The organism is Sphingomonas soli NBRC 100801 (assembly GCF_001591025.1).
Taxonomy (GTDB): domain Bacteria; phylum Pseudomonadota; class Alphaproteobacteria; order Sphingomonadales; family Sphingomonadaceae; genus Sphingomonas; species Sphingomonas soli.
In genome coordinates, this window is sequence record NZ_BCTZ01000013.1 from 225,219 (window position 1) to 278,470 (window position 53,252).

Genomic DNA, 53,252 nt, shown 5'->3' on the forward strand with positions numbered 1-53,252 from the left:
ACTCTGCACACGGATTCGCTTTGCGATCGGCGAACAAAACGACGCAGAAGTTGCTATTCTCGATGCGGAGCTCCGCCGGCTCGAAGCAAAGCTGAACCCGCAATGGCAGTCGGGGCGGTCCCAATAGGGTCAGGATCGCGGCATATCAATGCGCAAGACGCAGATTCTCGCCGTGCCGCCAGGCGGTGACACGCTTCCCGAAGAGCTGCGGAAAATCCTCATAGATGACGGATCGCACGTTGGACTCACACCGGCGTGATTTGCGTAACGCGGCCTTATGGAACGCCATGCGCCGGATTCAGAAGATTCGAGACCCCGGTCCGGACGCGACGTCGCTTCGAGACCCTACGAAACCAAGCAGCATCCGGGCCTTGGGCAGTTCGCATTCGAAGAAAAAGCGGCAAGCCTGCAGTTTTCCCTCGACCAAGCGTCCCGCCTCGACACCCCTTTGCGTCGACCCGGCGGCCGCTATGGCCTGATCCAGCCACAGCCAGGCCACCACGACATGGCCGAACGCCCGCAGGAACGCCGTCGCATTGTCGAGCGCGGAATTGCCGGGGCAGCCGCGCAGGTCCGCGATTGTCGAATTCACCCTAGACCAGGACTCGCCCAAGGTCCGGGAATGACCCTCCAGACCGGCGTCGGCCCGCGCAGCACTTATGGTCCTCAGGATCGCCTGATCCAGCACTGCCATTCCGGAACTGTCCTGCAAGATCTTGCGCCCGATCAGGTCAATCGCCTGGATAGAGGTGGTGCCTTCATGGATCGGATTCAGGCGGTTGTCCCGCCAGAGCTGTTCGACCTCGAAATCGCGCGTATAGCCATAACCGCCATGGATCTGGATCGCGATGTCGTTGGCGACCAGGCCATATTCGGACGGCCAGGTCTTGGCGACCGGGGTGAGCAGGGCCAGTAGCGCCGCTGCCTCCGCATCATGCTCCGCGAGATCCACCAAGCGCGCGCAATAGAGGCACAGCGCCAGCGCGCCTTCGGCATAGACTTTTTGCTCGAGCAGCATCCGGCGGACATCGGCATGCTCGACGATCGCGACCGGTGGACCACCGCGCTGGCCGGGCGGGCGTCCCTGAAGCCGCTCCTTCGCATAGTCGACCGAAAGCAGGTGGCTGCGATAGGCCATCGCGGCCGCGCCGATCCCGACCCCGATCCGCGCTTCGTTCATCATCTGGAACATCTGGCGCAGCCCCTGCCCCGGCGCGCCGACGATCCAGCCGGTCGCCCCGCCCTGCTCGCCGAAATTGAGCAGGCAATTGGCCGTGCCGCGATAACCCATCTTGTGGTTCAGTCCGGCCACGCTCACATCGTTGCGCGTCCCGTCGGGCAGGACCTTGGGCACGATGAACAGCGAGATGCCGGCGGTGCCTTCGGGCAGCTTCCCATCCGCGCCGGGTACCTTGGCGAGCACCAGATGGACGATGTTCGCGCTGGCGTCCTGGTCGCCGCCCGAGATCCACATCTTGTTACCGGCGATGCGATAGCGGTCGCCTAACCCGTCGCAGCCATCGGGTTCGGCGCGGGTAGTGACATCGGCGAGGCTCGATCCCGCCTGCGGTTCGGACAGGCACATGGTACCAAACCACTCGCCCGCAATCTGCGGCCGGGCAAATGCCTCGAACTGCGCGGACGTACCAAAGGTCGCGATCAGCCGCGCATTGGCGACGGTCAGCATCGGATAGGCCGCGGTGGCGGCATTGGCAGCCGCGAAGAAGGCGAACGATGCCGCGCACACGAGATAGGGCAAGCCCAGCCCGCCTTGCTCGGCTAGGAAGCCCGCCGAGAACAGGCCCACCTCGGCATATTGCGCCAGCGCCTCGCCGATCGCCGGGCAGATGCGCACCTGTCCATCGTCCAGATACGGTTCCTCGACGTCGCTGCGCTTGTAGTGCGTCAGGAAGGAGTGGGCAGCGAGCTTCTCCGACAGGTCGAGAACCATGTCGATCGTCTCGCGATCGGTCAGCGCCGCCGCACCGAGCCAGTCGTGGAGCAGGAAATCAACGTCGCGACGGCTGAGCAGGCGAGTCATATGATCGTCGTTCCTCCATCCACCACCAGCACCTGCCCGGTGATATGCCCGCCCGCGTCCGATGCGAGCAACAGCGCCGGCCCCATCAGGTCGGTATCGCCGCCAAGCTTGCCCAGCGGCGTCTGGTGCAGCAACGCCCCGCCATGCGTATCCAGCGTCGAGCCGGTCATCTTCGACGGGAAGAAGCCTGGCGCCAGTGCATTGACGCGAATGCCGCGCGGCCCCCACTCGGCGGCGAGCGCACGGGTCAGGTTGATCACCGCGCCCTTGGCGGTGTTGTAGGCGATCGTGCCGATCCGGTCGGGATGATGGCCCAGCAGCCCCTCAATCGATGCGACATTGATCACCGCACCCTTGCCCTGCGGCAGGAAGGCGGCGCGCGCCACCGCCTGGGTCAGCAGGAACAGGCCGGTGACGTTGAGGTCGATCACCTTGCTCCATCCCTCCAGCGGATACGCCTCCGCCGGTGCTCCCCAGCTTGTGCCGGCATTGTTCACCAGGACGTCGATCCGCCCGAAATGCGCCATCACGCGACTGGTGAGATCGGCGACCGCTTCAGGCGTGCCTAGATCGGCAGCGAAAGCCACCGCGTCGCCGCCCAGCTCCGCGACTGCCGCGTCGAGTTCGTTCTGCTTGCGTGCAACCAGCGCGAGCGACGCCCCATATTCGCCAAGCGCCCGGGCGATCTGCAACCCCAGCCCCCGCGATCCTCCGGTGACGATCGACACGCGGCCGGTCAGGTCAAACAATCCCGCGAGGCTCATCGCCGTTCTCCGATCAATCTGGCATAGTGTCGCGCGCTGGGTTTCATGCTGCGGACGAAGCTGGCCCGGTCGACATCGACCAGCCCGAAGCGCTGGCCATAGCCCTGCGTCCATTCGAAATTGTCGAGCAGCGACCAGTAGATATAGCTGTGGACCGCGATGCCCTCAGCTTGGCAGCGTTCCACTTCGGCGATGCTCGCGTCCAGCCACGCGATCCGGCGCGCGTCATTGTCGGTACCGATGCCTGTCTCGGTGACGTAGATCGGCCTGACGGTCTTGCGCGCTGCAAGCCGGATCGTGTGGCCCAGCGCCTGGGGGTAATATTCGTAACCGGCGCCGGTCAGTTCCGCGCCTTCGGGCGGCGGCATCAACCCGTTCGCGTCCGCGCGCATCCGGGTGTAGGTCTGAACGCCGACAAAGTCGCTGGCGTTCACTGCATCCCACCAACTGCCATAGAGTTCAGATTCGAGGCGCGCTGCGACGCTGTTCTCACCGAACGGCTCGACGGCTTGGGTCGAGAGCGTCACGCCGACCAGGAAATCGCCCGGCCCTGCCTTGATCGCCTGATAGGCCTTGGCCTGCGCGTCGAGCAAATTGCCGTCGATCCGGTCGGGATCGGCGAACAGGATCGAGGAGAAGGCGGGCGCGTTCGTCGCTTTCGCGGCCGCCGCGATCATCGCGACGCGCTTCGCCCGATATTCCGGCGTAGCCGCCCCGCGCCACAGCTTTGCCAGCAAATGGATATTCGCTTCGTTGAACGGCGACGCCATGCCGATCTGGTCGCCCAGCGCGCGCGTGGCGGTGTCGCAGAAGCGCGCGAACAGATCGGCGCTGTCGGCCACTTCCCACCCGCCACGCATCGCGAACCAGCGCGGCACGGTGAAGTGGCTGTAGGTGACGATGGGCAGCAGGCCATGCGCGCGGCAGTCGGTCAGGACGCGCCGGTAATGGTCCAGTGCCGCAATGGAGAATTTCCCCGGCTCCGGCTCGATTCGCGCCCATTCGATCCCGAAGCGATAGCAGTTGAGACCGATCGCGCGCGCGATCGCGAAATCCTGCTGGTACCGGTTCAGGCTGTCGCACGCGTCGCCCGACGGTTCCTTGTAGACCGTTTCGGGCAGATGCTCGAGCAACCAGCTATCCGACGCGACATTGCCGCCCTCGCTCTGATGCGCGGAGATCGCGGCGCCCCACAGAAAGCCCTTGGGCATTCGCCGCCGAGCGCCCTGCGCAGGCAGCGCGACGGCCATCGACGCCGCGGTCATTCCGGCGATCACGCTGCGCCGCGTGGCCGTGATGTGGTCAGCCATAATCCGCCCCCAGCCGTTTCTTGTCGATCTTGCCGGTCGGCGCGAGCGGCATCTCCGCCACCCGAATGATGGCATCCGGCAGCCACCAGCTCGCGACCTTCGCGCGCAACGCCGCCATCAGGGTCTCGTCGCTGATCTCAGCGCCCTTGCGGGGTTCAACCACCAGCACCGGCCGCTCTCCCCATTTCGGATGTTCCCGCGCAATCACCGCGGCCTGCGCCACTTCGGGCAGCGAACCGACGATGGCTTCGATCTCGCCCGGATTGATCCACTCGCCGCCCGACTTGATCAGGTCCTTCGCCCGCCCGGTAATGCTGACATTGCCGCTGGCGTCGATCATTGCGAGATCGCCCGTGTCGAACCAGCCATCGCCGTCGGTCGCCGGTGCGTCATGCCCGAAATAGCGTTCGACCACGCTTGCCCCGCGCACCCGCAGCCGCCCTTCCCGCCCCCGCTGTTCGGGTAGCGCCACGCCCTCGGCATCGGTGAGCAACAAATCGACTCCCAGTGGCGGGCGGCCCGACTGGGCAGCGCGCCGGACGGGTGCGGTCGCTGGTGTGGTGGTACCCAGCGGGGACATTTCGGTCATGCCCCAACTGGTCTGGACGGTAGCGCCGAGACGGTGCTCGAGCCGGTCCATCAGCGCCTGTGGCACGGGCGATCCCCCGAGCAGCACGCGCTGGAGCGACGGAACCGCGCCGCCGGTCCGATCGAGATGATCGACCAGCCCCAGCCAGACCGTCGCGACCCCCACCGCCACGGTGACGCCTTCGGCCTCGATCAGTCCGGCCAGGCTGGCGCCATCCTGATGCCGCCCCGGCAGCACCAGCTTCGCACCCGCCGCCGGCCCGGAGAACGGCACCCCCCAGCCATTGGCGTGGAACATCGGCACCGCGACCAGCACCGTATCGCGCACGGTGAGGCCGATCACATCGGCCTGGAGCTGGTGGATGGTGTGCAGATAGTTGGAGCGATGCGTGTAGGTGACTCCCTTCGGCGCGCCGGTGGTGCCCGAGGTGAAGCAGAGGCCTGCGGGCAGGTTCTCGTCGAACCCGCCCCATTCCACCGGCTCACCATATTCGGCCAGCCATTGCGCGTACCGCCATACCGGCACGCCCGGAATATCCGGCAGTGACAAGTCCGCACCGGGCTCCTCCAGCACAACGACATGCCGGATGCCGGGGCACAGCGGCATCAGCGCCTCGGCCAGCGGCGCAAGATCAGGGCTGATCGCCAGCAGCGGATTGCCTGCCTGCCGGATCACGTCGGCGAGATGCGCGGGGGCGAGGCGCGGGTTCAGCGTGTGGCAGACCACCCCGATCCCCATCGCGCCGTACCAGCATTCCATATGCGCCTGGCTGTTCCAGGCCAGCAGGCCGAGATGGTCGCCTTCGCGCAGCCCCAGCTTGCGCAGCGCCCCGGACAGCCGGTTGCTGCGTTCGCGAAGCCCGGCATAGCCGATCCGGCTGGTCGCCCCGCCCTCGCCTGCACTCACCACCTCGGCCGCGCCATGCCATTTCGCGGCATGATCGATCAGCCGGTCGAGCGTGAGCGCATAGGATTGCATCGCTCCGGGGATCCTCGCCCCGATCATTGCCGGGCCTCGCGCCCGAGCCGGTGCGCCAGCGCAAGATGCAGCGCGATCGCGATCAGGTAGAACGGCACCAGGCTGTAGAAGGCGAGTTGCAGCGAGTTGTCCGGATGCGTCGGGCGGAACCAGTCGCTGACCGCGCCGACCCATGTGGGCCCCAGCCCAAGCCCGATCAGGTTCATGATCAGCAGCAGCACCGCGCCCGCCAGGGTCCGCTGCCGCGCCGTCACCGAATTCTGCACCAGCGTCACCGCCGGGGTGAGATAGAAATAGTTCAGGAAGGTCGGCACGGCAAGCAGAGCCAGCGCCACCGGCCAGGCCGGGGCGTGGACGAAGCCGATGAAGAACGGCACCGCAATCGCCAGAGCGATGCCGGGTAGCAAGCCATAGACTTGCGGCTTGCTCCGCCCGAAGCGATCCACCAGCCGCCCCGACAGGAAGATGCCCGCGCTGACGCAGATCGCGAGCAACAGCGCATACCAGATCGCGATCTGGTCGAGCGTCATGCCCTTTTCGCGCATCAGAAACAGCGTGGTGAAGCCCATCGTCGCATAGGTGACGAACTGCGTCGCGCCCGCGGCCAGCGCGACAAGGACCAGCGTCGGTCGCGTCGCGAACATCCGCATCGTGCCCCAGAAGCTCGGCGCGTCGTCGGGATCCGCGGTGCCGGCGACCGGCATCCGGATGTCCGTCGCGCCGCGCTTCGGCTCGCGCACCATGCCCCACACCGCCAGCGCGGCGATCAGCCCCGCTCCGCCGAGCAGGATGAACGCCAGCCGCCAGTCATAGGCAGACGCGATCTTCGCGCCGAACGCGACCCCCACTGCCTGACCGATCGGCGGCCCGAGATTGAACAGCGCCAGCGCGGTGCCGCGCCGCTCGGCCGGGAAATAGTCCGAGATGATCGAATAGGAAGGCGGCACCCCGCCCGCCTCGCCGATCGCCACGCTGATCCGCGCCAGCGCGAGTTGCGGGTAGCTCTGCGCGAGGCCACAGGCGATCGTCGCCGCGCTCCACAGCGCGCAGGCGATAGAGAGGATGCGAACCCGGTTGCCGCGATCGGCCATCCACGCGACGGGTATACCCAGGATGCAATAGAACAGTGCGAAATAGAGCCCGCCCAACAGGCCCAGTTGGCCGTCGCTGATCGCCAGATCGTCCTGGATCGGCTTGGCGAGGATCGACAGCAACTGCCGGTCGAGGAAATTCAGGACATAGACGAGGCACAGCAGCGCCAGCACGAACGACGCATAGCGTGCCTCTCGCGCGCCGATTGTCTTCGGATCGGTCGTCATTGGACGTGTCTCCTCGATAGGACGCCAGACGGCACTGCCGCGCCTCCCCGGCGCGACACATCCGAACGGCAGTCAGTTGCGGCTGGCTATTTCTGTTCGGGCGTGCCCTGGCAGATCGCTTTGAAACCGGCGGCCATGAAGGTCGCCATATGCTTGCGGATGGATGTGAAATCGTCGGACGAGCAGAGGCCGTGAGACAATTCGTCCAGCCGGCCGGTGCTCGCCATGTTGTGAGTCATCGCGCCCGACAGGAAGTGATAGCCCCAGAAGATCGTCTCTTCGTCGCAATCCGGCATCGCCTTCTTGAGCAGTTCGATCAGCGCGAGGACGACCGGGTTGTAATATTTGGTCATCTTCTCCGCACCCCAGCCGGCGGCGCTGTTCGCCTGTGCGCTGATCTTGCCGATCGCGCGCCAATAATCGCGATCCTCGATATGGACGTTCAGGTCGGGATCGATCCAGGCATGCAAGGCGCCTTCGACGGTGACATTGTCGCCCGCTTCCTCGGCATAGCGGCGCATGGCCTCGAGCCGGTTCTCCGACGAGATCGTCGCCTTACGCGCCCAGATCGCTTCGTAGATGCTTTCCTTCCCGCTGAAATGATAATGAATCAGCGTGGAGCTGACCCCGACGCGGTTGGCGACATCCTTCAGCGTGACGCCGTGATAGCCGAACTCGGCGAACAATTGCTCGGCCGCATCGAGGATGCGCTCGATCGATTCCTCGCGGACGCGAGCCTTGTGGTTCTGCGCGCGCGGGCGTGCCGGCGCCTTCTTGTCGTTGCCCATCGGTGGAAGGGTGGCGACCTGCGAAACTTGCGTCAACGTTGTGTTCCTGACTGAGGGGATGGCGCGGGAAAAGCAGAGAAGCCGATATCGAAGCGCCAGCCGCGTCCCTGCCGCCAACGGCTCGCGACGAGCGCATCGGCCCAGGCGAACGCAGCGGGATGCAGATCGCGCGCCGCCAGCGGGCGCTCGCCGATATCGAGATAGCCGCGATCGGCCGCGGTGAAGCGCGGCCACTCGGTGCGGCCCGCGATCATCGGCTCGCCACGAACGAAGGCGACCCAATAGCCCATCATCGCATTCGAAAGCCGATCCTCCTCGGCCGTCGCCGGCGGCACCGGCCAGTTCGGCCCGATCGCCGCACCGGGACCGACCTGCCCGAAGATATAGGGGATCTCACTGGCGTGGAATGCGGCCAGGTTACGCTCGCGCTGGGCCGGCGTCGAATGGCGGAAGTAATAGAGATAGGCCGCCTGTCCCGCGACCGCCTGCTGCCGCACCACATATTGCGCGGCCCAGCCGTACAGCCCGTCGCGGATCGAATCCATCGCGTCGGCCTTGGGATCGGTGCCGGGATACAGCGCAAGAAAAGCATCGGCCTGGTCGCCGAAGCGCTGGCGGATATCGGCCTGATAGCCGGCCTGGGTCGCGGGCGTTTTCGGTGCAAGGAACAGGAGCGAGCGGATTTCCCCCTCGTTGAAGCCGGCAAGCGCCGGCACGCGGTTCTGTTCGCCACGGCCGAAGGTCACGGCGAGTTGCTGCTTCAGCACCACGCCGTCGATCACCGGCTCGGGTGCCCAACCGCTCGCAAGGCCCGCCTGGAACAGCAGGACCGGATCGGCAAACCGCAATCCTTTGGCAGTCGAGACTCCCGCCGCTTTGCCCAGCGCGGCGCCCGCATCCTCGGCAGAACCCAGTCCCAGCGAAACCGTGTTGAGCGCCCGGTAGGACGGCATATATCCGCTCTGCGAGATCGCCCGGTGGAACAGCCCCTTGGCCTTGGGGCTGGCCAGCAAGGCGATGACGCTGAGCGCGCCGGCGGATTCACCTGCGATCGTCACCTGACCGGCATCTCCGCCGAACACCGCGATATTGTCGCGCACCCATGTCAGCGCCGCGATCTGATCGAGCAGGCCGTAATTCCCCGAGATGCGATCGGGCGATTCCGCGCTGAGCGCCGGATGCGCCAGATAGCCCATCAGGCCCAAACGATAGTTGATCGAGACGACGACGATGCCCTGTTTCGCCAGTTTCGCGCCATCATAGAGTGGCTCGGCGCTGCTGCCGCCCAGCAGCGCGCCGCCATGGATCCACACCATCACCGGCGTCTTGCCGGTGGCATTGCCGGGCGCCCACACGTTGAGCGTCAGGCAATCCTCGCTCATCGCCAGCACGCCGCCATAATAGATGGTGGCGGAATTGGGCGGCGGCTGAAGGCAGGACTTGCCGAATTTCGCGGCATCGCGAACGCCCTTCCAGCTCGCGGCCGGCAGGGGCGCCTTCCAGCGAAGGTTGCCGACCGGGGGCAGCGCATAGGGAAGACCCTTGTACGCAACAACGCCCGTCCCGGCATCGACGACGCCTTCCGCCAGTCCCTGCGCGACGCGGACCTGCGGCCGCGCACCATCCGGCGCGGCCGGGGCAGCTGCGGCGGCCAGGAACAGCCAAGCTGCTCCTGGCCATCCGCACGCCCGCCCGGCGATCGTCGGTTTGGCCCCGCTCACCACAGATTATAGCCCAGCCGGATGCCGAAGGTGCGCGGCCGCAGGATGCCGTAGCGGCTGTACACGAACGCTTCGGGATGGATGTAGGTCGTCTTGCGGCTGTTGCCGAGATTCTCGACATACAGCGTTGCGTTGAAGTCGCCGATCGTCACACCGGTCTGCACGTTGATGAACGTGTAATTGTCGGTGAAGCCGTACAGCGGGCTGCGTGTACCCAGCGTCCCCGGCGTGTTGGGGAACATGTTCGGATAGGACCCGACATACTGGATCTGGAAGCTGGTGAAGCCCTTGGCTTCGCCGCCCAGGTCATAGCTGTAGGTGCCGTAGAATGACCCCTGCGCCTTGGGCGACGACAGCCGCCCGCCGTCCACCGCGCCCGAAATCTGCGACTGCTGCGGCGTGATGTCGGTGATCTTCGCGCCGTTGAGCGATCCGTTGAGCCCGAAGGTCAGCCCGGTCACCGGCTTGAAGCGTAGTTCCGCTTCGAGGCCGCGGCTATAGGCGCCACCGATATTGGTGGCGAACTGGGCCGAGTCCGACACGCGGTTCGCCTGAACCTGGATGTTGGTCCAATCGATATAATAGGCCGCGAGCGAAACGGTGAGCCGCCCGTCGAGCCAGCGCCCCTTCAGGCCGATCTCGTAATTGACGAGATTGTCCGACGTTGCGCCCTGCGGGATGATCAGGTCGTTTGGATCGAGCAGGCTCGCCGTGCCCGCGCGTGCGTTATAGACCGGCGTGCGATAGCCGGTCGAAACCGTGCCGTAGAGGGTGAGGCTGCGCGAAGGGCGATAGGTCAGGCTCGCCTTCCACGATGCGCGCGCAGCCGTCGGGTAGCGGAAGCTCGACGGCGCCGTGGTCACGAGCGGGACTGCGCCGGGAATGAAGAACAGCGCCCGGGTGAAATAGGCGCTGGTGAAGCCGCCGACCGTCGTCGCCGTCCCGCCATATTTGCCGTAGCGCAGGCCGCCCGAAACCGCGAACTGCTCGCTAAAATTATAGGTCAGCTCGCCAAAGCCCGCGAGTTCATAGTTGCGCGCATTGTTGTTGTACTGGGCGAACACCGAGTCCGGCAGGCCGGTGATGTTGCGCGCGGTCAGGAAGGCCGGGGTCGAGCGATCCTCGCGGAACGTGTCGAGGTCGCGGTTGAGGTAGAAGGCGCCGATCACCCAGTCGAGGCCACCGTCCGAAGCGGAAACCAGCCGCGTCTCCTGAACGAAGGTCTTGGTCTTGTAGTCGATGTCCATCAGGAACGGCACGGCGAGCGTCGCGCCGAACGTGCCGCCAAGATCGACGTCGAAATCTCCCGAATTGTACGACAGCGTCGACGAGCTGGTCAGGTGCGCCCAGTCGAAATCATATTCGAGCGTGGCGTTGTAGATCTGCGTCTTCGACGTGTAGCGATCCGGCCGGATGCTGCTGCGCTTGCGGTCGCCGAGCGACGGCGTGATCAGCGACGCGTCCTCGGGGCCGCTATTCTCGTACGCGCCGGTCACCCGAATGCTCAGCCGGTCGGTCGGCCGGAACAACAGCGTGGCACGGCCGCCAAAGCCCTCCAGCGTGTTCGAATTCTTCACGCCGGTCCCGATATTGTCGAGGAACCCTTCTTCGTTCCGGTAGAAGCCCACCGCGCGCAGGCCGAGCTTCCCATCGACCAGCGGCACGTTGACCATCGCGTTGTAGCGCTGGCGAATGCCGCCGCCGTCGGGCGTCACGCCCAGATCGACCAGTCCCGACGCATCGAACCGCGACAATTCGGGCTTGCGCGTCAGGATGCGCATCGCACCCGAGAGCGAGCCCGATCCGAACAGCGTGCCCTGCGGTCCGCGCAGGAACTCCACGCGCTCCACATCGTACAGGTTCGAATCCAGCGTGATCGAGTTGCCGATCGTCGTGATCGGCAGTTCGTCGATATAGACCGCGGTCGTGACCTGGAGCCCCGCGCCCCAGCCATTGGTGGAAATGCCGCGCGTGGTGAAGCGCGCATTGTTGTCGGTCGCCTTGCTCAGCGAGACGCCGGGCGTTTCCCGCGCAATGCCTTCGAAGCCGACGACTCCCTTCTGGGTCAGTTCTTCCTGCGAGAATGCGGTGACGCTGAGCGGAACGTCCTGAAGGCGCTGACTGCGCAGCGTGGCGGTGACGACGATCTCGTCCGCCGGCTGGACGTCCTGCGCCGAGGCCTCCGCCGCCGAAGCGTTGCTCGTCTGCGCAAAGGCGGGCGTCGCGACCGAAACCATGGCCAGCGCAATCAGCGACGAAGTGCACGCTAAGTGGTTCATAATCCCCTCCATGTCGCTGCCACGCCTGAATGACGTTGTTCCGCGATCCGGATGGAACATGACATTACCAGCCGAGTGGAGTCAATACTGACTTACTCATCAGTCAGTTTTAGAATGCGACACGCTCCATCAGGGTCTGAAAGGCGCGAGCCGTACGGGCGACATTGGCGGCGGATACGCAGCGTGCATTGTCGCTGGCGACATGATGAAAGCGATGCGTGCCGAAGACCGCCGCGACCGTCGCATAGCCCGCCGCGAGAATTTCCACCTGCTCGCCCGCGGAAACCGTTTCGCTCGAATAGGGCGCTTCAAGCCCCGGTTGTCCGGCGAATATCTCGCGCGCCAGTGGCAGCAGTCCCGGCGTGACCGAGAGATAGCGCTGCGTATCGACGCCCGGCAGCGGCGCTCCGGTAAAGTCGTGCCAGTCCTGCGAGGCCAGATTTGCGCCCAGATGCAGCCAGAAATGCGTGTCCGCTGGCCTGGGCGCCGTCGCTTTCAATGCTTCGGCCGCACCCAGATTTTCATATTCATGTCCGCTGTTGCAGACGAAAGCGAGGTTGTAGCCGGTTACGACCCTGCTCGCCCAGCGCGCCAGCCAGAGCCATGTGGCGACGCCCCCGCCCCGCTCGCCCGCACAGTCATACCAGCCCGATCGCGGAGTCGATACGACCACCCACTTCTTCCTGCCGCGATCGATCCGGCCGATGAAGTTGGTAGCGGGGCGCCGGCCGCCTTCGCCAGTCATCACCAGCGTCGCGACCTCCGCGCGCATTGCCGCAGCGAGGAAGGGGCCGGCATCTTCCGGCGCCAGCAGCGCGACCGGTCCCGCGAAAATCGGCTGGCGCCCATCGGCATTGAGCGCGATCACTTTCCCGCTGGGTCCATGCGTAACCACGATCACCGCTTTGGCCCCCATCGCGAAGGCCGCGTGTACAGGTTCGCGTATCGCCTTGCTCATCGCGCTGGAATGGCGCGCGAAGGCCAGTTCGAGCAGTGCGATCGCGCCGGAAAGCGGCACCTCCGCCATGCCCGCGCCATCGACTCGCACGAGCGGGCCCGATACGCCGCCCTCGCCCGTCGGCATCACGATCGGCTGCGGGCACACCTCTGTCCGGGGTCCCCCACAGCGGAGTTCGCTTGCTCGCGGTTCAAACCAAGGCACTGAGATCGATTGCCGCTCGACCTCGAAACCAAGCGCTGCAATCTCCGCAGCAAGCCAGGCGCCACAGCGATTGTCTCCGGTGCCGCCAGCCTGCTTGCTGCCAAAACGGATATAGCGATCCAGATCCATTGCGACCCGCGCCACGGGATCGTCCTGCCCCCCGGCGAGCACCGCCGTCGCAGGCAGCACCGCGCCGGTCGCCAGGAATTCGCGCCTGTTGGGCATCACGTTTCTCTCCAATGACATGTGCAAAAATGCGCGTCCGAACACTTCCCCGCAACGCGAACTTCTTCGTTTGACGCCCATCGAAGCCGCCGGGATCATGTACGCGTACGTGTGCGTGCGTGTGTCCTGGCATCTTGCGATGCCGCTCACACGACTCGGGAGCAGGAGAGATCATGACTGGCCGATCGGTTGTCCGTTACCTGTCGCTTGCAGCGATGCTCTATGGGTCGACCATCGCCCCCGCCGCATCGGCACCGCCCCGGCCCGCGGCGGCCGACGCCTCGATGACGACCCTGCTCGCCTATCTCCGCGATCAGAACAGCACCGGTTTCCTCGTTGTCCAGGACGGCCGGATTCTGGTCGAGAAGAATTGGGATCCTCCCGCGGGCGACCGGCAATTTCCGCTGTTCGTCCATGGCCGTGCGGCGAACGGCGCTCTGCTCGAGGATGTCGCTTCGCAGCAGAAGAGCTTCGTCGCCGTGCTGGCCGCGATCGCTGTCGACAAGGGGCTGATCCGGATCGAGCAGCCCGTTTCCGCTTATCTCGGAAGGGGCTGGAGCAAGGCGACGCCGGACCAGGAAGCGAAGATCCGCGTACTCGACCTGCTCCAGATGAGTTCGGGGTTGGACGAGCGGTTCGGCTATGCCGCGCCCGTCGGCGCCAGCTTCTTCTACAACACGCCGGTCTATGCAGTCTGCAAGCGCATCCTTGCCGCAGCCGCCGGGCAACCGCTCGAAGTCATTACCCGCGACTGGCTGACCGGACCGGCCGGCATGAACGACACCGCGTGGCGCACGCGACCGGCGGCGATGGCGGGTATCGGCAACGATACCGGGCTGGTGACCACCCCGCGCGATACTGCGGTGTTCGGGCAGCTTATCCTGGCGAACGGCGTCGCGAAGAACGGACAGCGGATCGTGTCCGAATCCGGTCTGAGAGCGATGTTCGAGCGTGCGCCAACCAATCCCGCCTATGGCCGGCTATGGTGGCTCAACGGCGGCGACTACCGGATCGGTGCCCTTGGCGGCCGCCAGCCCGGCCCGCTCGTCGCGGCAGCCCCCGCAGACATGGTCGCCGCGTTCGGAGCGCTCACCCGCCGCCTCTACATCGTCCGCAGCCGCAAAATGGTGGTCGTGCGGACCGGGGCAGCCGCTCCCGACCCGGGCTTTGACCAACAGCTCTGGCTCAGGCTGAACGCAGCGATCCGCTAAGGTCGAGCGGCTCACCGGCGGGCCAAGCGATGCCCGTTGCGATCGACGCCAGGTGCCTCGCCGATACCGGCGCGCTGGAAGGATATTGCCGATCTCGGACGGCAAACCGAAATTCCCTTCAATCGGTCTCGACCCGGCCTTCGCAGAATGTGCACGCGGGCCCGTGAACTCGTGACCGGCGCGAACCACCAAACCACGCCGGGCCACCTGGCTTCGCGAACTCAACCGATCGCAGGTCGGATTTGCAGACTCTGATCGCCTCCGGCGCAACTCCGATCATTCAGATCAAGAAAGCTTTGAGTTCCGCTAAAGGGCCGGAAGAGGAATGGCAGCTTGTCGACTCCAGTCGTAAGAAGCCGCCATTCATTCAGCCCCACGACAAGATAAACCGAAGCGCAAGTGTTTGTGGCGCCAGTTGACGCGGAGAGGCCAGCTTGCGATCGTGCGTTCAATAAGTCTTCGAAGCCAGGACCGAGCCGTCTGCCGCGTCAGTGATGGTAACTTGGCGGAATTTTGCGCGGATCGCCGACTGGTCGACGCCCTTCACGAAGCTGGAACCGACCGGCGCGAAGGTCACCGCCACCACCACTTTCCGCTCCGGATTGCGCTGGGCGAAGTTCGCCGCATCGTCGCGCGTCATCGCGATCGCGGGCAGCATTTCGCGCGACTTGTAATTGGCTAGGCCGCCCATGCCGCGATCGACATCGCCAAACACCACCCACCATTGCGACTGACGCTGGAATTTATAGACCTTGGTCTTGTCCGCCGACACGCATTGCGGCGCGATCAGCGATGCCTGGAAATGGTTGATCGCCTGTCCGGTGCGGTCGCTCCACAGCTCGACATTGGCGCCATCAGGATAGGGATCGATCGCTTCGATGTCCTCTGGCTTCAGCGTCGTCGCGGTGCTGAGCGACTGGAGCTGGAACGTGCCGGTCGCGTCGTTCCACTGGCCGAGCTTTGCAGTGAAATAAAGCGTCAGTTCGCGCGGTTGGGTTGCTGCCCAGGCCTTGAGATCGTTGCGCGATTTGGTCAGGCCCGCCTTGCCGCGTTCGCGATTGCCAAACTCGCCGGCCAGATCGTCGTTCAGCTCGATACCGCGCGCGCACGACCGGATCGCGGTGTACCACACCCAGATCGGCTCGAACGCTTCAGTCACGCGAGTATCATTGGCCACGGCCCATAACGTGAAGGGCACCGTGTTCAGCATATTCTGCCGCGACTTCAGGATCGTCTCGGCATCGGTCAACTCGCCCGAGCCGGAATAGGCCTCGCGGTCCCAGTCGGCGGGCATCCAGCTTGCCGGAACCACCAGTCCGGTCGGGTCCGGAGCCGAAGTCTGCTCTAACGGCGCGGCGGGCGCGGCAGTCCCCATGGTCTGATTGCCCTGGACGGCATTGGCCACTGGCGAACCGCCTTCATTACCGCAGCCTGCCAGCAGCAGCGCCACCGATACTGCACCTGCACCTATCCGAACCATCGCATTCTTCCCTTCTCTCAGCGCGCGCGGAACCGGGCCGGGACCTGATCCCGTCGGCAGATCCGCATCGCGGGGCCGTCATCCTGAATAGTGAGCGCGATGCGCCTGCCCGGCAGCTTGCGCAGTTCGATCTCGAGCGATTCGATGAACAGCGATCCATCGCGGGCGCGCATCACCCGGCCGACCGGCAGGACTTCGAGGCCCGTCGCATCGCCGTTGCGGTCATAACCCGGTACGCCGACGCGCTTTCCGTCGTAGAAGAAGATGTCATACGCTGCGGCGCACGGCGTCGCGGCATCGACATAATAGCCCGGCGCGATGCCCAGCGGTCCGACCGGGGCGGGAAGCGGGGCGGCCTGTTGCGCGGCCGCCCCTCCCCCCATGGCCAGCAGAACGAACGCAAGCGCGATGCGCATGCTCAGCCCTTCGCCAGCGGATTGCGGATGATGCCGAAGCCCGCAGCGATCAGCGCGGCGCCCGCCAGCAGCAGCAGCCACACGCCGATCCCGATCCCGACCGAGTCCGACATCTGGCGCGCCATGAAGTCGGGCACCGCGTCGATCGCCGCCGAACGCAACATGATCGGCAGCAGCCCCGCGACGATCGCCGCGACGCCCGCGACGAGCGTGGCAGTGCGCAGCGCCTTGCCGCTCCACGCCGCCCAGATCAGCCACAGCGCAGCCAGCGGCGCGCCGAAGCGCAGCACCAGCAGCGTCTCCAGCATACCCAGCCCCCCGCCTCGCCCGCTCATCGCGGCGGCGCGGGACAGCGCGCCCATGCCGGTGCGGCTGTCGCCCAGCCCGAACAGCGACAGGCTGTCGAACGGGCTGGTGATCGCGGGCAGGAAACAGGCGATTAGCACCACTACCGCCAGCGGCGTGGCCAGCGATCCGGTGAGCAACGACTTGACCTTGTCGGCCTGAGGCGAGCCGGAAATGTCTCCCAGATCGACATTGATGTTGCCAAGCGCGGCGAGCACCGCGCCGCCGACCGGATAGATTTCCTTCGCCTGTCCGTCCGCACCTTCGAAATCGACGACCGTGCCGGTTGCGGGCGGCCGTTCGCCGCGCCAGTCGGCACGAGCGAACCGATAACGCGAGCCGTCCTCCGCCGAGATCGCGCCAGTGCCGTCAGCTTCGCTGAAGCCTAGAATCTTGCCCTTCATCGTGACTATTCCTCGTCTGATCGGAATGGCGGCCTCAGCCTGCCTTGCACTGTTCGCGGATCTGCGGGTTCACCACGTGCAGCGTCTCGCGCAACTCGGCGACTGCCGAGGAGATGGCGCGGCGATCGGTGGGATCGATTCCGGCTTCGCGGAGCATCGCGCCGTTCACGGCCTCACGGTCCTGCGGGTCCGGGCGCAACGGCCATTGGAGCGCAACGAAGGCAGGCTTGAGCTTTTCGGGAACCGCCTTGTCGAGCTTTTCGGCCACGCAACCGCAATCCATGCCGCTATACCCCGGCAGGCCGCCACGCGGTGTCCCGTCCGACATCGGCTCGGTGCAGATCTCGCCCAGTTGCTTCGCGAATTTTGACTGGCCGCAACCGGACAGCGTAAGCGCACCGGCCAGCGCAACACCCGCGAACAACAGACGGCCGGCGAGCGGCTTCACGTGCTTTTTCATTCCATTATCCCTTCGCGATGCAAGCGTGGCGGACCGTGTCGCAGTCCTTCCCTCTCCACGGCGTTGGGATGTAAAATTCCTGCACCCTCAAAGTCTTGAAGCCATTATCAAGAAATTCTAAAGGTCGTTACGGGAGCGGCATATGGATAGGGATAGCGTATCGTCCCGTCGCCGGCGCAGAATCTGGCGCTTCGTGGACGCCGAATTCGACGAAGCCGGATGGATGCTGCGAATCGCGGGCCAGCCCGCCCCGCTCGAGACGAAGCCGCTCGAAGTGCTCCACGAATTGCTGCTGCGCGCAGGTGAAGTCGTCACCAAGAACGAACTGCTCGATGCCGTATGGTCGGGCGTCACCGTCGTCGAAGGCTCGCTGCCCACGGCGATCTCAAAGCTGCGCAGGGCGCTGGGCAAATCCCGCGAGCATGTGATCGAAACGGTGCCGCGGGTCGGGTATCGGCTGATTGGGCCGCTCGCGATCGAAACCGTGGAATCGCCGCTCGCACCGCGCTTCGCATTCGAACCGGGCGATATCGTGCCGGGCCGCGGCCAGTGGCAGCTCGAACGGGCGCTCGGCGACGCCGGAACCGCCGATGTCTGGTCAGCAAAGCATATCAAGACGAGCGAACGGCGCGTCTTCAAATTCGCCGATGCGCCGGACCGGCTGCGTAGCCTGAAGCGCGAAGCGGCATTGTCGCGCCTGTTGTTCGCAGGGCTGGGTGCGACGGCCCCGGCGCCTGCCCTGCTCGAATGGAATTTCGACGCTTCGCCCTATTTCCTCGAATATGCCTTTGGCGGACATGATCTGATCGCATGGGCGGCAGAAGCGGGCGGCCTTGCGGCGATCCCGATCGAACACCGCCTCGCCGTCGCCGCATTGATTGCGCGCGCAGTCGCCAGCGTCCACGACCTCGGCGTACTGCACAAGGATCTGAAGCCCGCCAATATCCTGATCGCGCAAGGCGATGCGGGGCCGGTGGTGAAGCTGGCCGATTTCGGCAGCGGCCGCCTGCTCGACGGGACGATGCTCCATGCCTTCCGCATCACCGATCCGGGGTCGCTCGACGCCGGGCTGGGGGCGAACGAGCCGCGTTCGGGCACCTATGCCTATCAGGCGCCCGAACTGGTCGGCGATGCGATGCCGACAGTGAAGAGCGACATCTATGCGCTCGGCCTGATACTGTTCCAGCTGGCCAGCGGCGACTTCGCCGCCGCGCTCGCCCCGGGATGGGAGGACAAGATTCGGGATCCGGTGCTGCGCGAGGATATCCGCTTGGCCGGCGAAGGCGTGCCCGAGCGCCGCATCGCCAGCGCCAGCGAACTCGCCGACCGGATCGAACGGATCGACGCGCGGCGGGCGGAAGCCGCGCTTGCCGCCGAACAGGCGCACTGGATGGCCGAACGCAAGCGCATCGACGATCGCCGCCGCGCCCGCCTGCCCTGGGTCCGCGCCGCATTCGGCAGCATGGCGATCGGGCTGATCGTCTCGTCCTCTCTCGCAGTCTATGCCTGGACCCAGCGCAATCACGCGATCGCCGCGCAGGCTCAGGCCGATGCGGGCTATGACTTCATCGCGCAGGACGTGCTGGCAAGTCCCGATCCCGCGAAATCGAGCGCCGATGAGACCGTGCTTCAGGCGATCAAGCGCGCCAGCCTGAGCATCGACCAGCGCTTCTCCGGTTCGCCGGGCGTCGCGGCCCGCCTTCATCTGTCAGTCGCGCGCGCTTTCGCCCAGCGATCGGACGTCGACGCCGCGCGGAGCGAATTTGCCAAGGCCGATCAATGGTTCGCCAAGGCCGGCGAAAGCGAGAGCGACGATGCCGCGATGGGACGGATCGCGAGCATCTATCTAGAAGCCACATCCGGCCAGCCGGGACGGCTGGAGGAAGCGGGCCGGATGATCGAGCGCGAACGCAAGCGGCTCGGCGAACGCGCCGATCGCGGCAAGACCGGCTTTGCGCTCGCGCAGGCTGAAGGCGCGTATGGCTATATGTCGGATCTCTCCGTGGCCGAACGGGCGTTCGATCGCGCGGTAAGGATCGGCGAAGCCCCCGGCTCGGGCGTGAAGCCGACCGATCTGCTCAAGGCCCGATCATCACGCGTCCTGACGCTGATGCGGCTCGGCCGCGCCGGCGAGGCTGAGCCACTGGCGCGTTCGATCTTAGCGGAATCGGTGCGCGTCCGCGGTGCCGATCATCCGGATACCATGGTGACGCGCCAACACTGGCTGAACAGCCTTTCGATGCTGGGGAGGCATCAGGAGGTGCTCGCTGGCAGTACGCCGCTTATCGCGGCCATGCAGCGACAGCTTGGCCCCGCGCACCGACTGACGCTGGGCTTGCATTCGACGCGGTTCGAGAGCTTTTCGGCGCTCCGCCGGTATGACGAGGCGTCTCGCGAAGCCAAAATCGTGTGGGACGGCGCCTCCGCGCAAAACGGCGGGGCATCGCACCAGGCTCTGGTCGGGCAGATCGATTATGGCGCATCGCTGTGCCAGACCGACCGGCGCGCCGAGGGCATGGCGATCGCGCAGCAGGCGCTGGCGTCGGTGCGCAAGGCCTTTGAGACAAAATATCCACTGACCCACACCATTGCATTCTACGCCGCCGAATGCCTGATCGCGAACCGCCGCTATACCGAGGCGCGGGCATTGCTCGAAACGGTCGATGCGAAAAAGGTGACTGAACTGACCGGGCAGCTCAATTTTTCTGCCATGTTGCATTTGGCCCAGGCAGAAACCGCATTTGGAACGGGAGATCGGAAGCAAGCGGAGGCGCTGCTTTCTGCAGCCTTGAAAGATGTGGGCGCCTCCAGTGACACCCAGGCTGCCAGACGAGCTGAAGTGCTAAGGAGAAGACTATCTGCGGGAAAATGACTGGATGGTAGCGACATGAGGCAGTTGATTGGCATATCAACCTCTCAAGTCGGCAATGACCGTCATCTGCCAGCAACTACCGCTTACCCGTCAGCGCAGTGAGCGGCCCCTTTCGGCCTGCCCTCGGCCTGCCCCAAATGACGGGCGCTGGACCGACTGCTGACTGACGGCTTCGGAACCGAATAATATCCAGAAAAGCAATTTAGGATACGGAATAGCCAAAAAAGCATCCGTAAATATCCATGAACTAGCTTCTACCTCTCATATTCCTACAGGGCGCAAACAGTTTGCATTCAGGCAGGGGTTGGTGAGCCGCTGCTTTAGCTTGCGCCGGGGTTTGTCCCGCACGACAGCGGCCTGCGCGAACGAATGATGATCCGCCATCCGCCTGCCCGCCGAAGCCCGCGCAGCGCCGTCCGCTGCCCCGGCGATCGGCCAGCACAGCGATGAAGTGCTGGCGGAGATTCTCGGCATGAGCAGTGGCGAGATCGGCAAGCTGCACGATCGGGGCCTTGTCGCATGACCGCGATCGACCCGGCGGAGCTACTGGAACTGCGCGCCGCGATCGGCCGTCAGGAAACCCAGGTCGCGATCCTCGAGACCGAGAGCCTGCGCCGCTACGCGCTCGCGATCGGGGCCGATCCCGATGTTGAGCGCTGCCAGCCGCAATTGGCGCATTGGGCCTTTTTCCTGCCCGCTGTTCGCGACTCTGAAATCGGTGCGGATGGCCACCCGCAGCGCGGCGGTTTTCTCCCGGCGGTGAAGCTGCCACGCCGCATGTTCGCGGCCGCCGACATGACCTTCCACGCCCCGCTACAGCTCGGCCAGCCCGCCGAAATGACCGGCACGATCGCGGATGTTGCACACAAGAGCGGACGTTCGGGCGATCTCCTGTTCGTCGAAGTCGATCGCGTCGTGACGCAGGATGGCCTGCCGCGCGTGTCGGAACGGCAAAGCTATGTCTATCGCGGCGATAGCGGACCTGCGCCTATGCCGGCGCCCTCAGCGGACCCAATCGAGGGGGAGCTATGGCACCCGGACGAGGTCAATCTTTTCCGCTTCTCGGCGGCGACCTTCAATGGTCACCGCATCCATTACGACCTGCCCTATGCAAAAGCGGAGGAAGGCTATCCGGCCCTAGTCATCCATGGCCCGTTCACCGCGAGCAAGCTTGCCGAGCTCGCCGGACGCCTACGGCCTCTGGCCGGCTTTTCCTTTCGTGCTCAGGCACCGTTGTTTCTTGGTCAGCCAGTCAGACTGCAAACCAGCGCCGATACGTTTCGTGCCATTCGTGCTGACGGGATGATTGCAATGACAGCACTCCCCATTTGGTCGAAATGACACGAACGGCTCGGGAACGCTTCAATCGATAGAGTTCGCCGTCGCAAGGGCGAGTTCGTGAGTTCAATCCTAGCAGGCAGCGCCATTGCCCCCTCAGGAGGCGCCCGGCCTGAATTCGGCCACGAGATCGTAGCGATCCCCCGGGAACAATTGCTCGACCAGCGTCACCGGTGCGTCCATCCGCCAGGTCCGCCGCTCGATCAGCAGGCACGCCTTGCCAGCCGCCATTTCCAGCAGGGCCGCCTGCCCCGCATCCGCCTCGACCGCGCGGATGCCATGGCGCGCCCGTGTCCACGGAACATGGCCGAGCAGCCAGCTTCCGGGCGAAACCGTATCGAAGGATTCCTCCCCCGCTTCCGGCACCGCCGCGAGAAAGATCGTCCGCGTCTCCAGGCAAAAGGGCCTTCCCGCCGCATGGTGCACGCCGGTGACGAGCAGTTCCGCGCCGTCGACCCGCCGGTCCAGCAATTTCCAGCAATAGGCCTCGCCCCGCGCCGCGATCATCGCGGCGAGATCGGGCACTTCCAGCACCGCCGAATGCACTTGCGGGTCGGCCACGAACGACCCCGCCTTGCGCCGCCGTTCGATCAGGCCCGCGCGCGCCAGCCGGGTCAGCGCCTTGCTGACCGTGGCACGCGAGCAGCCATAGGATGCGACCAGCTCATGCTCGAAGGGGATGCGATCCCCCGGCCGCCATTCGCCCGAATGCACGCGCGCCTCGATATCCGAGCGGATCCGTTCCTCGACGGTCATGCGAGCAGGGCCGCGACTGTCTGACGGTAGCGCGCTGCCACGGCGTCCGCCGCGATATGGCGACCGTTCGCTACCATCTGCCGCCCGCCGCGCCACACACCGTGCACCGCGCCGTGCCGCGCGGCGAAGATCCATGCGTCTAGCACGCTGTCTCCCGCCATACCGGCAAGAGCTGGATGATCGCTATCCAGCGCGACGAGATCGGCGGGGCTGCCCACCGTCAGCCCGCCGCCCACGCCCAGCGCCTGCGCGCCACCGGCAAGCGCCGCATCGAAGAGCGTGCGCCCTACCGATGCGCCCTCTGCCGCGAGTAGCGCCCGGCGGCGATGCGCCAGCCGCTGGGAATATTCGAGCGCGCGGATTTCACCGGGCGCATCGATCAGAATGTTGGAATCGGTGCCGACACCGATCCGCCCGCCGCTCGCCAGATAGCGGATCGCAGGGAAAATCCCGTCGCCCAGATTGGCCTCGGTCACCGGACACAACCCCGCCACCGCCTTGCTCGACGCCAGCCGGTCGCATTCCCGGTCGCTCAGATGCGTCGCATGGATCAGGCACCAGCGAGGATCGACATCGGCATTGTCGAGCAGCCACTCCACGGGGCGCGCGCCGCTCCATGCGAGGCACGCCTCGACTTCCTTCACCTGCTCGGCAGCGTGGATGTGGACAGGACCGTCGCCAGCCAGCGGCAGGAGTGCGGCCAGTTCGTCCGGCGTCACCGCGCGCAGCGAATGCGGTGCGATACCAAGCACGCCGTCCGCCGGAAGCTTCGCGCGGCTTGCTTCGACCAGCCGCGCAAAGTCTTCCACATCGCTGAGGAACCGCCGCTGCCCCTGCTTCGGCGCGGCGCCACCAAAATCGGAATGGGCATAGAAGACCGGCAGGAGCGTCAGGCCTATTCCACTCGCCTCCGCAGCCACAACTATCGCGCCCGCCGTCTCCGCCGGATCGCCGTAGCGTCCGCCATCCACGTCATTGTGCAGATAGTGAAACTCGCCCACGCGGATGAACCCGCTTTCGAGCATTTCGACATAGGCCTGCGCGGTTATCGCGGCGATGTCATCGGGGGTCAGCCGGTCGAGGAAGCGGTACATCACTTCGCGCCAGCTCCAGAAATCATCATCGGGCCGCCCGCGCCGCTCCGACAATCCCGCCATGCCGCGTTGAAATCCATGACTATGCACGTTGCAAAGGCCCGGCAACGCCACGCCGTGCCGTGCATCGCCCGGACGCGGAGGCGCGCCTGGTTCGATCGATGTGATCGCATTGCCCGCGATGCCGATCCGCACGTCGAGCGCCCAGCCGGTGGTGAGCAGTGCGCTTTCAAACCAGAGATACATCAACTGGGCCTCCTGAATATTATGTCTAGACATAATCCAGAGGCCCGCGCAACATCGCGCCATGGACCGGCTATGGACCAATGCGCGACTCGCGACGATGGCGGGCGACGATCTGGGCGTGATCGAGGATGGCGCGATCGCATGCCGCGACGGCCGCCTGGTCTATGCCGGGCCACGCGCCGACGCGCCCAAGGCGGCAGAGACCATCGATTGCAGCGGTCGCTGGATCACGCCGGGCCTGATCGATTGTCACACCCACCTGGTGCACGCGGGCAATCGCGCGAACGAATGGGCGATGCGTCTGGAAGGCGTATCCTATGAGGAGATTGCACGCGCGGGCGGTGGCATTCTTTCAACGATGCACGCCACGCGCGACGCGAGCGAGGCAGAACTGGTCGAAAGCGCCCTCCCCAGGCTCGATGCGCTGCTTGCCGAGGGTGTCACGACAATCGAGATCAAATCCGGCTATGGGCTGCGCGTCGAGGACGAGCTCAAGATGCTCCGCGCCGCCCGTGTGCTGGGCACAGTGCGCGACGTCCGCGTCTCGCCCACCCTGCTCGGCGCACATGCCTTGCCCCCAGAATATGTCGGCCGCGCCGACGCCTATGTCGATCTGGTGTGCGAAGAGATGATCCCCGCCGCAATCGGCCTGGCCGACGCGGTGGACGCGTTCTGCGAAGGGATCGGCTTCACCCCCGAACAATCCGGACTCGTGCTTGCCGCAGCGCGCGAGGCAGGCTTCGCGGTGAAGCTCCACGCCGAGCAACTCTCAGCGCTGGGCGGCGCAAGTCTTGCCGCCAGTCATGGCGCGCTATCCGCCGATCATCTGGAACATGCGACCGAAACCGATGCCCGCGCGATGGCCGAAGCAGGCACGGTCGCAGTGCTGCTGCCGGGCGCATATTATTTCATGCGCGAGACGCATCTGCCGCCAGTCGACCTGTTGCGCACACACGGCGTGCCCATCGCGCTCGCGACCGACTGCAATCCGGGCACCTCGCCGACCACCTCGCTGCTGCTGATGCTCAACATGGGCGCGACGCTGTTCCGCCTGACCGTGACCGAGGCGCTACGCGGCGTCACCGTGCATGCCGCCCGCGCGCTCGGCCTTTCCCAAGAAGTTGGCACGATCGAGCCCGACAAGGCATGCGACCTTGCGATCTGGAACATCGCTGACCCCGCCGAGCTGGTCTATCGCATCGGCGCCAATCCCCTGCACTCCCGCGTCAAGGATGGCCGATGCTGCTGACTCCCGGTGCCGTTTCCTATGCGGGCTGGCGCGCAATCTATCGCGGGGGGCCAGTGACGCTCGATCCCGCCGCGCGCCCCGCCATCGCCGAAAGCGCAGCCTCCGTTGCCCGTATCCTGTCACGCGGTGAGCCGGTCTATGGGATCAACACCGGCTTCGGGAAACTCGCCAGCGTACGGATCGAAAGCGAAGATCTCGCCACGCTCCAGCGCAACATCGTGCTGAGCCATGCGGCGGGCGTGGGCGAGCCGATGCCAATCCCCATCGCACGGCTGATGATGGCGCTGAAGCTTGCCAGCCTTGCGCGCGGCAATTCGGGCGTCGCTCCCGCCACGGTCGATCTGCTCGAAGCGATGCTGACCAAGGGGTTGGTGCCCGTCGTCCCGGCGCAAGGCTCGGTCGGCGCATCGGGCGATCTCGCGCCGCTCGCGCACATGACCGCGGCGATGATCGGCGTGGGCGAGATCTTCGTCGATGGCACGCGCCTTCCCGCCGCACAGGCGCTTGCGGCGGCGGACCTCACGCCACTCACACTTGGCCCAAAGGAAGGCCTTGCCCTTCTGAACGGCACGCAATTTTCGACTGCCTATTCGCTGGCCGGGCTGTTCGAGGCCGAACGCCTTTACCGCGCCGCGCTGATCACCGGCGTGCTCTCCACCGAGGCCGCCAAAGGCTCCGACACCCCTTTCGACCACCGCATCCATGCGCTGCGCGGCCACGCCGGGCAGATCGAAACCGCCGATGCGCTGCGCGGCCTGATGCTGGGCTCCGCGATCCGCGCCTCGCATGCGATCGACGATCTGCGCGTGCAGGACCCCTATTGCCTGCGCTGTCAGCCGCAGGTGATGGGCGCGGTGCTGACGCTGCTCAGGCAGGCGGGCGACACGCTGGTCACCGAAGCCAATGGCGTGTCTGACAATCCACTTATCTTCTCCAATACCGATGAGGCTCTGTCAGGCGGCAATTTCCACGCCGAGCCTGTCGCCTTTGCCGCCGACATGATCGCGCTGGCCTTGTGCGAGATCGGCAGCCTTTCCGAGCGTCGGATTGCGATGCTGGTCGATCCCGCGCTTTCGGGCCTCCCTGCGTTCCTGACCCCGCAACCGGGGCTCAATTCGGGGTTCATGATCCCCCAGGTTACCGCCGCCGCGCTCGTTTCGGAAAACAAGCAGCGCGCCTATCCGGCGAGCGTCGATTCGATCCCGACTTCCGCGAACCAGGAGGATCATGTGTCGATGGCCGCGCACGGGGCGCGGCGCTTGATCGGCATGGCGGAAAACGTCGACCACATTCTGGCGATCGAGTTGCTGGCTGGCGCACAAGGTTGTGATTTCCACGCGCCACTCGCGTCCAGCACCGCGATCGAAAAGGTGCGGGCGATGCTTCGCGCACAGGTGCCGACGCTCGATCACGATCGCCACATGGCACCCGACATGGCGGCGGCGGCAACGTTGATCCGCGATCCGGGGTTCCTCACCGGCGATCTTCCGGGGATTGCGGCGTGAACTGGCTCCACGTCGAGCGCAGCGACAGTCCGCTGATCCTCGCTTTCCCCCATGGCGGCACCGATCTCGCTGGCTTTGAAGCCGCGTTCCGATCGCGCTGGTGGGCGATCCGCGATGCCGATTGGCACATCCGGGCGCTCTACGAAGGATTGGCCGACGCGACCTTCATTTGGACCGATATTTCACGCAGCGTGATCGACTGCAATCGCGATCCCTCCGGCCAGTCGCTCTATCCCGGCCAGACCACCACCGGCCTCTGCCCCACCGAAACCTTCGATGGTGAATCCCTATATCGCGCAAGCTATGAACCCGATCTGGCCGAACGCATGCCGTGGTTCACGCCCTATCATGCTGCCATAAAGGCCGAGATCGCGCGCCTGCGAGAGAATCACCCTATGGTGGTGCTCTATGATTGCCACTCGATCCGCAGCCGAGTGCCGCGGCTGTTCGATGGCGAATTGCGCGAACTCAATATCGGCACCGATATGGGCAGGACCTGCGACCTTGCGCTGAGCGACGCCGTGGTCGCCGCCAGCGCATCGCGCAGCCATGTCCTCAACGGCCGCTTCCGGGGCGGCTGGACCACGCGCCATTACGGCCGCCCCGAAGGCGGCGTCCACGCGATCCAGATGGAGATCGCGATGCGCGCCTATCTCGACGAGCCCGGGGGCGTGCCGGACGAGACCAACTGGCCGCCGATCTGGAACCCCGATCGCGCCGCCCCGCTCCGCGCCCATCTGGAACAGATCCTCGCCGCCGCAACGGCCTTTGCGAAAGCACCCGCATGACCCGCATCGACAATGCCCGCCACATCCAGGCCACGACCGGCAACGAACTGACCGCGAAAAGCTGGCTCACCGAAGCCCCAATGCGGATGCTGATGAACAACCTCGACCCGCGCGTCGCGGAAAACCCCGCTGAGCTGGTCGTTTATGGCGGAATCGGGCGGGCAGCGCGCGATTGGGAGAGCTATGACCGGATCGTCGATACGCTCAAAAGGCTCGGCGATGACGAGACCTTGCTGATCCAGTCGGGAAAGCCCGTCGGCGTTTTCCGCACGCACAAAAATGCGCCGCGCGTACTGCTCGCCAATTCGAACCTCGTGCCCAAATGGTCGACCTGGGAGCATTTCCACGAACTCGACCGCAAGGGGCTGGCCATGTACGGCCAGATGACCGCCGGCAGCTGGATCTATATCGGCAGTCAGGGGATCGTGCAGGGCACCTATGAGACGTTCGTCGAGGCCGGTCGCCAGCATTATGGCGGCAGCCTTGCGGGACGCTGGATCCTCACCGCAGGGCTGGGCGGGATGGGCGGCGCGCAGCCGCTGGCAGCGACGATGGCGGGAGCCTCGTGCCTCGCGGTCGAATGCCAGCCGAGCCGGATCGAGATGCGGCTGGAGACGGGCTATCTGGATCGCGCGACGGATAATCTCGACGAGGCGTTGCAAATCGTCACTAACGCCACCGCGCCCGTTTCGGTGGGCCTGCTCGGCAATGCTGCCGACATCTATCCCGAACTTGTCCGGCGCGGCGTTCGCCCCGATCTGGTGACCGATCAGACATCGGCGCACGATCCGATCAATGGCTATCTGCCGCAGGGATGGACGCTCGAGCGCTGGTTCGCCGAGCGCGAAAGCGCTCCCGAAGCCGTGGCGAAAGCCGCCAAGGCATCGATGGCGGTCCATGTCCGCGCGATGCTCGATTTCCACGCAGCGGGCGTGCCCACGGTGGATTACGGCAACAACATCCGGCAGGTCGCCTGTGACGAAGGCGTGGCAGATGCCTTCGCCTTTCCCGGCTTCGTCCCCGCCTATATCCGACCGCTCTTCTGCCGGGGCGTCGGCCCGTTCCGCTGGGTCGCGCTCTCGGGCGATCCGGAAGACATCTACAGGACCGATGCGAAGGTGAAGGAGCTGCTGCCCGACGATGCGCATCTCCATCGCTGGCTCGATATGGCGCGCGAGCGCATCCATTTTCAGGGGCTGCCTGCCCGCATCTGCTGGGTGGGCCTGGGCGACCGGCACCGTCTCGGCATGGCGTTCAACGAAATGGTCGCATCGGGTGAGCTCAAGGCGCCGATCGTGATCGGCCGCGATCATCTCGACAGCGGATCGGTCGCCAGCCCCAATCGCGAGACCGAAGCGATGCTGGACGGATCGGACGCGGTCTCGGACTGGCCCTTGCTCAACGCCCTGCTCAACACCGCCAGCGGCGCGACCTGGGTCTCGCTCCACCATGGCGGCGGCGTCGGCATGGGCTATTCGCAGCATTCGGGCATGGTGATCGTCGCCGATGGCACCCCAGAGGCGGCGGCGCGGCTGGAGCGGGTGCTGTGGAACGATCCCGCCACCGGGGTGATGCGCCACGCCGATGCAGGCTACCCGCAGGCCATCGACGCCGCGCGGCGCGCGGGCCTCGACCTACCCGGCATCACAGGCTAGTCGAACTCCCGAATCCAGTTCGGGAGTATAACAATGAAGACCCGCGCCGCGGTCGCGTTCGAAGCGAAGAAGCCACTCGAAATCGTCGAGCTCGATCTCGAAGGCCCCAAGGCCGGCGAAGTGCTGGTCGAGATCATGGCGACAGGCATCTGCCACACCGATGCTTATACGCTCGACGGTTTCGACAGCGAAGGCATCTTCCCCAGCGTGCTGGGCCATGAAGGCGCAGGCGTGGTGCGCGAAGTGGGCGCAGGCGTGACCAGCGTAAAGCCGGGCGACCATGTGATCCCGCTCTACACGCCGGAATGCCGCCAGTGTAAGTCGTGCCTGAGCGGCAAGACCAACCTGTGCACCGCGATCCGCGCGACGCAGGGCAAGGGCCTGATGCCCGATGGCACCACGCGCTTCAGCTATAAGGGCCAGCCCATCTACCATTATATGGGCTGCTCGACCTTCTCGAACTTCACCGTGCTGCCCGAAATCGCGGTCGCGAAAATCCGCGAAGACGCGCCGTTCCAGTCGAGCTGCTATATCGGCTGCGGCGTCACCACCGGCGTTGGCGCCGTGATCAACACGGCCAAGGTGCAGGTGGGCGACAATGTCGTCGTCTTCGGTCTGGGCGGCATCGGCCTCAACGTCATTCAGGGCGCACGCCTTGCTGGCGCGAACAAGATTATCGGCGTCGATATCAACCCCGATCGCGAGGAATGGGGCCGCCGCTTCGGCATGACCGAGTTCCTGAACTCGAAGGGCATGAGCCGCGAAGACGTGGTCGCAACGATCGTCGCGATGACCGATGGTGGTGCTGACTATACCTTCGACGCGACGGGCAATACCGAAGTGATGCGCATCGCGCTAGAGGCCTGCCACCGCGGCTGGGGCACCAGCATCATCATCGGCGTGGCGGAAGCAGGCAAGGAAATCAGCACCCGCCCGTTCCAGTTGGTCACCGGCCGCAACTGGCGCGGCACCGCCTTTGGCGGGGCGAAGGGCCGCACCGACGTGCCGAAGATCGTCGACATGTACATGGCCGGCAAGATCGAGATCGATCCGATGATCACCCATGTCATGGGACTGGAAGACATCAACAAGGGCTTCGACCTGATGCATGCCGGTGAGAGCATCCGCAGCGTCGTCGTCTATTAAGGAGAGAACGATGTTCACGCATATCATGATCGGCGCGAACGATCCTGCCCGCAGCAAGACCTTTTACGATGCAGCCCTCGGCGCGCTGGGCATCGCAGCGGGCTTCGCGGCGGGAGACCGGGTTTTCTATCGTGGGCCCAATGGCGGCGCGCTCGGCGTGGGCAAGCCAGCTAACGGTGAATCCGCGACCTTCGCCAATGGGGGGACGATCGGCTTTCAGGCAAAGACGACTGCTGAGGTCGATGCCTTCCACGCCGCCGGTTGCGCCAATGGCGGCACCTGCGAAGGTGCACCGGGCGTGCGCGAGAACGCGCCGGGCAAGGCCTATGGCGCCTATCTGCGCGACCCCGACGGCAACAAGATCTGCGCCTTCGCGCCCAATCCAAACGCCGGATGAGCGCGCCTGCCTGGATCCTGACGCTCGATTGCGTTGACCGCCCCGGCATCGTCGCAGCGGTCAGCGGCTTTCTGGCCGAACGCGACGGCTTCATCCTCGACAGCCAGCAATATGCCGATCTGGATGCCGGGCGCTTCTTCATGCGCGTCGAGTTCAAATCGGCAGGTGCGCCGCTCGATACCGAATCGCTCCGCACGGCCTTCGCGCCGGTCGCGGAGAGTCTCTCGCTCAACTGGCAGCTTACCGACGCCGCCGAACTGCCGCGCGTGCTGATCGCGGTATCGAAGGGTTCGCACTGCCTGAACGATCTGCTGCATCGCTGGCAGACCGGATCGCTGGGCGTCGAGATCGTCGGCGTGGTTTCGAACCATGACACGCTGCGCGGGCTGACCGAATGGCATGGCCTGCCCTTCGTCCTGCTGCCCGAAGGCAAGGAGCCACGCGAAGCGGCGATGCTTGCCGAGTTCGAGCGGCTGGGGGCCGATTATCTCGTGCTGGCGCGCTATATGCAGATCCTGTCGAGCGAGCTGGCCGATCGGCTGGCCGGGCGCTGCATCAATATCCATCACAGCTTCCTGCCCAGCTTCAAGGGCGCCCGGCCCTATCACCGCGCGCATGATCGCGGCGTGAAGCTGATCGGCGCGACGGCGCATTTCGTCACCAGCGATCTCGACGAAGGCCCGATCATCGAGCAGGCGGTAGAGCGCATCGATCACCGTGCCCCGGTGGACGAGATGATCCGCATCGGCCGCGATATCGAGGCACAGGTTCTGGCGCGCGCGGTGCGCTGGGTAGGCGCACGACGCGTGTTCCTGAACGGCATCCGCACCATCGTATTCCGCTGACGAGGACAGGCATGGAAACCGTTTCGACCAACCGCTCGCATGGCGGCACGCAGGGCGTGTACAAGCACAGCTCCTCTGCCACCGGCACCGACATGACCTTTTCGGCCTATGTCCCGCCGCATGCCGAAGGCGCAAAGCTGCCGGTGCTCTGGTTCCTTTCAGGCCTCACCTGCACGCATGCCAATGTCACCGAAAAGGGCGAGTATCGCGCGGCCTGCGCCGAGCATGGCGTGATCCTGATCGCGCCCGACACCTCACCGCGCGGCGAGGGCGTACCCTATGACGAAGCCTATGATTTCGGCCAGGGCGCGGGCTTCTATCTCGACGCGACCGAGCAGCCCTGGGCGCAACATTTCCGCATGCGCAGCTATATCGAACAGGAACTGCCCGCGCTGATCGGAGCGAACTTCGCAGCGGATATGACGCGGCAGGGCATTACCGGCCACTCGATGGGCGGTCATGGCGCGCTGACCATCGGCTTGCGCAATCCGGGCCGTTTCAGGAGCGTCTCAGCCTTCTCCCCGATCGTCGCACCCAGCCAAGTGCCCTGGGGCGAGAAGGCGCTTGCCGGCTATCTCGGCGCGGATCGCGCTGCGTGGCGCGAGCATGACGCGGTGGCGCTGATCGAAGATGGCGCGCGCCTGCCTGAATTGCTGGTCGATACCGGGTCCGCCGATCCGTTCCTTGAAAAGGAGCTCCGCCCCGAATTGCTCGAGGCCGCATGTCGAGACGCGGGCATTGCTCTCACCCAGCGCATCCAGCCGGGCTATGATCACAGCTATTATTTCGTCTCCACCTTCCTCGGCGAACATGTCGCCTGGCACGCAGAGCGGTTGAAAGCATGAGCCATTTCGATGTCCTGATCGTTGGTGCCGGCCATAGCGGCGCACAGGCCACGATCGCGCTGCGCCAGAACAAGTTCGAAGGCAGCGTGGCGATGATCGGCGACGAGCCGGAACTGCCCTATGAGCGCCCCCCGCTTTCCAAGGAATATCTGTCGGGCGACAAGCCCTTTGAACGCCTGCTGATCCGCCCCGCCACCTTCTGGGAAGAGCGCGACGTGACGATGCTGGGCGGACGCACGATCGTCGCGGTCGATCCCGGCGCGCACATGGTTCGCACCGCTGATGGCGAGACCTTCAGTTATGGCACGCTGATCTGGGCGACGGGCGGCAAACCGCGGCGGATCGCGTGCGACGGCCATGATCTGCGCGGCATCCACACCGTGCGCACCCGCGCCGATGTCGATGCGATGATGCGAGAGCTGGCGGATGTCCGCGAGGTCACGGTGATCGGTGGCGGCTATATCGGGCTGGAAGCAGCGGCCGTGCTCGCCAAGCTCGGCAAGCAGGTGACGGTCCTCGAAGCGCTCGATCGCGTGCTGGCGCGCGTCGCCGGCGAGCCTTTGTCGCGCTTCTTCGAAGCCGAACACCGCGCACATGGCGTGACGGTACGCACCGGCGTGCAGGTGGAGGCGATTGAGGGCGATGGCAGCGTAAGCGGCGTGCGCCTGGCATCGGGGGAGAACGTGCCCGCCCAGATGGTCATCGTCGGCATCGGCATCATCCCATCGGTCGAACCGCTGCTCGCGGCCGGCGCGGAAGGCGGCAACGGCGTGCTGATCGACGGCCAGTGCCGCACCTCGCTTCCCGATATCTATGCGATCGGCGACTGCGCGCTGCATGCAAACGCCCATGCCGGCGATCGGATGATCCGGCTCGAATCGGTACAGAACGCCAATGATCAGGCGACGACTGCTGCAAAGACGATTTGCGGAATCGAGGCCAGCTATGATGCGGTGCCCTGGTTCTGGTCGAACCAATATGATCTGAAGCTCCAGACCGTGGGGATCTCGGCGGGTCACGACCAGTGCGTGGTTCGCGGGGATCCGGCGACGCGCAGCTTCTCGGTAATATATCTGGCCCAGGGCCGGGTGATCGCGCTCGACTGCGTCAATTCGGTGAAGGACTATGTCCAGGGCCGCAAGCTCGTCGTCGAAGGGCTCGCAATCGATCCTGCCGCGCTCGCCGACGCTACCGTCCCGCTGAAGGAGTTGTCAGCATAACCTAACAAAGTGTCAGGTTGTATTGACAACCCCGTCGCGACTCGGCATGTAAGCCATACCTGACAGATAGTCAGGTAGTGGAGACATGCCGCGATCATGTGGAATCGGCTGAAGATATTACGCGCAGAACGCGACTGGAGCCAGGCGGAGCTTGGCGGCCGGCTCGGCGTATCGCGCCAGGCAATCAACGCGATCGAGACGGGGAAGCACGATCCGTCGCTTCCGCTGGCGTTCAAGATCGCGCGCCTGTTCGCCATGCCGATCGAGGAGATTTTTTCCGATGTCGAACAAGCAGGCAGTGATGACTAAGGGGCCGGGCGAACGCGCGGAGACGGTGCGCCGGCGCAATTATACCCTGATGGTCGCGGGCTTCATGGTGCTCGGCGCCATCACCGGGGCTATATTCACGGCGCAGGGCGCGCATATCGAAGGCCTGTCGCCCCTCGCGGCGATCGCCGTGGCCGCGTCGCTGATGGTCGTGATGCCGCTGGGCAGCTGGTATTTCCTGCGCCACGTGGATGAACTTGAAATCCGCATCAATCTGGTCGCGAGCGCCTGGGCGTTGAACTTCTACGCGCTGGCCTATCCCGTCTGGTACGTGCTGTGGAAAGGGCACCTCGTGCGCGAGCCCAGCCACGAAATCCTGTTTCTAGCGACGGTCGTTGTGATGAGCGTAATCTATCTGTGGAAAAAGGCGCGGGCCTGAACCGCTGCCTGTGGAGTTATTCGGATGCTGAAGAAGAAGCTTTTTGCCCTGGTCGCGTCGCTGGCGGCTTTCATCGCTGCGCCCGCCTGGGCGCAGACGAAGGACGCCGATCCGGCAATCTGGGTGGTCAAGGACGACGACACCACTGTCTATCTGTTCGGCACGGTCCATGTGCTCAAGCCCGGTCTGAGCTGGTTTGACGAGGCGGTGAAGGACGCGTTCGACAAGAGTGACGAGGTCGTGCTCGAAATGGTCGAACCCGAGCCTGCTACGATGCAGGGCCTCATCATGAAGTTCGGCCTCAACACCACCGGTGTCCCCTTCACCGACAAATTGTCGGAAGCGAACCGCGCCAAGCTGGCGACCGCCGCCGCCGATCTCGGGATGCCCGTCGAGGCAACGGGCGCATTCGAGCCATGGCTCGTCGCCGTCATGGCGAGCATGGCACCTCTCAAGAAGCTTGGATACGAACCTGAGAGCGGCGCCGAACGTACGCTTTCGGATGCCGCAAAAGCCGCGAACAAACCTGTCATCGGGCTTGAGACCGCCGAACAGCAGCTCGGCTTTTTCGACACGCTGCCCAACGATCTTCAGATCAGCTATCTCGCCACCACCCTCCAAAATTACGACAAGGTCGGCCCCATGATCGAGAAGATGGTCGCACAATGGGCGGCCGGCGATCCGGTGGCGCTTGGCGATACGATGAACGAGGGGATGCGCGAGACTCCCGAGATCGGCAAGGTGCTGCTCAGCGATCGCAATGCGCGTTGGGCCGAGTGGATCGAGAAGCGGATGGAGAAGCCGGGAACCGTCTTCGTCGCGGTCGGCGCAGGGCATCTTGCGGGCAATGACAGCGTGCAGAGCTACCTCGCCAAGCGCCGCCTGACCGCCACGCGCATCGCATATTGATGGCGAAGCCCCGCCCGTTCCTCGGTCTGGTCGCAGGCGTCGCCGCGGGGCTCGTTGCCTCCGCGGCGATGGCTGCATTTCAGGCACAGGCCAAAAAACTGCTGCCCGATGATGAAGGCGGGGACGACCCGGCAACGGTGAAGGCCGCCGACAAGCTCGGCGAAGCCGTCACGGGTAAGCCTGTTCCCGAACCGCTTCGCGAGACCAGCGGACAGGCCGCACATTATGTCACCGGCGCGGTGCTGGGCGGCATCTATGGCGTGCTCACCGAATATCGCAGCGAAGCAAGCGCCGGTTTCGGCAGCGCTTATGGGGTCATCACGTCGGCGCTGATTGACGAAACGCTTGTGCCCGCCGCCGATCTGGGCCCGGCGCCGCAGGAGACGCCCCTCGCGACCCATGCTCATGGCGCGATGTCTCACCTTGTCTATGGCTGGGTCCTGGAAGGAGTCCGCGCGCTGATCGCCGGCAGGCGCTAGAGCAACAGGTCCTGCGGCGGCACGCCGCTGCGCTTCACCGCGCCGCCGCCTTGCCTGCGCGCATATTCCGTCTCCGCGCTGAAGCGAATGTCGGGATCGCGATCGTTCATGAACGCGATCAGCGCATCCTCGTCGATCTCGGCATATTCGCGCCCGCGATCGGGGCCATAGCGCACGCGCGGCTCCAGCGCCGGCTCCTTCGACCATGCGATCAATTGCTCGACGCTCGTCTCGTTGAGCATGTCGCGCAGGTGGAACGCCGTCACATAGGCGTCGGGAAAGGCGCGGTGCGCGGGCAGGCCGCGTTCGTGATCCATGCCCTCCGGCATCCGCCAATAGCGCAGATACTGGTTCGAGAAGCGCGGACTGCCCGGCCATAGCCGGAGCGCGCATTTATAGGTGCAGATCCAGTCCGCTCCACGCGTGAGCGCAGGCGTGCAGAATTGCTCCTCGAAACTCGCCCGATGGGCCGCCAGCGCCAGCCGGCGGGGCCAGGGATCGAGCAGCGGACGCGCGACATCGTGCCACCACGGCGCATCGGCAACGTCCTCGTCGCGGATATGGTGGACCGCCATGGTCAGCGGCGGGATCGGCCGTCCCGGATTGACCATCCGGCTGCCGCCTTCGCCATATAATTCCCAGCGTCCGTCCGCCCCCAGCGCCACGTCCTGCCAGCCGATCTCGACCACGGCATGCGCGGGCGGCTTTTCGCCGGTGGTCTCTAGATCGATAACGCGGATCAGGGTGGGCTGGGGTGGCGGCATTGGCGGCTAATTGGGGATTCGACCGCCCAAAAGCGAGTCCTAATCCTTCTGGCGCAGCCGTCCCTCGCCCGCCTTGTGATAGAATTGGCTCGCGATCAGCCAGCCCTTGATCGGGCGCAGCGGCAGCACGGTGAAGGCCAGCAGGATCGGCAGGCTCAACACCATATGCACCCAGAAGGGCGGGCCCACATAGATCTCCAGCAGGATCGCGAACAGCACGCCCGGGACGCAGGCGAAGAGCTGGACGAAGATCGCTGGACCATCGGCGGGGTCCGCATAGCCATAATCCAGCCCGCAGACTTCGCAGCCTTCGCGCATTTTCAGGAAGCCCTGAAAGATATGCCCCTGCCCACAACGCGGACAGCGCCCGCGCACGCCCGTCTGCACGGGCTCCAGGCGCGGCCAGCATTTGCCGGTCGCATCGATCTGCTTGGAGTATTCGACGGCCATTCCAACAATATAGGAAGCTGGATCGCTGCGCGCAGTTGGACAATTTGTCCCACCGCGCGCCGGGCGATCAATGCCCCGCCTGCGGGCCCCGCTCCAGCCCGCTTGCCGCGAGCTGCGCGTCGATCATCGCCATCAGCCGGTCCAGGCGTTCCTGGCTCCTCGCCTCGGCGCGGGCGACCAGCACGTCCTGCGTGTTCGAAGCGCGCAGCAGCCACCAGCCATCCGGCGTATTGACCCGCGCGCCATCGGTGCGGTTCACATCCGCGCCCTCGGCCTCAAGCCGAGCCAGCACTTCGTCGACCACCGCAAACTTGCGGCTCTCGTCCACCTGGAATCGCATTTCCGGCGTGTTGACGAATTCGGGCATCTCGCCGCGGATCTCGGTCAGCGACTTGCCGATCACATGCACCGCGTTGATCAGCTGGACGGCAGCATATTGCGCGTCGTCAAAGCCGTAATAATCCTGCGCGAAGAAGATGTGCCCGCTCATCTCGCCCGCCAGCGGTGCGCCGGTTTCCTTCATCTTGGTCTTGATCAGCGAATGGCCGGTCTTCCACATCAGCGGCTGGCCGCCCAGCTCGGCGATGCGGTCGTACAGCATCTGGCTGGCCTTCACGTCGGCGATGATTGTCGAGCCGGGCGCCTTGCGCAGCACGAGTACCGCCAGAATGGAGAGAAGCTGATCGCCCCAGATCACCCGGCCAGTGCCGTCGATCGCGCCGACACGGTCGCCATCGCCGTCGAAAGCCAGTCCGAAATCGAGCTGCTTCTCGGCGACAAGCCGCTTGAGGTCGGCCAGATTCTTCTCTTCGGTGGGATCGGGATGATGGTTGGGGAAATTGCCGTCCACTTCGGTGAAGAGCGTGTGATGCTCACCCGGCAGCAGCTTGACGAGCTTCTCGATCACCGGGCCGGCGGCGCCATTGCCCGTGTCCCAGCCGATCCGGTAGGTGCCGCCCGAATAGCCCGCCAGCAGCCGGCCGACATACAGGTCCTCGATATCGGCGTCGGTCACCGTCTCGGTGCCGTCACCGTCTTCCCAATCACATTCCGCCGCCAGCTTGCCGATCGTCTGGATGTCCTGCCCGAAAAACGGAAGATGCTGGAACACCATCTTGAAGCCATTGTAATTGCCGGGATTATGGCTGCCGGTTATCTGGATGCCGCCGTCCACCTCTAGCGTGGCTTCGGCATAATAGAGCATCGGGGTCGGCCCCATGCCGGTGCGCACCACGTCGCAACCCGAAGCCGTCAGCCCCTCGACCAGCGCATCGCGAAGCATCGGCGAAGAGATGCGCCCGTCCCAGCCCACCGCGACGCGCTTGCCGCCCGCGCGGCGCAGCAATGTCGCGAAACCGCGCCCGATCGCCCGCGCGTCGTCCGGACCCAGGGTCTGGCCGACGATGCCGCGTATGTCATATTCGCGCAGCGACGTGGGGTCGAAACGATGTGTCATGGTGCCTCCCGGAATTTGTTGAGGGCCTAATCCGCGAGCCCGCGCGAAGTTGCAAGCAAAGCTACTTGAGCAACGCGTCCCGCGCCGCGTTGATCCGCCGCGTCAGTTCTGCCGATCCGCCCTTGTCCGGATGCAACGCTGCCACCAGCCGACGGTGCGCCGCGCGGATCTCGTCGGCCCCCGCCTCGGCGCTCACCCCCAGGATCTCGCGTGCCTCGTCGCGGGCGAGCACGGGCCGGGGCTTGGGGCGCGGCCGGATAAACATGTAATAGATCGCCCCGGCGATCAGCGCGGCGAAGAGTATCTTCGCCATCAGGCGAACAGCGGCAGCGCGACTTCGGGCAGCGCCAGCCCGCTCATCATCTCGCGCAATTCCTGCCGCGCGGCGACATGGCTGAGTCCCATCGCGCCAAATTCGCCCGCATCCAGCATGGTCAGCCCCTGCGGGAACAGCTCGCGATAGATGACGCGCTCGGACAGGCCGGAGATCACGCGGAAGCCGACGCGCTTGGAAAGCTGGTCGATCGCTTCGGACACGCGCTTCATGTTGCGCGCCTCGATATGCTGCATGCGGTTGCGCAGCACCACCCAGTCGATGCTCTCGCCATCCGCCTTGGCGCGTCGCTTGCGCGATTCCCAGATCATCTCGGAATAGAAGCTCGGGCGGGAAACGCGGAAGGTTTCCGGGTCCACCTGCCCGATCAGGTCGAAATCGACAAAGCTGTCGTTCATCGGCGTGACCAGCGTATCGGCGTTCGTCACCGAAATCCGGGCAAACTTGTCGTCGCGTCCCGGCGTGTCGATCACCAGGAAGTCGGCATTCTCGCCCAGCCGCTCCAGCGTGGACGAGAAATAATCCATGCTCTCGCCGTCATGCGTTTCATAAACCGGCATCGGCAGGTCCCGCCCGGTCCGCCGGATCGTTTCCCGCCGATTGTCGAGATAGCGGCCCATGGTGCGCTGGCGATGGTCGAGATCGAAGCACGCCACGCGCGCGCCCTTGAAGGCGAGCGCGATCGCGGCATGCACCGCAGTGGTGGACTTGCCCGTGCCGCCTTTCTCGTTGGCGAAAACCAGTACGTGCAATCGCTTCGATCCGTCGCTCAAGACTAACCAACTTCCGTTATTGATCGTGCCGCCCCTCCCCCATAGAAGGCCGCCCTTCCTCTGTATCGAAAGTGTTAACGCGTGCAAACCACCCGTCGCGTCGATGAGCTTCGAGAGACGATTTCCGCTTACCGCGCCGCCGGTGCGCGTATCGCGCTGGTGCCCACTATGGGCGCGCTCCATGCGGGACATATGGCGCTGGTTGAAGAGGCCAAGCTTGCCGCCGATCGCGTCGTCGTCTCGATCTTCGTCAATCCCACGCAATTCGCCCCGAACGAGGATTTCGCCCAATATCCGCGCAAGGAGCAGGCGGATTCGCGGATGCTGACCGCTGCGGGCGTCGACCTGCTCTGGATGCCACCGGTCGAGGAAATGTATCCCAACGGCCCGGAAATCGACGTGCGCGCAAGCGAGATCGGCGATGTGCTCGACGGTGCGCACCGGCCCGGGCACTTCGACGGCGTCACCACGGTCGTCGCGCGCCTGTTCGATCAGGTCCGTCCCGATGTCGCCTTGTTCGGCGAGAAGGACTGGCAGCAGCTTGCGGTGATCCGCCGCATGGTGCTGGATCTGAAGCTCCCGCTCGTGATCCAGGGGGTGCCGACCCAGCGCGAGGATGACGGCCTAGCCCTCTCCTCCCGCAACGCCTATCTGTTACCCGAGGACCGGGCGAAGGCAGTTGCGCTGCCCCGCGCGCTGGGGGCCGCCGAGCGCAGCATCGCGACCGGGGGCGATCCGGCGGCTGCGCTGGCCCAGGCGATCGACACGCTCACCGCTGCCGGCTTCGATGTGGATTATGTCGAGTTGCGCGACGCAGCCACGCTGGGCGCCCCGATCGAGGGGCAGCCGATGCGCCTGCTCGCCGCTGCGCGGATCGGCGGGACCCGGCTGATCGACAACATCGCCGTAACCCATGAATAAGCACGGTTAAATGGCGTTAACCATTTGTTGTGAGATTGCCTGCGAGAACCCGCAACGACCCAGTGAGGGTGGAAAAGGGGTAGCGGCATGGGCAGCAGTCTCAAGAGCGCACAGTTTCTGATCGAAAGTCGGCTCCGCGATGCGGCGCGCGGCGATACCAATGCATGCTTTGATCTGGGCATGGTCTATTCGAGCGGGGCGGAGGGCATGCCCATCGACCTGATCGAAGCGCACAAATGGTTCAATCTGGCCGCCATGTCGGGGGACGAACGCGCCAAGGATTGCCGCGCAGAGATCAGCGAAGACATGACCGCGCGCGAGATCATCGAAGCGCAGAAGGCCGCGCGTGCGTGGCTGATCCTCACCCAAGCCCGCGCCGCCTGAGCGCACGCACAGCGATACGCGCCTGATATTCGACTTCGTCGCAGCATCGGCCTAGCTTTCTCCCGATAGAGGGAGAGCACCGATGCATTTGACGGTAACTGGCTTCACGGCCGCCGCGCTCGCGATCCTGCTTGTGCTGCTTGCGCTCGACACGATCCGAAACCGCTTTCGCACGCGCAAGCCCTTCGGCCTCGGCGACGACCCCGGTCTCACCTCAGCCAGCCGCGCGCATGGCAACCTCGCCGAAAACGCGCCGATTACGCTGATCCTGATGGGCCTCCTCGAATTTGGCGGGGCGGACCGCCAGATCCTCATCTATCTCGCAGTGGCCTTCGTCAGCGCACGGCTACTCCACGCGCTGGGGCTCTACGTCCAGACGAAGGGGCCGCCCCCGCTCCCGCGCGCGCTGGGCGTCATCGCCACGCTCGCGATCCAGCTCGGGCTGGCTGCCTGGCTGATTGCGCGGCTGCTTTAGCCCGCAGCGACGATGCATTTCTCGAGCGTCGCGCGTTCGCTCTCGCGCATCGGCTGCCCTTTGTACGAATAGAAACGGACCCGCCGCCTTTCGCCCAGTTCGGCCACGTCGACCATCGTCCTGCGCCCCTCGTTGAGCGCGCGCTTGATACTCGGCTCCCAGCGTAGTGAGCCCCAGGCTTCCTGGCCGGACAGCCCCAGGCCGCCATCCTTGATCAGGCAATCGCGTATCGTGCTTTCCGGCGTAGCCGTGGTTCGCTCGAACACCACCACGGCCTTCGCGGCTTCCTCGGCCAGCTTCCGATCGCCATCGCGCCACTGGATCGCCGCCACGATCAGGATCAACGCGCCAAAGGCGAAGATGACCAGACGTGGCGGCCGCATCCTATTCCTCGGCGGCCTTCGCGGCAGCCTTCTTGGTCGGCGCCTTCTTTGCGGGAGCCTTTTTCGCCGCGGGCTTCTTCGCAGCAGCCTTTTTCGACGCGGCCTTCATCTTGCCCTTGGCCGGCCCCGCCGCCGCGCGCGCGTCGATCAGTTGCGCGGCTTCCTCCAGCGTCAGCTGATCCTTGTCGATCGACTTGGGCAGGGTCGCGTTGGTCTCGCCATCGGTGACATATTCGCCATAGCGACCGGCCATCAGCTTGATCTCGGCTTCGGTGCGCGGATGCTTGCCGAGAATCTTGAGCGGCTCGCGTGCGGCGCCGCGCGCCGGGCGTCCGCCATTGGCCGCCGCCTCTGCCAGCTTGACCACGGCCGCGTTCATGCCGGTCTCGAACACCTCCATCGTGCCCTGAAGCCGCGCATATTTGCCCGCATGCGCAAGATACGGCCCATAGCGCCCGATCGACGCCGTGATCGGCTCGCCTGTCTCCGGATGCGCGCCGATCGTGCGTGGCAGGCTGAGCAGCTTGAGCGCCAATTCCAGATCGAGCTCGACATCCTTCGGGATCGAGGCGCGCTTGGCGTCCTTCCCGTCGCCGAGCTGGATATAGGGACCAAAACGCCCCGATTTGCGCTCGACCGGCAGATTGGTCTCCGGATCAACGCCCAGGGTCTCATCACCGCCCGATGAATCGCCCTCGCCGCCCGGCTGGGCAAAGCGCCGGGTGAATTTGCACTCGGGATAATTGGAGCAGGCAACGAACGCACCGAAGCGGCCGCCGCGCAGCGCCAATTGGCCCTCGCCGCATTTCGGGCAGAGCCGCGGATCGCTGCCGTCTGCGTTGGGCGGGAACAGATAGGGCGCAAGGAACTGGTCGAGCGCCGCCGTGATCTCGGACGGCTTCTGCTCCATCACCTCAGCGGTACGCGGCTTGAAGTCCTTCCAGAAGGCATCGAGCACCGCCTGCCACTGCGCGCGGCCGCCGGATACCTCGTCCAGTTCCTCTTCCAGCCCCGCGGTATAATCGTAATTCACATAGCGCTCGAAAAAGCGCTCGAGGAACGCGGTCAGCAGCCGCCCGCTTTCCTCTGCGAAGAAGCGGTTCTTCTCCACGCGAACATAGGCGCGGTCCTTGAGCACCTGGATCACCGACGCGTAGGTCGACGGGCGGCCGATCCCCAATTCCTCCATCCGCTTGACCAAAGACGCTTCGGAGAAGCGCGGCGGCGGCTGGGTGAAATGCTGCTCTGCTTTCACGTCCTTCTTGGCAGGCGTGGCACCTTCGCTCAGCTTGGGCAGGCGACGCGATTCCTCGTCGCCCTCGTCATCGCGGCCTTCTTCGTATAGCGCGAGATAGCCGGGGAAGAGCACGACCTGACCAGTCGCGCGCAGCCCGTGCTGGCCCGTCGCATCCTCCAGTTCGATCGTGGTGCGCTCCAGCCGCGCGCTCGCCATCTGGCTCGCCAGCGCGCGCTTCCAGATCAGGTCATAGAGCCGCGCGTGATCGCCGCCGCCATAGCTGTCCTTGCCGAAATCGGTCGGTCGGATCGCTTCGTGCGCTTCCTGCGCATTCTTGGCCTTGGCGGTGTAGTGGCGCGGCTTTTCGGGGACGTAATGCCCGTCATAGCGGTTCACCACCGCCCGGCGCGCCGCCTGGATCGCATCGCCATCCATCTGCACGCCATCGGTACGCATATAGGTGATCGCGCCATCCTCGTAGAGGCCTTGCGCGATCCGCATGGTGTGGCTGGCCGAGAAGCCCAGCTTGCGCGCGGCTTCCTGCTGCAGCGTCGAGGTGGTGAAGGGCGGCGGCGGATTGCGCATCGCCGGCTTGGTCTCGACCGATGCGACGCTGAAGCGGCCCTGCTCGACCGCCAGCTTCGCGGCCTCGGCGGTCTTGCCATCACCGATCGAGAGCCGGTCGAGCTTCTCGCCCTTATACTTGACGAGACGGCTGACGAACGCCGTGCCGTCCTGCTCCATATCGGCGGTAACCGACCAATATTCCTGCGGCTTGAACGCCTCGATCTCGCGCTCGCGGTCCACCACCAGCCGCAGCGCCACCGATTGCACGCGCCCCGCCGATTTGGCACCGGGCAGCTTTCGCCACAGCACGGGCGAAAGCGTGAAGCCCACCAGATAATCGAGCGCGCGGCGGGCGCGATAGGCGTCGATCAGATCGGTATCGAGTTCGCGCGGATGTTCCATTGCGGTTAAAATTGCGGGCTTTGTGATCGCGTTAAAGGTTACCCGTTCGACCTCTTTGGGCAGCGCCTTCTTTTGCTTGAGCACTTCCTGCACGTGCCAGCTAATCGCCTCGCCCTCGCGATCAGGGTCGGTGGCGAGGATCAACCGGTCGGCCTTCTTGGCCTCATCGGTAATCGCCTTTAGCTGCTTGCCCTTGTCGGAATAGGCTTCCCATTCCATCGAGAAGCCCTCGTCCGGGTTCACCGAACCATCGCGCGCCGGCAGGTCGCGGACATGGCCGTAGGAAGCGAGGACGCGATAGTCCTTGCCCAGATATTTCTCGATGGTCTTCGCCTTTGCAGGCGATTCTACGATGACAAGCTGCATGAGTTGTAAGTGATCCCTTACGTGTACGCGTACGAGGGTGGTGGCCCGTCCCGCGCTTCGTCAAGCCCGGAAGGTTTTGCAAGCGCTTTGGCCATGCGCAACCCGTGCGGTCCGGCACGCCGCGCTCGCCGGGGAACCGTTACGCGCGCGAAAGCGTAGTCCCCCGCATCTCCCATGGGGTTGCGAACCTTTGTCTACAGATGCCCAGGCACCGGCCGGCTTCCGGCGGCACCGTATCGCGATCATCGCCGCCGCGCTGATCGTCCTCGCCGCTGCGATCGCCGCGATCCTCTTCTGGTCGCGTAACACCAGCCTGGAGCCGCCCCCGCGCGTCAATGATCCGGTGGAGACGCCACAACAGGCGTCGCTGATAGCGGTGCCGCTGGAGGCGGATGTATCGGCGCTGTCGCAGGCGCTGGAGCGTGCGATCCCGCGCACGCTTTGGACGATCAACCAGAAGTTCGACAAATGCGTCGAGGGCCAGCGCGTCAAACTCTTCAGGGCGAAGATCAAGGTGACGCCCGATCTCAGCTGCACCGTGACGGGCACGGTGACGCGCGGCGCGATCCGGCTGCGCGGTGAGGGTGAGCTGATCATCGCCGACATTCCGATCAACGCCGCGATCAGCGCAAAGAATGTCGCCGGCGTGCTCAAGGAGACCGCGACCGGCAGCGCGATGGCGCATGCCCGCGTCCGCCTGACGCTGCGCGAAGACTGGACGCCGGTGGCCAAGGTTGACCTTTCCTACGGCTGGACGACCCCGCCGGGGATCGACTTCCTTGGCCAGCGGATCACCTTCACCGAACAGGCCGACGAGAAGCTCCGCCCCATCGTAGCGGATCTGGAGCGCGATCTGCCCAAGGAACTGGCCAAGCTGGATGTTCGCGCCAAGGTGGCGGATGCGTGGCGACAGAGCTTCACCGCGCTGCTCCTGAACGAAGCCAATCCCAGCGTCTGGATGCGCGTGACGCCCAAGCAGCTCAGCTATGGCGGCTATTCGCTGGCCGGCAACAAATTGCGCCTGAGCCTCAGCATGGAAGCGGGCACCGAAACCTTTGTCGGCCCGCGCCCGGAAGACCCCAAACCCACGCCGCTGCCCGCGCTGCAAAAGGAGCTTAAGGGCAATCAGCTGCGCTTCTTCATCCCCGTCATCGCCGATTATTCCCAATTGGAGCCGGTGGTGCTGAAGGCGCTGGTAAAGCGATCGGCCCGTCCGTTCGACCTGCCCGGGCTCGGCCCCGTCACCGCCAAGTTCGGCAAGGTCACCGCCTACGGCACCACAGGCGGCCGCATCGCGATGGGGCTGGACATTGCTGCGCGTCCGCAATCCTCAACCGAGGATACGGTGGGCACCGTGTGGATTTCGGCCAGGCCGGTGAACGAGAAGGATTCGCGCAAGGTCTCCTTCACCGATCTGGAGGTGCGCGGAAAAACCAACGGCATTGGTGGCGATCTGCTGGTGCAATTGGTCAACAGCCCCGCCTTGTCCGAAGTGGTGGCCGGTGCGCTGACCCAGAACTTCACCAATGATTTCGAAAAGCTGCTCGGCAAGATCCACCGTGCGATCGAGCAGAAGCGCGAGGGCGATTTCGTCATCCGCGCCGATATCACGAAGGTGGAAACGGGTGAGCTAAGAGCCGCAGGCCAGGGCATTTACCTGCCGGTCTGGGCCGATGGCACGGCCCGGGTGCAATATGTACCGCACTAGAACGGACGCTCGAATGCCGCCGGTCAGGTAACGGCCCCTCGCGGACCTTGAATTTTCGTCACCCCGGACCTGCTCCGGGGTCCACTCAGCCGCACGGCTTGGCGCTTGAACCTCTTGTCCGGCGCATGCCGCTGCGTGGACCCCGGAGCAGGTCCGGGATGACCGTGCGCATTCAGGCCAGGCTCACCTTGCCACCCGCGTGACGCTCCAGCCTCCCGCCAAGTTCCAGTTCGAGCAACACCATCTGAACCACAGCCGAGGCGAGGCCCGCCTGGCGGATAAGCTCATCCACCCCGACGGGGACCGGTCCGAGCAAGCCCTCCACCACCCGCCGCTCGCTATCGCTGGCGTCTTCTGGCGGCGGGCCGCCCCAGCCGCTGGCCGGGGCGCGCACTGCCCGCGCGTCGATTGGGCGGATTGCCTCCAATATGTCGTCCACGCTCTGCACCAGGGTCGCGCCTTCGCGGATCAGCAGATTGCAGCCCTGCGCGCGCGGATCGAGCGGCGAACCGGGCACGGCCATCACGTCGCGCCCCGCCTCCGCCGCCAGCCGCGCGGTGATCAGCGAACCCGATCGCGGCGCAGCCTCGACCACCACCGTGCCCAGCGACAGCCCCGCGATGATCCGGTTGCGCGAAGGGAAGAAGCGCGCCAGCGGCTCGGTCCCCGGGGGCTGCTCGGCGATCAGCAGCCCTTCGTTGGCGACCCGCTCCTGAAGCTCGCGATTCTCGGGCGGAAAGCCGATATCGATCCCGCTGGCGATCACGCCCACGGTGCCCGGCAGCGATCCGACATGCGCCGCCGTGTCGATCCCGCGCGCCAGCCCCGACACTACAGTCGCCCCGGCATCCGCCAGCCCGAGCGCAAGCTGCCGGGCAAAGCGGCAGGCGGCAGCGCTGGCGTTGCGCGCGCCCACCATCGCCACGCAGCTTTTCGCCAGCAATTCCGCGCGCCCGCGCACGATCAGCGCAGGCGGCGCGCTGTCTGTTTCGGCCAGCAAGGCAGGATAATCCGGGTCGCCCAGGAACAGATAGCGCGCACCCAATTTCTCCACCGTCGCGATCTCACGCCGCACCGCGCCTGGATCGGCAATTGCCGGCACACGCCCGCCGCCCCGCGCCGCGAGCATCGGCACCGCCTCCAGCGCCGCCTCGGCGGTGCCGAAGCGGACGATCAACTGCCGATAGGTGACGGGTCCGATATTCGCCGAGCGCAGCAATTGCAGCCGCGCCTCGCGAATATCAGCCATGCTTCTTCCTGCCGCCGATGCGCGGCTCGGTGCCATTCAGCAGTCGGTCGATGTTGTCGCGATGCTTCCACAGCACGATCAGCGCCAGCCCGAGCAGCATGAGCACGATATCGATCCGCCCGAAATAGGCGGCGCTCACCGGCGCGCTCACCGCCGCCGCCATCCCCGCGACCGACGAGATGCGCAACGCCCCCAGCAACCCCAGCCAGACCGCCGCATAGACGAGTCCAGAGGGCCAGTGCAGCGCCAGCACGATCCCCATCAGCGTCGCGACGCCCTTGCCGCCCTTGAATTTGAGCCACACCGGATAGCAATGCCCCAGGAATGCGGCCATGCCGCCCAGCATCGCGGTTCCGGGGAACAGCCATCCCGCGAGCAGCACTGCCGCCGCGCCCTTGGCGAGGTCGAGCAGCAACGTCGCCGCCGCCAGCCCCTTGCGCCCGGTGCGCAGCACGTTGGTCGCGCCGATATTGCCCGATCCGATCGTGCGCAGGTCGCCCGCGCCCGCCATGCGCGTCAGCAAGACCCCAAACGGGATCGAACCGAGCAGATATCCCAGAATGATCGCAGCAGCCGGGGCCGCCCAAAGGATTTCGCTTTGCACCCTGCCCCCTTCTTGCGCGCAGGCTAGGCCCTCTCGTAAGCGGGTGCAATAATCTCTGTCAGCCGGATCCCATGCCAGACCGCCGCCCGATCCTCTTCTTCGATTCCGGTGTGGGCGGGCTGTCGGTGCTCGCGCCCACCGCCGCGCTGCTCCCCCGCGCCCCGATCGTCTATGTCGCCGATTCGGCGGGTTTCCCTTATGGCACGCGCAGCGAGGGCGAGATTGCGGCGCGCGTCCCCGCTTTGCTGGGGCGGCTGGCCGAGCGCTATGATCCGCGCCTGATCGTCATTGCCTGCAACACCGCGTCAACGATCGCGCTCCAGCATGTTCGCGCCGCGCTCGATATCCCGATCGTCGGCACGGTGCCCGCGATCAAGCCCGCCGCCGCACTGAGCCAGACCCGCGTGATCGGGGTTCTGGGCACCGAAGCCACCGTCCGCCAGCCTTATGTCGACGATCTTACCGCGCGCTTCGCTGCCGATTGCACCGTCCTGCGGCACGGATCGGCCGAACTGGTCGAGCTGGCCGAACGGGCATTAGGCGGGGAGTCGCCCAGCCCCGATCGTCTCCGCGCCGTGCTCGACGGGCTGTTTGCCCAGCCCAGCGGCGACCGGCTCGACGTGATCGTCAATGCCTGCACCCATTTCCCGCTTCTTGAGGGCGAGCTGGCTGCCGCCGCGCCGCATACGGTGCGGTTTGTGGACGGCGGTCCCGGCATCGCCCGCAGGGTCGCATACCTTACCCGGGATCAGGATTGGCCGGAGGTGCGGCCGGCGGGGCGGGCGGTGTTCACCCGGCTCGATGCCGCCGCCCAGGCGCTGGCGCCCGCCCTGGCGCGCCATGGCCTGGCCGTGATCGAGTCGCTCTAGCCGCCTGATTGTTGCTGGGCGGGCGCGATCTCGTTCAGCCGCGCGGCGTAGCGATCGGCCATTTCCCTGTGCACGCGCTTGGCGATGCTGTCTTCGGTGCGCTCGGCGCTGTCGCGCTCCTGCTGCGCACGTCTGGCAAAATAATCGAGATCATGACTGGTCATGGTAATGCTCCTTTTCACAAGCGGGAGCGCGCAAGTCTCTCAGCCGCGGCCGTGCCTGAAAGCGAATCGGACCGCGATGGAGCGAGCATAGCATATGGCGCGCGTAATGTGTTGATCCGGATCAAGGATGCGGTGAAGCGCCCGAATCGCGCGAGCTTGTCTGGAACATGTCTGTCGCACTGGTCGCAACTTGGACGATTTGTCCCATGTCCGGTGCTGGAAATTCGCCGGATTTGGGTTTACGGGCGAAAATATCATGCGTGATCAGCACTCCCCAGCCCCCGCCGTCGATTATTCGCGGGTCTTCTCCTCCGCGATCGACCGGCTCCACGCCGAGGGGCGCTACCGGGTGTTCATCGACATCCTGCGCAACAAGGGCGCTTTCCCCAATGCGCGCTGCTTCGCCGGGCATAACGGGCCGAAGCCGATCACCGTCTGGTGCTCGAACGACTATCTGGCGATGGGGCAGCATCCCAAGGTGATCGCCGCGATGGAGGAAGCGCTCCACGATGTTGGCGCCGGCTCGGGCGGCACGCGCAACATCGGCGGCAACACCCACTATCATATCGAGCTGGAGCAGGAGCTCGCCGATCTCCACGGCAAGGAAAACGCGCTGCTCTTCACCTCGGGCTATGTCTCGAACGAAGCGACGCTGGCGACCCTCGCCAAGGTGCTGCCGGGCTGCATCATCTATTCGGACGAGCTCAACCACGCATCGATGATCGCGGGCATCCGCAATTCGGGCTGCGAGAAGCGGATCTTCCGCCACAATGATTTGGCGCATCTGGAAGAATTGCTCGCCGCAGACGATGCGAGCGCGCCCAAGCTGATCGCGTTCGAGAGCGTCTATTCGATGGATGCCGATATCGCGCCGATCGCGGAGATCTGCGATCTGGCCGACAAGTATAACGCCATCACCTATTGCGACGAAGTTCATGCCGTCGGCATGTATGGCCCGCGCGGCGGCGGCATCACCGAGCGCGACGGCGTGGCCGACCGGGTCACCATCATCGAAGGCACGCTGGGCAAGGCCTTTGGCGTGATGGGCGGCTATATCGCAGCCGATCAGATGATCATCGACGTGATCCGCAGCTATGCGCCGGGCTTCATCTTCACCACTTCGCTTTCGCCGGTGCTGGTCGCCGGCGTGCTCGCCAGCGTCCGCCACCTCAAGAGCTCAAGCGTCGAGCGCGAGGGCCAGCAGGCCGCAGCGGCGAAGCTCAAGGAACTGATGGCGGAAGCGGGCCTCCCCGTCCTCCCCTCGACCACGCACATCGTGCCGCTGATGATCGGCGATCCGGTCAAGGCGAAGAAGATCAGCGACGTGCTGCTCGCCGAATATGGCGTGTACGTCCAGCCGATCAATTACCCCACCGTCCCGCGGGGCACCGAACGCCTGCGCTTTACCCCCGGCCCCGCGCATGACGAAACGATGATGCGCGAACTGGTCGATGCGCTGGTCGAGATCTGGGGCCGGCTGGAGCTGAAGCTGGCCGCCTGATCAGCGGGAGGGCCACGGTCGCCGCCCTCGGTCCCTGGCGGTGCGAAATGCCAGGTTGCACGCCGCATCTACCTTTTGCGTGAAAAGGACGGCACAAGCTGTCTCGCGCGGGCGTAAGCCTGCGGACGGAAAGCGAAGGGGGGATCATGTCGCAAACAGGCACCGTGAAGTGGTTCAACGCCGAAAAGGGCTTTGGCTTCATCACGCCAGAGGACGGCGGCAAGGACCTGTTCGTCCATCACACCGCGATTCAAGGGTCAGGCTTCAAGACCCTCGAAGAGGGCGAAGTAGTGCATTTTGACGTGCTGCAGGGCCCCAAGGGTCCTGCCGCCGGGAATGTAATCCGCGGCCTCTGACGCGGCATGGAGCCGCCCGGCCGGAAACCGGGCGAACCCATCGCCAGCATTTAGCGGGTCGTGTTCTCGATATCCCTGCCGACCTTCTCGGCGCGGTTGCCGATATCCTCGGCGGCTTTGTCGATAACCGCACCGGCGCGATCCGCGCCATTTCCGATCGCGTGACCCGCGCGATCCGCGCTGTTGCCGATCGCATCCTCCGCGTGATCCGCGCGGTTCCTGATCGCGTCACCCGTGTCGTCGGCGGCATTCGCGATCGAATCACCCGCGCGATCCAGCGAATTGCTGAGGTTGCTCTGCGAACTGTCGCTGCATGCGGCCAGGCCCAGCGCCAGGGCCGCAACAGGGATGATCTTCTTCATACTGGTTTCTCCGTAAGGGTCAGTCGCGGCAATACCCCTCGCCTTCCTTGACCATGAGGCAGTTCTTCTCGCCATCAAGGTACTTCAGGCCGATCGCGTCTCCGTCGCTCGCGCGCAGGACGTGCTTGCCGTCCGGCCGGGTAAAGGCGATCCCGTCAAACGTTCCGACCCCGTCAAACGATCCCTCGTCGTCGAGCGTATATGCCATCTCCAGCCGGTACTGCCCCGGCCCCGCGCCCTTGGAGATCTCGAGATACATGCCCTCCACGCCTCTCCAGCGGCCGATCCACGCATCATACCCTCGCGTCGCTTCTGCGACGGCATTTCCGGTAGCTTCGGCAACATTGCTGGAAGCCAAATCAAGCGCTTCACCCGCATTGGCGATCACATTGCCGGCCCCGTCGGCCACATTGCCGATCTCCGCAGTCGTATTCTCCGGGGTGCTGCACGCAGCCAGCGCCAGTGCGGCGGCCAGGGTCGGTAGGATCATTCGCATTTTGCTCTCCCTTTCACTCGTCATCTCTAGCCAGCGGCACCCGTTGGGCTTAGGGGACGCCGCATGTCGCGCCGCATCGCCATCGCCTCGGATCATGCCGCCTTCGCGCTGAAGGCAGAACTCATCGACTGGCTGCGCGAAAGCGGCCATGACGTGCTCGATCTTGGTACAAATGGCCCCGAAAGCGTTGATTACCCTGACTATGGCTTCGCGCTGGGCAAGGCAATCGAAGATGGCCGCGCCGAATTTGGCGTCGCGCTCTGCGGATCGGGCATCGGGATTTCGATCGCGGTAAATCGAGTCGCCGGCGCGCGCTGCGCCCTTGTCTCCGAACCGCTTTCGGCCAGCCTCGCGCGCCAGCACAATGATGCGAATGTCATCGCGCTTGGCGCGCGGCTGATCGGCGTGGAGATGGCCCGCGCCTGCATCACCGAGTTTCTGACCACCAAATTCCTCGGCGAGCGCCACCAGCGCCGCGTGGACAAATTGAGCAAGGGAGCCTGAACCATGAGCACCAACCCGCAAATGGCAGGGCTCCAGCCCGACGGCTTCTTCACCAAGAGCCTCGCCGAAGTTGATCCCGCCGTCTTCGCCGGCGTGCGCCATGAGCTGGAGCGTGAGCAGCACCAGATCGAGCTGATCGCGTCGGAGAACATCGTCTCCAAGGCGGTGCTCGAAGCCCAGGGCAGCGTGTTCACCAACAAATATGCCGAGGGCTATCCCGGCAAGCGCTATTACCAGGGCTGCCATCCCTCCGACGAAGTCGAGCAGCTTGCGATCGATCGCGCCAAGCAGCTGTTCAACTGCGGCTTCGCCAACGTCCAGCCCCACTCCGGCGCGCAGGCGAACGGCGCGGTGATGCTCGCGCTCACCAAGCCCGGCGACACGATCATGGGCCTCAGCCTCGATGCCGGCGGCCACCTTACCCACGGCGCAAAGGCCGCGATGTCGGGCAAATGGTTCAACGCGGTCCAGTACGGCGTCGATCCTGTCACCCACCTCATCGATTTCGACGAGGTCCGCGCAAAGGCGCTCGAACACCAGCCGAAGCTCATCATCACCGGCGGTTCGGCCTATCCGCGCATCATCGATTTCGCCAAGTTCCGCGAAATCGCCGATGAAGTCGGCGCGCTCTTCATGGTCGATATGGCGCACTTCGCCGGTCTCGTCGCGGGCGGCGCGCATCCCACCCCGTTCGATCACGCGCATGTCGTCACCACCACCACGCACAAGACGCTGCGTGGCCCCCGCGGCGGCATGGTGATGACCAATGACGAAGCGATCGCGAAGAAGATCAATTCGGCGGTGTTCCCCGGCCTTCAGGGCGGCCCGCTGATGCACGTCATCGCCGCCAAGGCGGTTGCGTTCGGCGAAGCCCTCCAGCCCGATTACAAGCGCTACATCGCCGCCGTGGTCGAGAATGCCAAGGTGCTGGCGGCCACGCTCAAGGAGCGCGGCGCGGCCGTCGTCTCGGGCGGCACCGATACGCATCTGGCGCTGATCGACCTCACCCCGCTGGGCGTCACCGGCAAGGACGCGGACGAAGCGCTCGAGCGCGCCGCGATCACCTGCAACAAGAACGGCATCCCCAATGATCCGCTGCCGCCGGTCAAGACCAGCGGCATCCGCGTCGGCTCGCCCGCCGGCACCACGCGCGGCTTCGGCCCGGGCGAGTTCCGCGAGATCGGTAACATGGTCGCCGATGTGCTCGACGGCCTGCGCAAGAATGGCGAGCAGGGCGACGCGCAGATCGAAGCCAATGTCCGCGAGCGCGTCCGCGCGCTGTGCGAGCGCTTCCCGATCTACCCGGATGCATAATCTCCCTCTCCCCTTCAGGGGAGAGGGTCGGGGAGAGGGGCCTGAAGGGGCGGCTCTTTCCGAACCGGCTG

The 53,252-nt window shown here is 65.3% G+C and carries 53 protein-coding genes (1 of these 53 only partly in view); 26 read left to right on the plus strand and 27 right to left on the minus strand.

Going from position 1 to position 53,252, the window contains the following annotated elements:
• Positions 1–127, plus strand: partial view of a GAF domain-containing protein gene (locus SSO01S_RS10395; RefSeq protein WP_369404248.1) — the 3' end only. The gene continues 200 nt to the left of window position 1, outside the view; the window shows 127 of its 327 coding nt (coding positions 201–327); its start codon lies beyond the left edge, outside the window; it ends in the stop codon at positions 125–127.
• Between the two features lie 171 nt (positions 128–298).
• Here the strand turns inward: SSO01S_RS10395 and SSO01S_RS10400 are convergent, their stop codons facing one another.
• The 9 genes from SSO01S_RS10400 to SSO01S_RS10440 form a co-directional block, all read right to left on the minus strand.
• Positions 299–2,041, minus strand: coding sequence for an acyl-CoA dehydrogenase (locus tag SSO01S_RS10400; RefSeq protein WP_066798609.1), 1,743 nt, complete (start codon positions 2,039–2,041; stop codon positions 299–301).
• Positions 2,038–2,805 carry an SDR family oxidoreductase gene (locus tag SSO01S_RS10405; protein WP_066798610.1) on the minus strand — a complete coding sequence of 256 codons (768 nt, stop codon included), beginning with the start codon at positions 2,803–2,805 and terminating at the stop codon, positions 2,038–2,040. Before SSO01S_RS10405 ends, SSO01S_RS10400 begins: the two co-directional genes overlap by 4 nt.
• Entirely contained in the window at positions 2,802–4,115 is a 1,314-nt protein-coding gene (locus SSO01S_RS10410; protein ID WP_245646724.1) for a glycoside hydrolase family 1 protein, read from the minus strand. The genes SSO01S_RS10405 and SSO01S_RS10410 overlap by 4 nt, the downstream gene beginning before the upstream one ends.
• The gene (locus tag SSO01S_RS10415) at positions 4,108–5,709 is read right to left on the minus strand and encodes an AMP-binding protein (RefSeq protein WP_245646726.1); all 1,602 of its coding nucleotides are present in this window, start codon (positions 5,707–5,709) and stop codon (positions 4,108–4,110) included. Before SSO01S_RS10415 ends, SSO01S_RS10410 begins: the two co-directional genes overlap by 8 nt.
• Positions 5,706–7,001, minus strand: a complete 1,296-nt coding sequence (locus SSO01S_RS10420) for a spinster family MFS transporter (protein ID WP_066798612.1) — start codon at positions 6,999–7,001, stop codon at positions 5,706–5,708. The genes SSO01S_RS10415 and SSO01S_RS10420 overlap by 4 nt, the downstream gene beginning before the upstream one ends.
• Before the next feature lie 86 nt (positions 7,002–7,087).
• Positions 7,088–7,825 (minus strand): TetR/AcrR family transcriptional regulator, encoded by a 738-nt coding sequence (locus tag SSO01S_RS10425; RefSeq protein ID WP_245646728.1) that lies wholly within the window; start codon positions 7,823–7,825, stop codon positions 7,088–7,090.
• Complete coding sequence (locus SSO01S_RS10430; RefSeq protein ID WP_218000363.1) at positions 7,822–9,510, minus strand: carboxylesterase/lipase family protein; 1,689 nt, start codon at positions 9,508–9,510, stop codon at positions 7,822–7,824. The genes SSO01S_RS10425 and SSO01S_RS10430 overlap by 4 nt, the downstream gene beginning before the upstream one ends.
• Positions 9,507–11,789 carry a TonB-dependent receptor gene (locus SSO01S_RS10435; RefSeq protein WP_083942965.1) on the minus strand — a complete coding sequence of 761 codons (2,283 nt, stop codon included), beginning with the start codon at positions 11,787–11,789 and terminating at the stop codon, positions 9,507–9,509. The genes SSO01S_RS10430 and SSO01S_RS10435 overlap by 4 nt, the downstream gene beginning before the upstream one ends.
• Before the next feature lie 109 nt (positions 11,790–11,898).
• Complete coding sequence (locus tag SSO01S_RS10440) at positions 11,899–13,176, minus strand: hypothetical protein (protein ID WP_066798615.1); 1,278 nt, start codon at positions 13,174–13,176, stop codon at positions 11,899–11,901.
• A 173-nt stretch (positions 13,177–13,349) separates the two neighbouring features.
• Here SSO01S_RS10440 and SSO01S_RS10445 point away from each other — a divergent pair, with 173 nt between their 5' ends.
• Complete coding sequence (locus SSO01S_RS10445) at positions 13,350–14,387, plus strand: serine hydrolase domain-containing protein (RefSeq protein ID WP_066798616.1); 1,038 nt, start codon at positions 13,350–13,352, stop codon at positions 14,385–14,387.
• 448 nt (positions 14,388–14,835) lie between these two features.
• Here SSO01S_RS10445 and SSO01S_RS10450 read toward each other — a convergent pair whose 3' ends face one another.
• From SSO01S_RS10450 to SSO01S_RS10465, 4 genes are read right to left on the minus strand one after another with little or no spacing between them, the layout of a single operon-like run.
• The gene (locus tag SSO01S_RS10450; protein WP_157073733.1) at positions 14,836–15,867 is read right to left on the minus strand and encodes a hypothetical protein; all 1,032 of its coding nucleotides are present in this window, start codon (positions 15,865–15,867) and stop codon (positions 14,836–14,838) included.
• Between the two features lie 17 nt (positions 15,868–15,884).
• Positions 15,885–16,283, minus strand: coding sequence for a hypothetical protein (locus SSO01S_RS10455; protein ID WP_066798618.1), 399 nt, complete (start codon positions 16,281–16,283; stop codon positions 15,885–15,887).
• Positions 16,284–16,285: 2 nt separating this feature from the next.
• Positions 16,286–17,032, minus strand: coding sequence for a hypothetical protein (locus SSO01S_RS10460; protein WP_066798619.1), 747 nt, complete (start codon positions 17,030–17,032; stop codon positions 16,286–16,288).
• Positions 17,033–17,066: 34 nt separating this feature from the next.
• Positions 17,067–17,480, minus strand: coding sequence for a hypothetical protein (locus SSO01S_RS10465; RefSeq protein WP_157073734.1), 414 nt, complete (start codon positions 17,478–17,480; stop codon positions 17,067–17,069).
• A 205-nt stretch (positions 17,481–17,685) separates the two neighbouring features.
• Between SSO01S_RS10465 and SSO01S_RS10470 the strand changes: the two genes are divergently transcribed.
• Complete coding sequence (locus SSO01S_RS10470; protein WP_066798621.1) at positions 17,686–20,364, plus strand: protein kinase domain-containing protein; 2,679 nt, start codon at positions 17,686–17,688, stop codon at positions 20,362–20,364.
• 519 nt (positions 20,365–20,883) lie between these two features.
• On the plus strand, positions 20,884–21,705 hold the full coding sequence (locus SSO01S_RS10475; protein WP_066798622.1) for an HTD2 family dehydratase: 822 nt from the start codon (positions 20,884–20,886) through the stop codon (positions 21,703–21,705).
• Positions 21,706–21,798: 93 nt separating this feature from the next.
• Here SSO01S_RS10475 and hutC read toward each other — a convergent pair whose 3' ends face one another.
• Complete coding sequence (hutC, locus tag SSO01S_RS10480) at positions 21,799–22,458, minus strand: histidine utilization transcriptional repressor HutC (RefSeq protein WP_066798623.1); 660 nt, start codon at positions 22,456–22,458, stop codon at positions 21,799–21,801.
• Positions 22,455–23,798: a formimidoylglutamate deiminase gene (locus tag SSO01S_RS10485; protein ID WP_066798624.1), complete on the minus strand. Its 1,344-nt coding sequence runs from the start codon at positions 23,796–23,798 to the stop codon at positions 22,455–22,457. Before SSO01S_RS10485 ends, hutC begins: the two co-directional genes overlap by 4 nt.
• Positions 23,799–23,859: 61 nt before the next feature.
• Between SSO01S_RS10485 and hutI the strand changes: the two genes are divergently transcribed.
• The 13 genes from hutI to SSO01S_RS10550 all read left to right on the plus strand — a co-directional run bounded on the left by hutI (position 23,860) and on the right by SSO01S_RS10550 (position 35,542).
• Positions 23,860–25,047, plus strand: coding sequence for an imidazolonepropionase (gene hutI, locus SSO01S_RS10490; protein WP_066798625.1), 1,188 nt, complete (start codon positions 23,860–23,862; stop codon positions 25,045–25,047).
• Positions 25,038–26,552 carry a histidine ammonia-lyase gene (gene hutH, locus SSO01S_RS10495; protein ID WP_066798626.1) on the plus strand — a complete coding sequence of 505 codons (1,515 nt, stop codon included), beginning with the start codon at positions 25,038–25,040 and terminating at the stop codon, positions 26,550–26,552. Before hutI ends, hutH begins: the two co-directional genes overlap by 10 nt.
• On the plus strand, positions 26,549–27,340 hold the full coding sequence (gene hutG, locus SSO01S_RS10500; RefSeq protein ID WP_066798627.1) for an N-formylglutamate deformylase: 792 nt from the start codon (positions 26,549–26,551) through the stop codon (positions 27,338–27,340). The genes hutH and hutG overlap by 4 nt, the downstream gene beginning before the upstream one ends.
• Entirely contained in the window at positions 27,337–28,995 is a 1,659-nt protein-coding gene (gene hutU, locus SSO01S_RS10505; RefSeq protein ID WP_066798628.1) for a urocanate hydratase, read from the plus strand. The genes hutG and hutU overlap by 4 nt, the downstream gene beginning before the upstream one ends.
• 33 nt (positions 28,996–29,028) lie before the next feature.
• Positions 29,029–30,141, plus strand: a complete 1,113-nt coding sequence (locus SSO01S_RS10510; protein WP_066798629.1) for an S-(hydroxymethyl)glutathione dehydrogenase/class III alcohol dehydrogenase — start codon at positions 29,029–29,031, stop codon at positions 30,139–30,141.
• A 10-nt stretch (positions 30,142–30,151) separates the two neighbouring features.
• Positions 30,152–30,538, plus strand: coding sequence for a VOC family protein (locus tag SSO01S_RS10515; protein ID WP_066798630.1), 387 nt, complete (start codon positions 30,152–30,154; stop codon positions 30,536–30,538).
• A complete protein-coding gene (gene purU / locus SSO01S_RS10520; protein ID WP_066798631.1) occupies positions 30,535–31,383 on the plus strand; it encodes a formyltetrahydrofolate deformylase in 849 nt (282 codons plus the stop codon). Before SSO01S_RS10515 ends, purU begins: the two co-directional genes overlap by 4 nt.
• 11 nt (positions 31,384–31,394) lie before the next feature.
• Positions 31,395–32,228: an S-formylglutathione hydrolase gene (gene fghA / locus SSO01S_RS10525; protein ID WP_066798632.1), complete on the plus strand. Its 834-nt coding sequence runs from the start codon at positions 31,395–31,397 to the stop codon at positions 32,226–32,228.
• Positions 32,225–33,448, plus strand: a complete 1,224-nt coding sequence (locus tag SSO01S_RS10530) for an NAD(P)/FAD-dependent oxidoreductase (protein ID WP_066798633.1) — start codon at positions 32,225–32,227, stop codon at positions 33,446–33,448. Before fghA ends, SSO01S_RS10530 begins: the two co-directional genes overlap by 4 nt.
• Positions 33,449–33,544: 96 nt before the next feature.
• Positions 33,545–33,757, plus strand: a complete 213-nt coding sequence (locus SSO01S_RS10535; RefSeq protein WP_066798634.1) for a helix-turn-helix transcriptional regulator — start codon at positions 33,545–33,547, stop codon at positions 33,755–33,757.
• Entirely contained in the window at positions 33,729–34,154 is a 426-nt protein-coding gene (locus tag SSO01S_RS10540) for a hypothetical protein (protein ID WP_157073736.1), read from the plus strand. Before SSO01S_RS10535 ends, SSO01S_RS10540 begins: the two co-directional genes overlap by 29 nt.
• 24 nt (positions 34,155–34,178) lie before the next feature.
• Complete coding sequence (locus SSO01S_RS10545; RefSeq protein ID WP_066798636.1) at positions 34,179–35,063, plus strand: TraB/GumN family protein; 885 nt, start codon at positions 34,179–34,181, stop codon at positions 35,061–35,063.
• The gene (locus tag SSO01S_RS10550) at positions 35,063–35,542 is read left to right on the plus strand and encodes a DUF1440 domain-containing protein (RefSeq protein ID WP_066798637.1); all 480 of its coding nucleotides are present in this window, start codon (positions 35,063–35,065) and stop codon (positions 35,540–35,542) included. The genes SSO01S_RS10545 and SSO01S_RS10550 overlap by 1 nt, the downstream gene beginning before the upstream one ends.
• Here the strand turns inward: SSO01S_RS10550 and SSO01S_RS10555 are convergent.
• From SSO01S_RS10555 to SSO01S_RS10575, 5 genes are all read right to left on the minus strand, one after another.
• On the minus strand, positions 35,539–36,306 hold the full coding sequence (locus SSO01S_RS10555; RefSeq protein ID WP_066798638.1) for an exonuclease domain-containing protein: 768 nt from the start codon (positions 36,304–36,306) through the stop codon (positions 35,539–35,541). The genes SSO01S_RS10550 and SSO01S_RS10555 overlap by 4 nt on opposite strands.
• A 39-nt stretch (positions 36,307–36,345) precedes the next feature.
• On the minus strand, positions 36,346–36,756 hold the full coding sequence (locus tag SSO01S_RS10560) for a DUF983 domain-containing protein (protein WP_066798639.1): 411 nt from the start codon (positions 36,754–36,756) through the stop codon (positions 36,346–36,348).
• A 67-nt stretch (positions 36,757–36,823) separates the two neighbouring features.
• The gene (gene pgmG / locus SSO01S_RS10565) at positions 36,824–38,212 is read right to left on the minus strand and encodes a phosphoglucomutase/phosphomannomutase PgmG (protein ID WP_066798640.1); all 1,389 of its coding nucleotides are present in this window, start codon (positions 38,210–38,212) and stop codon (positions 36,824–36,826) included.
• A 61-nt stretch (positions 38,213–38,273) separates the two neighbouring features.
• Positions 38,274–38,525: a J domain-containing protein gene (locus SSO01S_RS10570; RefSeq protein WP_066798641.1), complete on the minus strand. Its 252-nt coding sequence runs from the start codon at positions 38,523–38,525 to the stop codon at positions 38,274–38,276.
• Complete coding sequence (locus SSO01S_RS10575) at positions 38,525–39,298, minus strand: division plane positioning ATPase MipZ (RefSeq protein WP_439646563.1); 774 nt, start codon at positions 39,296–39,298, stop codon at positions 38,525–38,527. Before SSO01S_RS10575 ends, SSO01S_RS10570 begins: the two co-directional genes overlap by 1 nt.
• A gap of 102 nt (positions 39,299–39,400) precedes the next feature.
• Between SSO01S_RS10575 and panC the strand changes: the two genes are divergently transcribed.
• From panC to SSO01S_RS10590, 3 genes are all read left to right on the plus strand, one after another.
• On the plus strand, positions 39,401–40,240 hold the full coding sequence (gene panC / locus SSO01S_RS10580) for a pantoate--beta-alanine ligase (RefSeq protein ID WP_066798643.1): 840 nt from the start codon (positions 39,401–39,403) through the stop codon (positions 40,238–40,240).
• Positions 40,241–40,327: 87 nt separating this feature from the next.
• Complete coding sequence (locus SSO01S_RS10585; RefSeq protein ID WP_066798644.1) at positions 40,328–40,624, plus strand: SEL1-like repeat protein; 297 nt, start codon at positions 40,328–40,330, stop codon at positions 40,622–40,624.
• Positions 40,625–40,706: 82 nt separating this feature from the next.
• Positions 40,707–41,099, plus strand: coding sequence for an MAPEG family protein (locus SSO01S_RS10590; protein ID WP_066798645.1), 393 nt, complete (start codon positions 40,707–40,709; stop codon positions 41,097–41,099).
• On the opposite strand, the gene SSO01S_RS10595 is transcribed toward SSO01S_RS10590, so the two are convergent.
• Positions 41,096–41,482, minus strand: coding sequence for a hypothetical protein (locus tag SSO01S_RS10595; protein ID WP_066798646.1), 387 nt, complete (start codon positions 41,480–41,482; stop codon positions 41,096–41,098). The two genes, SSO01S_RS10590 and SSO01S_RS10595, sit on opposite strands and share 4 nt — an antisense overlap.
• A 1-nt stretch (position 41,483) precedes the next feature.
• Positions 41,484–44,054, minus strand: coding sequence for a type I DNA topoisomerase (gene topA, locus SSO01S_RS10600; protein ID WP_066798647.1), 2,571 nt, complete (start codon positions 44,052–44,054; stop codon positions 41,484–41,486).
• Between the two features lie 190 nt (positions 44,055–44,244).
• Between topA and SSO01S_RS10605 the strand changes: the two genes are divergently transcribed.
• Positions 44,245–45,762, plus strand: a complete 1,518-nt coding sequence (locus tag SSO01S_RS10605) for a DUF4403 family protein (protein WP_245646730.1) — start codon at positions 44,245–44,247, stop codon at positions 45,760–45,762.
• A 172-nt stretch (positions 45,763–45,934) separates the two neighbouring features.
• Here the strand turns inward: SSO01S_RS10605 and dprA are convergent, their stop codons facing one another.
• Positions 45,935–47,011, minus strand: coding sequence for a DNA-processing protein DprA (dprA, locus tag SSO01S_RS10610; protein ID WP_066798648.1), 1,077 nt, complete (start codon positions 47,009–47,011; stop codon positions 45,935–45,937).
• Positions 47,004–47,615, minus strand: a complete 612-nt coding sequence (plsY, locus tag SSO01S_RS10615) for a glycerol-3-phosphate 1-O-acyltransferase PlsY (protein ID WP_066798649.1) — start codon at positions 47,613–47,615, stop codon at positions 47,004–47,006. Before plsY ends, dprA begins: the two co-directional genes overlap by 8 nt.
• Before the next feature lie 71 nt (positions 47,616–47,686).
• Between plsY and murI the strand changes: the two genes are divergently transcribed.
• Positions 47,687–48,484 carry a glutamate racemase gene (gene murI / locus SSO01S_RS10620; protein WP_066798650.1) on the plus strand — a complete coding sequence of 266 codons (798 nt, stop codon included), beginning with the start codon at positions 47,687–47,689 and terminating at the stop codon, positions 48,482–48,484.
• On the opposite strand, the gene SSO01S_RS17590 is transcribed toward murI, so the two are convergent.
• Complete coding sequence (locus SSO01S_RS17590; protein WP_157073737.1) at positions 48,481–48,648, minus strand: hypothetical protein; 168 nt, start codon at positions 48,646–48,648, stop codon at positions 48,481–48,483. The two genes, murI and SSO01S_RS17590, sit on opposite strands and share 4 nt — an antisense overlap.
• A 256-nt stretch (positions 48,649–48,904) precedes the next feature.
• Between SSO01S_RS17590 and hemA the strand changes: the two genes are divergently transcribed.
• Entirely contained in the window at positions 48,905–50,149 is a 1,245-nt protein-coding gene (gene hemA, locus SSO01S_RS10625; RefSeq protein WP_066798651.1) for a 5-aminolevulinate synthase, read from the plus strand.
• Between the two features lie 146 nt (positions 50,150–50,295).
• Positions 50,296–50,505, plus strand: a complete 210-nt coding sequence (locus SSO01S_RS10630; RefSeq protein ID WP_066798652.1) for a cold shock domain-containing protein — start codon at positions 50,296–50,298, stop codon at positions 50,503–50,505.
• 50 nt (positions 50,506–50,555) lie between these two features.
• Here the strand turns inward: SSO01S_RS10630 and SSO01S_RS10635 are convergent, their stop codons facing one another.
• Both SSO01S_RS10635 and SSO01S_RS10640 read right to left on the minus strand, forming a co-directional pair.
• Entirely contained in the window at positions 50,556–50,867 is a 312-nt protein-coding gene (locus tag SSO01S_RS10635) for a hypothetical protein (RefSeq protein ID WP_066798653.1), read from the minus strand.
• Positions 50,868–50,886: 19 nt separating this feature from the next.
• Positions 50,887–51,357 carry a hypothetical protein gene (locus SSO01S_RS10640; RefSeq protein WP_066798654.1) on the minus strand — a complete coding sequence of 157 codons (471 nt, stop codon included), beginning with the start codon at positions 51,355–51,357 and terminating at the stop codon, positions 50,887–50,889.
• A 69-nt stretch (positions 51,358–51,426) separates the two neighbouring features.
• Between SSO01S_RS10640 and rpiB the strand changes: the two genes are divergently transcribed.
• Together rpiB and glyA are read left to right on the plus strand one after the other, a co-directional pair.
• The gene (rpiB, locus tag SSO01S_RS10645; protein WP_066798655.1) at positions 51,427–51,867 is read left to right on the plus strand and encodes a ribose 5-phosphate isomerase B; all 441 of its coding nucleotides are present in this window, start codon (positions 51,427–51,429) and stop codon (positions 51,865–51,867) included.
• 3 nt (positions 51,868–51,870) lie between these two features.
• On the plus strand, positions 51,871–53,181 hold the full coding sequence (glyA, locus tag SSO01S_RS10650) for a serine hydroxymethyltransferase (RefSeq protein WP_066798656.1): 1,311 nt from the start codon (positions 51,871–51,873) through the stop codon (positions 53,179–53,181).
• Positions 53,182–53,252: the final 71 nt, after the last annotated feature.

Excerpts from the sequence above, each read along its gene's own strand:
- SSO01S_RS10400 (WP_066798609.1), bottom strand. The coding sequence starts at position 2,041 with ATGACTCGCCTGCTCAGCCGTCGCGACGTTGATTTCCTGCTCCACGAC.
- SSO01S_RS10405 (WP_066798610.1), bottom strand. The coding sequence starts at position 2,805 with ATGAGCCTCGCGGGATTGTTTGACCTGACCGGCCGCGTGTCGATCGTC.
- SSO01S_RS10410 (WP_245646724.1), bottom strand. The coding sequence starts at position 4,115 with ATGGCTGACCACATCACGGCCACGCGGCGCAGCGTGATCGCCGGAATG.
- SSO01S_RS10415 (WP_245646726.1), bottom strand. The coding sequence starts at position 5,709 with ATGATCGGGGCGAGGATCCCCGGAGCGATGCAATCCTATGCGCTCACG.
- SSO01S_RS10420 (WP_066798612.1), bottom strand. The coding sequence starts at position 7,001 with ATGACGACCGATCCGAAGACAATCGGCGCGCGAGAGGCACGCTATGCG.
- SSO01S_RS10435 (WP_083942965.1), bottom strand. The coding sequence starts at position 11,789 with ATGAACCACTTAGCGTGCACTTCGTCGCTGATTGCGCTGGCCATGGTT.
- SSO01S_RS10440 (WP_066798615.1), bottom strand. The coding sequence starts at position 13,176 with ATGCCCAACAGGCGCGAATTCCTGGCGACCGGCGCGGTGCTGCCTGCG.
- SSO01S_RS10445 (WP_066798616.1), top strand. The coding sequence starts at position 13,350 with ATGACTGGCCGATCGGTTGTCCGTTACCTGTCGCTTGCAGCGATGCTC.
- SSO01S_RS10450 (WP_157073733.1), bottom strand. The coding sequence starts at position 15,867 with ATGGTTCGGATAGGTGCAGGTGCAGTATCGGTGGCGCTGCTGCTGGCA.
- SSO01S_RS10455 (WP_066798618.1), bottom strand. The coding sequence starts at position 16,283 with ATGCGCATCGCGCTTGCGTTCGTTCTGCTGGCCATGGGGGGAGGGGCG.
- SSO01S_RS10460 (WP_066798619.1), bottom strand. The coding sequence starts at position 17,032 with ATGAAGGGCAAGATTCTAGGCTTCAGCGAAGCTGACGGCACTGGCGCG.
- SSO01S_RS10475 (WP_066798622.1), top strand. The coding sequence starts at position 20,884 with ATGACCGCGATCGACCCGGCGGAGCTACTGGAACTGCGCGCCGCGATC.
- hutC (WP_066798623.1), bottom strand. The coding sequence starts at position 22,458 with ATGACCGTCGAGGAACGGATCCGCTCGGATATCGAGGCGCGCGTGCAT.
- SSO01S_RS10485 (WP_066798624.1), bottom strand. The coding sequence starts at position 23,798 with ATGTATCTCTGGTTTGAAAGCGCACTGCTCACCACCGGCTGGGCGCTC.
- hutI (WP_066798625.1), top strand. The coding sequence starts at position 23,860 with ATGGACCGGCTATGGACCAATGCGCGACTCGCGACGATGGCGGGCGAC.
- hutH (WP_066798626.1), top strand. The coding sequence starts at position 25,038 with ATGCTGCTGACTCCCGGTGCCGTTTCCTATGCGGGCTGGCGCGCAATC.
- hutU (WP_066798628.1), top strand. The coding sequence starts at position 27,337 with ATGACCCGCATCGACAATGCCCGCCACATCCAGGCCACGACCGGCAAC.
- SSO01S_RS10510 (WP_066798629.1), top strand. The coding sequence starts at position 29,029 with ATGAAGACCCGCGCCGCGGTCGCGTTCGAAGCGAAGAAGCCACTCGAA.
- SSO01S_RS10515 (WP_066798630.1), top strand. The coding sequence starts at position 30,152 with ATGTTCACGCATATCATGATCGGCGCGAACGATCCTGCCCGCAGCAAG.
- purU (WP_066798631.1), top strand. The coding sequence starts at position 30,535 with ATGAGCGCGCCTGCCTGGATCCTGACGCTCGATTGCGTTGACCGCCCC.
- fghA (WP_066798632.1), top strand. The coding sequence starts at position 31,395 with ATGGAAACCGTTTCGACCAACCGCTCGCATGGCGGCACGCAGGGCGTG.
- SSO01S_RS10530 (WP_066798633.1), top strand. The coding sequence starts at position 32,225 with ATGAGCCATTTCGATGTCCTGATCGTTGGTGCCGGCCATAGCGGCGCA.
- SSO01S_RS10535 (WP_066798634.1), top strand. The coding sequence starts at position 33,545 with ATGTGGAATCGGCTGAAGATATTACGCGCAGAACGCGACTGGAGCCAG.
- SSO01S_RS10540 (WP_157073736.1), top strand. The coding sequence starts at position 33,729 with ATGTCGAACAAGCAGGCAGTGATGACTAAGGGGCCGGGCGAACGCGCG.
- SSO01S_RS10545 (WP_066798636.1), top strand. The coding sequence starts at position 34,179 with ATGCTGAAGAAGAAGCTTTTTGCCCTGGTCGCGTCGCTGGCGGCTTTC.
- SSO01S_RS10550 (WP_066798637.1), top strand. The coding sequence starts at position 35,063 with ATGGCGAAGCCCCGCCCGTTCCTCGGTCTGGTCGCAGGCGTCGCCGCG.
- SSO01S_RS10555 (WP_066798638.1), bottom strand. The coding sequence starts at position 36,306 with ATGCCGCCACCCCAGCCCACCCTGATCCGCGTTATCGATCTAGAGACC.
- SSO01S_RS10560 (WP_066798639.1), bottom strand. The coding sequence starts at position 36,756 with ATGGCCGTCGAATACTCCAAGCAGATCGATGCGACCGGCAAATGCTGG.
- pgmG (WP_066798640.1), bottom strand. The coding sequence starts at position 38,212 with ATGACACATCGTTTCGACCCCACGTCGCTGCGCGAATATGACATACGC.
- SSO01S_RS10570 (WP_066798641.1), bottom strand. The coding sequence starts at position 38,525 with ATGGCGAAGATACTCTTCGCCGCGCTGATCGCCGGGGCGATCTATTAC.
- SSO01S_RS10585 (WP_066798644.1), top strand. The coding sequence starts at position 40,328 with ATGGGCAGCAGTCTCAAGAGCGCACAGTTTCTGATCGAAAGTCGGCTC.
- SSO01S_RS10590 (WP_066798645.1), top strand. The coding sequence starts at position 40,707 with ATGCATTTGACGGTAACTGGCTTCACGGCCGCCGCGCTCGCGATCCTG.
- SSO01S_RS10595 (WP_066798646.1), bottom strand. The coding sequence starts at position 41,482 with ATGCGGCCGCCACGTCTGGTCATCTTCGCCTTTGGCGCGTTGATCCTG.
- topA (WP_066798647.1), bottom strand. The coding sequence starts at position 44,054 with ATGCAGCTTGTCATCGTAGAATCGCCTGCAAAGGCGAAGACCATCGAG.
- dprA (WP_066798648.1), bottom strand. The coding sequence starts at position 47,011 with ATGGCTGATATTCGCGAGGCGCGGCTGCAATTGCTGCGCTCGGCGAAT.
- murI (WP_066798650.1), top strand. The coding sequence starts at position 47,687 with ATGCCAGACCGCCGCCCGATCCTCTTCTTCGATTCCGGTGTGGGCGGG.
- SSO01S_RS17590 (WP_157073737.1), bottom strand. The coding sequence starts at position 48,648 with ATGACCAGTCATGATCTCGATTATTTTGCCAGACGTGCGCAGCAGGAG.
- hemA (WP_066798651.1), top strand. The coding sequence starts at position 48,905 with ATGCGTGATCAGCACTCCCCAGCCCCCGCCGTCGATTATTCGCGGGTC.
- SSO01S_RS10630 (WP_066798652.1), top strand. The coding sequence starts at position 50,296 with ATGTCGCAAACAGGCACCGTGAAGTGGTTCAACGCCGAAAAGGGCTTT.
- SSO01S_RS10635 (WP_066798653.1), bottom strand. The coding sequence starts at position 50,867 with ATGAAGAAGATCATCCCTGTTGCGGCCCTGGCGCTGGGCCTGGCCGCA.
- SSO01S_RS10640 (WP_066798654.1), bottom strand. The coding sequence starts at position 51,357 with ATGATCCTACCGACCCTGGCCGCCGCACTGGCGCTGGCTGCGTGCAGC.
- rpiB (WP_066798655.1), top strand. The coding sequence starts at position 51,427 with ATGTCGCGCCGCATCGCCATCGCCTCGGATCATGCCGCCTTCGCGCTG.
- glyA (WP_066798656.1), top strand. The coding sequence starts at position 51,871 with ATGAGCACCAACCCGCAAATGGCAGGGCTCCAGCCCGACGGCTTCTTC.